This is a genomic window from Actinacidiphila acidipaludis (genome assembly GCF_019890725.1).
GTDB lineage: Bacteria > Actinomycetota > Actinomycetes > Streptomycetales > Streptomycetaceae > Actinacidiphila > Actinacidiphila acidipaludis.
On the sequence record NZ_JAINZZ010000004.1, the window covers coordinates 226,819 to 284,235 of the forward strand.

Sequence of the window (57,417 nt, forward strand, 5' to 3'; positions counted from 1 at the left end):
TGCCGATCACCGGGACGGCGTACGCGGTGACGGTCACCTGGGACATCTGGGTGCGGACCTCGCGGCGGGTCTCCTTGCGCTCCTCCAGCGTGACGGTGAGGTTGCGCAGCGACTCCACGACCGAGCCGCCGGCCCGGCTGGAGAGCACGAGGGTGGACACCAGCACGATCAACTCCCGGCTGGGCAGCCGCTGCTGGAGCTCGCCGAGGGCGTCCTCGACGGAGTGGCCCAGCGCCATCGCGTCGGCGACCTGCTTCAGCTCCTCGCCGGCCGGGGCCTCCAGCTCCTCCGCGGCCATCGACACGGCGGTGCGCAGGGCGAGGCCGGCCTGCGTGGCGTTGGCCAGGACCCGGGCCAGCTCGGGGAGTTGGGCGATGAACCGCTCGGTGCGCACGCGCCGCCGCCACTCCAGGAAGGAGTAGCCCGCCCACGCGGCCAGGATCGCGGCGATCGGCCCGAAGAAGGGGGCGAGGACCACGGCCGCCACGATCCACGCCCCGGCGACCAGCCCGATCACGGCCGCGGTGAACTGGCCCGGGGTGAGCGTGGTGCCGGTGGCCGCGAGCCGTCCCGCGAGCCGGCGCCCCCAGCCGTACCGGCGCACCCGCCGGTCCAGTCCGGAGAAGGGCGCGCGGCGCGGGCCGGGGCCGCCGTCGCCCGCCAGGCGTTCGACGAGCGCGGCCCGGTCGGCCCGCCCGCCCCACCAGGCGGACAGCCCCCACACGCCGAGCACCAGCGCCAGGCAGGTGGCGCCGACGACGAGCGCCGGATACGGCCCGGAGGCGAAGTCCCGGCCGGCGGCGAGCAGTTCACGGGAGCTGGTCACTTCGCCTCCCGGCTGTCGAGTTCGAGTTCGCTGGCGCCGACGCCGAACGCGGCGGGCACGTGCTCGCCCGCCAGGTACAGGCGCTCGCCGATCTCCCGGGGCACCGGCCGGTGTTCGTACCAGCCGCGGACGATGCGGTCGACGCCCAGCGGCTCGGCGCGGAACCGCGTCGCGGTGGTGAGCCGGAACGCGTCGCGGCCCCGCGAGGACAGGACGGCGATCTCGGCGATGCGCCGGGTGCCGTCGATGTGCCGCTGCAACTGGACGACGACGTCCAGGGCCGAGTTGATCTGGTCGCGCAGCGCCTCGAACGGGATCTTGACCTCGCTCATCGAGGCGAGGGTCTGCAGCCGCAGCACCGCGTCCTCGGCGGAGTTGGCGTGCACGGTGGCCAGCGAACCGTCGTGCCCGGTCGACATGGCCTGGAGCATGTCCAGCGTCTCGCCGCCGCGCACCTCGCCGACGATGATGCGGTCGGGCCGCATGCGCAGCGAGTTGCGGACCAGGTCGCGGATGGTGACCCGGCCCTCGCCCTCGACGTTCGGCGGCCGCGACTCCAGCCGGACCACGTGCTCCTGCTGGAGCTGGAGTTCGGCGGCGTCCTCGACGGTGATGATCCGCTCCCCGTCGGGGATCAGCCCCGACAGGGAGTTGAGCAGCGTCGTCTTGCCCGAGCCGGTGCCGCCGCTGACGATGATGTTGCACTTGGCGCGGACGAACGAGGAGAGCAGCAGCAGCATGTGCTCGTCGAGCGTGCCGAGGCCGATCAGCTCCTGCAGCGTGTAGGCGCGCGGGAAGCGGCGGATGGTCAGGGTCGGGCCGGTCAGGGCGAGCGGCGGGATGATGACGTTGACGCGCTCGCCCGACGGCAGCCGGGCGTCGACCATCGGATTGGACTCGTCCACGCGGCGGTTGACGGTGGAGACGATGCGCTCGATGGTCTGCAGCAGTTGCTCGGCGGAGGAGAAGCGGGCGGCGACGGCCTCGACGCGGCCGCCGCGCTCGACGTAGATCCGGTCCGGGCCGTTCACCATGATTTCGGTGACCGACGGGTCCTCCAGCAGGGGTTCGAGGATGCCGAGGCCCAGCGCCTCGTCCACCACCCGGCGGATCAGCGCGGCGCGTTCCGAGGTGGACAGCACCGGGCCCTCGCGGCTGATGATGTGGCCGAGGACGCGTTCGAGGCGGGCGCGGCGGTCGGCCGCGGACAGCGCCGACATCTCGGCGAGGTCGATCTCCTGGAGCAGCTTCGCCCGGTAGACGGCCACCATGTGGCCCTCCTGCGTCTGCGGGGCGGCCTCGTCGACGGCGAGGCGGGCTCGGAGGCTCATGGCGTGGCGTCCTCCTTCGGCATCGTCGCGGAACGCGTCACCGGGTCGAACAGGTGGACGCCGGGGAAGACGGACGGGATGTGGACGGTGGCCGTCACCTTGACGGTCGTGTCGCCGTTCTCGGTGAACTGGATGTCCGGGTGCACCCAGTCGCTCACGGCGTCCCGGCCGGCCTGGGCGGCGTCCGGGTGCGGGCTGTGCTCGGCCGCCGTGCGGGCGGCGGTGCGGGCTGCCGTGCCGGCCTGCTCACCGCAGTAGGCGGCGATGCCGAGTTGGATGCCGGCGAGGGCGATCAGCAGGAGGAAGGGGAGCATGCCCAGGTACTCCAGGGAGGCCACCCCCCTCTCTCGCGGGCCCGCCCTCCGCGCCCGCGCCGTCACCCGGCTCCCCCGGCGCCCCTTACGGGGTACGAGCCGCGAGATGGAGGACGGCGTCCACCACAACAGGGGCGCGGGGAACCGCGCGCGCAACCCGCTGACGGGCGAAAGTCGGCAGACGGCCGCAAGGGGCAGGACGTGCCCCGACAGGGTCCGGGCTCGGGGAACCCGCGGCGGAGAAGGGGGCTGAGGCAGGTGGGGGAAGCCGGCCGGCAGGGCGCACCTCATGGGCGGCCCTCCTCGTCGACCGTGCGGGCGTGGCCGTGGACGGGCACCCAGAAGTCGACGGCGCCCGGGAAGAGCACCGGGACCCGGATGCTGAGCTGCACGTCGACCGTGCCGTTGTCCCGGGTGACCGTCGGGCCGCTCAGCGAGTCCGCCCACGCCCCGGGCATGTCGGAGACCGCCGCCGCCCGCGCGTCGGCGCCGACCGCGGCGGCCCGCGCGGCCTTGTCCGCCGCGTCCCCGGCCAGCGTGAAGGTGTAGCCGGCGAGCACCGCCTGCCAGACCAGGATCAGGGTGATGAGGATGATCGGGGTCATGCCCAGCGTCTCCAGGGCGATCTGCCCGCGGTCCCCGCCGCGCCGCGGTCTGCGGCCGCGTCCCGCGGGCAGCGCCGCGCCGGTGACCAGCCCCAGCTCGCCGGCCAGCGCCCAGATCCCGGCGCGTACGGTGGACCGGCCGTCGAGGTCGTGGAGGCGGCCGGAGTCGATGACCGGCTGGAGTTCGCGGAAGGCGGCGGGCACGACGGACGCGGCCACCCGGGTGCCGGTGATGCGCCCGATGAGCGTCGGCTGGATCTCGCTGCCCCGGCTGTGCCGGTTGACGACGGTGGTGGTGTCCTGCGGCTTGCGGATCTGCAGCCGGTCCCAGAGCCGGACCACGCGCTTGGCGGCGCGGACCGCGATCACGTCGGGCGTGGTGACCAGCACCGCGACGTCGGCGGTCTCCACCGCGACCGCGTTCGCGCTGGTCACCTGGGTGCCGCAGTCCACGATCACGACCTCGTAGCGCTGTCGCAGCGCGGTGAGCAGCAGTCGCGCCGAGCGGTCGGTGACCTCCTCGCCGCGTTCGCCGTCGCCGGGGGCGAGCAGCAGCGCGGGTCCGGACTCGTGGACGTACATGGCGTCGTGCAGGACGCGTGAGGAGACGTCGGCGATGTCGGCGAGGTCGGCGACCGAGCGGCGGAACTGCACGTCGAGGTAGGAGGCGACGTCGCCGCTCTGCAGGTCGAGGTCGACCAGGGCGGTGGACCGCCCGGAGGCGTGCGCGGCGAGCGCGAGGTGGACGGCGGTGACGGTGGTGCCGACGCCGCCCTTGGCCCCGGCGACGGCGACCAGGGTGCCGCCGGCGACGGCGGGCAGGGACGCCCGGCCGGGGCTGAGGTGCCGCCGCACGCCGACCGCCCAGCTCGCGGCGGCCTCCACCCGGGCGCCCAGCTCGTCGTAGGACAGGGGCAGTCCGATGACCCCGCGGGCGCCGGCGTTCATCGCGGAGGCGAGCATCGCCGGGCCGGCGTCGGCGGTGAGCAGCACGACGCCGGTGGCGGGGAAGCGCAGTGCGATGTCGCGGACCAGGTCGAGCGCGGGCATCGGGCCGATCACGTCGTGCACGACGACGACTTCGGGCAGGTCCTCGGGGCCGTACTCGGCGGCCCTGGCGAGGGCGTCGAGCAGCGCGGTGGAGTCGCGGAGCGCGGGCGCGGGTTCCGCGCCGGGCAGCTGGCCGAGGAGCCCGGTGAGCGCGCGGGCGGCGTCCGGGTCCCCGGTCCCGGCGAGGATGCGGACGCTCACGGCTTCACCCCCGCGTCCCCGGCCAGGGTGTAACTGCGGGATCCCGCCGGCGGCGGCGAGGTGTCGCCGGGCGCGACGAGCGCCAGGCGCACGTGACGGGCGAACGACTCGGCGTAGGCGACGCGTTGGGCGTCCTCGGCGCCGAGCGCGAAGGTGATGGGGACGCCCTGTTCGGAGACCCGCTGGGCGTCGTCGGACTTGTCGAAGGCCTTGATCTCGCCGACGTCGATGACCTGCGCGTTGGCGACGATGATCCGGGAGACGTCCGGGTCGGTGTCCTTGCGGCCGGCGAAGGTGGCGAAGATGTTGACGCGGGCGCCGGGGGTGATCTTGCCGGCCACACCGGTCTCGGCGTCGATCATGATGGCGATCTCCATCTGGCCGGGCTGGAGGTCGGGCCGGGCGGCCACCATGTCGGACTGCAGCAGCGAGCCCTTGGTCAGCGGCACGGCGGCGATCTTGCCCTGGTACTCCTGGGGGCTGTGGATCGCGGCGTCGGGCAGCCAGCGCCTGGGCACGGATATCCGGCGCACCTGGGAGCCGGTCAGCGCGGTGTACGCCGGTACGTCGCGGGTGAGTTCGTACGCGGTGACCTTCGGCCCCACCTGCGACCGCGCGTCGCGGACGACGGCGACCACCCCGGCGAGGGCCACCGCCGCGCAGAGCACGGAGACCACCAGGAGGACGACACCACGGCGCTGACGTGAGTTCATGTGCGGTCGCACCTATCGCTTGTGGGGTTCGAGTTGGGGGCGGGCCGGGGGTTCGACGGACGCCCGGGCGGCGGGGCGGCCGTCCGGCGCCGCGGCGGCGTGCTTGGCGGGCGTGGTGCGGGTGCCCAGCCGGGTGTCGCAGAACAGGCACTGGTCGCCGATGACTTCGAGCCCGCACCAGGTGCAGGTGTCGCGTCGGACCGAGGTGACGAGCTGGTAGAGCATGCCGACGTCGGCGATGTAGGCGGTGAACTCCACGAGTTTGCCGGTGCCCCACCAGCGCGCGGAGTCGGCGGGCAGCGGCACCTCGCGCAGGTGCTGGGTGCGCCAGACGGCGGCCAGCGGCCCGGTGATCCATCCGGTGTCCAGGGCCCGTCCGGCGACGGCCAGTTGGGTCTGGTACCCGGGTCCCGGCGGGACGGCGTCGGCCTCGGCCGGGCCGAGGTGGGGGGCGGGGTGGGCGAGGACCGCGAAGTGTTTCCCGGGGACGAGGGACTTGACGTGGTCGGCGACGCTCACCGGCACGCGGTCCAGCCTGGCGACCGAGCCGAGCAGCGCCCCGGCGTGCAGGTAGTACGCCAGCAGGCGCGCGGCGCCGGCCAGGACCCCGGGGCCGAGGTCGGTTCCGGACAACTGCCGGAGCTGCTCGCCGAGCAGGGTGCGGGCCAGCGGCGGCAGGCTCATCGGCACGATGGCCATCCGGTCCGCCTCCAGCGCGGCGCGCACGGTGTGCAGGCGGCGGCGGGCGGGATCGGCGGGTTCGGCCGGGGCCAGCGCGACGATGTGGCCGTGGGCGTCCAGCGCGGCGGAGGTGCGCGTCACCTGTTCCTCCAGGGACAGCGCGAGGTCGTCCGCGGTGGCGATGATGACGCTCGGCATTCGGAACCTCCCCGTCTCCGCCCGGCGAACGCACTCCACCTGGTCATTCGCGGTCGTCAGCTTATCGATGTGTAGCGGTTCGGGTGCGGAAAGTTGCGGATCGGACCCGGTGAACGACAGGTGTCCAGCAGAGGTCTTGACAACCCGATTGGTCTGGACCAGCTTTCTCCCTTGACACGTCATTGACGTGGTCACGTCCCCCACGTCCTCGGCACACCCACCACCCCCCAACTCCTTGCCCCCAGGAGGCAGTCGTGGAACGTGCATCGCACGCGAATCACACGAGTCATTCCCGGCGCAGATCGACCGTCCTGCAGCGCGCCCTCGCCGGGCTGAGCGCCGCCGCCGTCATCGGCGCCGGCGTCGCCCTGGTCAACTCCGGCGAGGCCGGGGCCGCCACCACCAACCTGGTGGCCAACTCCGGTTTCGAGAGCGGGCTTTCCGGCTGGACCTGCACGGCGGGCTCCGGCGCCACGGTCGGCAGCCCGGTGCACTCCGGCTCCTCCGCCCTGAAGGCGACGCCCACCAGCAGCGACAACGCGCAGTGCAGCCAGACCATCAGCGTCCAGCCCAACTCGCAGTACACGCTGAGCGCCTACGTCCAGGGCAGTTATGTCTACCTCGGCGCCACCGGGACCGGCGGCACCGACCCGTCGACGTGGACCCCCAGCGCGTCCTCCTACACCCAGCTCAGCGTCAACTTCACCACGGGCGCGAGCACCACGTCGGTGACCGTCTACCTGCACGGCTGGTACGCGCAGCCGGCGTACTACGCCGACGACGTGACGCTCTCCGGCCCCGGCGGCACCGGCACCACGCCGCCCACCACCCCGCCGACGACGCCCCCCACCACGCCGCCGACGACCCCGCCGACCACGCCCCCCACCACGCCGCCGACGACCGGTCTGCCCAAGCACGTGGTCACCGGCTACTGGCAGAACTTCAACAACGGCGCGACCGTGCAGACCATCGCGCAGGTGCAGAACCAGTACGACATCATCGCGGTGGCCTTCGCCGACGCCACCACCACGCCGGGCGCGGTGTCCTTCACGCTCGACCCGTCGCTGAACTACAGCGTGGCGCAGTTCAAGGCGGACATCGCGGCCAAGCAGGCGGCCGGCAAGAAGGTGATCGTCTCCGTCGGCGGCCAGAACGGCACCATCTCGGTGCGGGACTCCGCCTCGGCCACCAACTTCGCCAACAGCGTCTACTCGCTGATGCAGACGTACGGCTTCAACGGCGTCGACATCGACCTCGAGAACGGCATCGACTCCACCTACATGCCGCAGGCGCTGCGCGCGCTGAGCGCCAAGGCGGGTTCGGGGCTGATCATCACGATGGCCCCGCAGACCATCGACATGCTCTCCGCGGGCAGCGACTACCTGGCCACCGCGCTGAAGGTCAAGGACATCCTGACCATCGTCAACACGCAGTACTACAACAGCGGTTCGATGAACGGCTGCGACGGCGGCGTGTACAGCCAGGGCTCGGTGGACTTCATCACCACGCTGGCCTGCACGGCGATCCAGGCCGGCCTGTCCCCGTCGCAGGTGGGCATCGGCACCCCGGCGTCCACCAGCGCGGCGGGCTCCGGCTACGTCAGCCCGTCCGTGGTGAACAACGCGCTGGACTGCCTGGCCAAGGGCACCGGCTGCGGCAGCTGGCACCCGAGCACCACCTGGCCGGGGATCGGCGGTGCGATGACCTGGTCGACCAACTGGGACGCGTCGGCCGGCAACACCTGGTCCAACGGCGTCGGCCCGCACGTCCACGCCATGTCGTGATCTGATCCGCGACCCCGGGAAACCGCCGGGCCCGGGAGACGGCGTCTCCCGGGCCCGGAACCGTGTGCGCCGCGGCGGCGGCGTGCGGGCGGTCAGCCCAGCACGGCCAGCGCGTCGATCTCGACCAAATGGCCGGCCGGCAGGCCGACGTACACCGTGGTGCGGGCCGCCGGGGCCTCCTTGAGACCGGCGAAGTAGTCGTTCCAGATCTGGTTGAACTCCGCGAAGTGGCCGGTGTCGGTGAGATAGACGCGGATCATCAGCACGTCCTCCCACGTCGCGCCGCCGGCCTCCAGCACGGCCTGCACATTGGCGAAGGTGGCCTGGGTCTGCTCGGCCAGGCTCGGCCCGGCGAGCTTGCGCTGCCCGTCGGTGCCGTCCGCGGGCAGGAAGCCGACCTGCCCGGCGACCTGGAGGATGTTGCCCTTGCGCACGCCGTGCGAGAACTTCGCCGGCGGCTCGGAGGCGCCGGCCGGGACGATCGCGGTTTTCGGCAGGTGGGGCAGCTGGGTGGGGTTGTGCTCGGGCAGCTCGCTCATTCGGGTGCGTCCTCGGAAGGGTCGTCGGGGTGGGCAGGGGTCCCGGCCGGGCCCAGCGGACTCCGGCCGGGGTGATCGTGATCGGGTGCGGTGCCGCACAGCTCCGCGCTGACGGCCTCTGCGGTGCGCTGGACCAGCGGCCGCAGCCGCAGCAGTTCCTCGGCGGACACCACGACGTTCGGCGCCGAGACGGACATCGCGGCCAGGACCCGGCCGTCCGGGCCGCGCAGCGGCGCGCCGACGCAGTTGATGGACTCCTCGTGACCGCCGAGGTCGGCGGCCCAGCCCTGGCGGCGCACCCGGGCCAGCTCGGCCAGGAACGCCGCCGCGTCCGGCGTCGACCGGGCGGTGTAGCGCGGGTACTCCAGCCGCTCGGCGACCGCGCGCCGTTCGGGTTCCGGCAGGTCGGCGAGCAGCAGCTTGGCCACCGCGGCGACCGTGATGGCCACCGGGCGGCCGATCCGGGAGTACATGCGCACCGGGTAGCGGCTGTCCACCTTGTCGATGTAGACCACCTCGCCCTGCTCGTACACCGCCAGATGGACGGTGTGGCCGGTGCGCTCGTTGAGCTCGGCCAGGTGCGGGTGGGCGATCTCCCGGACGTCGAGCGCCTCCACGGCCTGCTGGGCCAGCGCGAAGAGCCGGGCGCCGAGCCGGTAGCGCTGGTCCGGCTGGCGGTGGACCAGGCCGTGCTCGTGCAGGGTGCGCAGCAGCCGCAGCGCGGTGGACTTGTGCACCTGGAGCCGGCCGGCGACCTGGTCGAGCCCGGCGGGGCCCTCGGCCAGCAGCGGCAGGATGCTCAGGGCGCGGTCCACGGTCTGGCTCATGTCCGTACCTCCCGCCGGGTATGCCCCGCCCGCTCGCCGTGTTCCCCGGGCTGTTCCGCCCCGCCCGTCCAGCCGGGGCCCAGCCGCAGTCTCCCCCACGCCGCGTCGTCGAGGGCGGCAAGCGCGTCGGCGTGTGCCCGGGTCGGGGGTACGGCCTGGTCGCCGGGCACGGTCAGCGCGGCGGCGGCCAGCAGATGGCCGTGCCGCAGCCGCTCGGCGAGCGGCCGGCCGCGCAGGGTCGCGGAGAGGAAGCCGGCGGCGAAGGCGTCGCCCGCGCCGACGTGGGCGACGACCTCGACGGCCGGCGCCGGTACGTGCAGCCGCCCGGTCCCGTGGAACACCGTGGCGCCCGCCTCGCCCTGCTTGACCACCAGCAGGTCCGGCTCGGGCAGCGCCGCGCGCACCGCGTCGGCGTCCGGCAGTCCCCAGGCGGTGGCGGCCTCGTCCTCGCCGACGAACACCACGTCGCAGCCGCGGGCCAGACCGGTGAGGAGCTTCGGGTCGCCGTCCCGCCACAGCGCGGGCCGGTGGTTGACGTCGAAGGAGACCAGCGGGCGGCCGGGTTCGCGGTGGGTGAGCCGGCGCATCAGGTCGCGGCAGGTCGCGGAGAGCGCGGCGGTGATGCCGGTCAGGTGCAGCACCCGGCCCGACCACGCCTCGTGCCGCGGCACCAGGGCGGGCGACAGCGCGGAGGCCGCTGAGCCCCTGCGGTAGTACACGACCTCGGCGCGGCCGGCGCCGGTGGCGTCGCGGTCGCCCGCGGTGCGGAAGTACACCCCGGTGGGCCGGTGCGGGTCGCGGCGCACCGCGCCGACGTCCACGCCGCACGCGGCGATCTCGCCGACCAGGTGGTCGCCGAAGCCGTCGGCGCCGACCCGGCTGATCCAGCGGGTGCGGTGCCCGGCGCGGGCGAGGGTGCAGGCCACGTTGGACTCGGCGCCGCCGATGGTCCGGTCGAAGGCGGGCACGTCGGCGAGGCGCCCGGGGACGGAGGGGACGAAGGTCACCATGGACTCGCCCAGGCAGACGACGTCGAACTCCGGCGTCATGCTCGCCCTCGCAATCCCTCGGGAACCGGCCGTCGTTGACCCGGCACTGGCCCGGATGTTAGACAGCCGTGAGCAGCATACGCAATGACTGTTGCACAGAATGCAACGCACCTCGTGAGAGCACGGCCGGGAGGCACGATGGAGATCGACGAGCGGGTCGCCGAGCTGGACCGGGAGCCGGTGGGCCACCGCTTCAAGGGCATGCCCTGGGACGCGGCCGGCCTGACCGTCGGCGAGCTCACCGCGCAGCGGCGCGACCTGTTCGGCGGCGGGTTCGGCACGCCGGTCCTGGTGCTGTCGGAGGAGGCCCTGGACCACAACCTGGAGCTGCTGGAACGCTTCACCGCCGACCACGGGCTGTCGTTCGCGCCGCACGGCAAGACCTCGATGGCCCCGCAGCTCTTCGCCCGCCAACTCGCGCACGGCGCCTGGGGCATCACGGTCGCCGTTCCCCATCAGATCCGGGTCTGCCGGGAGTTCGGGGTGCGGCGGATCTTCCTGGCCAACGAGCTGGTGGACGCCGCCGCCCTGCGCTGGATCGGCGAACAGCTCGACGGAGACCCGTCGTTCGAGCTGACCACCTATGTCGATTCGGTGCGCGGCGTGGAGCTGATGGACGCGGCGCTGCGCGCGGCCGGAGTGCGGCGGCCGCTGGACGTGGTCGTCGAGCTCGGGGGCGGCGAGGGCGCGCGGACGGGGGTGCGCACCGAGAAGGAGGGCACCGCCGTGGCCGAGGCCGTCGCCGCGGCGGGCACACTGCGGCTGGTCGGCGTCGCCGGGTACGAGGGCGAGGTGCCCGCGGCCTCTCCGGAGACGGTCCGCGCGTGGCTGCGCCGGCTGGTCGCGCTGGCGTCCGGTCTCGACGCGGCCGGGCTGCTCGCGGACGCGGAGGAGATCGTGGTGAGCGCGGGCGGCTCCGCGTGGTTCGACGCGGTCGCCGAGGAGCTCGCCGACCTGCCGGAGTTCTCCCGGCCGGTGCGGAAGCTGCTGCGGTCCGGGGCGTACGTGACGCACGACGAGGACCACTACAGCAAGGTCACGCCCTTCAACCGGATCCCCGACGAGGGTGCGCTGGAGCCGGCGTTCCGCCTGTGGACGCAGGTGGTCTCGCGCCCCGAGCCCGAGCAGGCGTTCCTCAACGCGGGCAAGCGGGACGCCCCGTACGACCTCGGGCTCCCCCAGGTCGCGGTGATCCGCTCGGCCCGCACCGGCGAGCTCCGCGCGCCCGCGCACGGCGTCCGGGTCGCCCGCCTGTCCGACCAGCACACCTGGCTCACCCTGCCGCACGACGAGCCGCTGGAGGTCGGCGACTGGGTCGGCCTGGCCGTCTCCCACCCCTGCACGACCTTCGACAAGTGGCAGCTCATCCCCGCCACGCGCGGCACCGAGGTCACCGCCTACATCCGCACCTTCTTCTGACCGCTACAGGTCGAGTCCCCTGCGGAGCATGCCCAGCGCGCGTTCCAGCAGGTCCAGCAGGTCTTCGGTGCGGCCCTTCTCCACCCAGTAGAGCGCGGCCTCGTGGATCGCGCCGAAGACGGCGGCGGTGAACACCCGCACCTCCAGGTCGTCGCTGCCGCGGCCGGTGCGCTCGGCGATCACTCCGCCGAGCAGCCGGCCGGTGGCCGACAGGCTCTCGTGGGCGCGGGCCCGGATCGCGGGCACGTCCCGGACGAGTTCCTCGCGCTGCACGAGCTCCTCGCGGCTGTCCGGGTCGCCGAGGATGCGGGCGAAGGAGTCGTGCAGCACGACCCGCACGGACACCAGCGGTGGCTCGTCGGCCGGCCGCTCGCGCAACTCGCGGGCCATGTCCGCGTCGTACTCGTCCGTCAGGACGATGTCCTCCTTGGTGGGGAAGTAGCGGAAGACCGTGCTCGGGGAAACGTCGGCCGCGTCGGCGATGCGGTCGACGGAGGTGGCGTCGTAGCCCTGTTCGGCGAACAGCCGGTACGCGGCCGTGCGGATGGCCTGGCGGGTCTGGATCTTCTTGCGTTCCCGCAGACCCGGCCGGGGGGTGGCGTCGCTGAGTCGAGGGCACATGGCGTCATTGTCGGCCGTCTTCGCTCGGGTCGGCCATGACCGCCGGGGCCGCGGTGGACCCGGCCGCGGCGGGCATCCCGGTCGCCGGGCCCGGGGTTCGGCAGCAGGACGGCCAGCAGGCCGCCGCCAGCAGCGCCGCGCCCCCGCACACCGCGAGCGCCAGGTCCATGCCGTGCAGTAGGCGGCGTCGGCGGACGCGGCGAGCGCCCGGTCGCCGAACCGGTCTGCCGCAGCGTCTGGCGGTGGCGCCGACGTGCGCGGCCATGGTCGGCAGCGCGACGTTGAGGACCGTGGTGTCGAAGCTCAGCACCAGCATGCCCAGGCCGAGCGCGCCCAGCGCCCACCAGCGGCGTGGGTCGGGCGGAGGTGCGGTGGCAAGGGGGCGTTCATCGGCCCTCCCGCTAGCGAGTGTTAAATGACAGTGACTCGCAAAAAAAGTAGCCGTCGCCCTCGGCATGCGAAAGACCCCGCCTCCCTGGAGGGAGGCGGGGCCCGGAACGGAGGGCGGTCGCGGCCTCAGGTGTGGGTGTAGGCCACCAGCGAGATGCCGACGTAGTGGACGATGAACGCCGCGAGCGTGAAGGAGTGGAAGACCTCGTGGAAGCCGAACCAGCGCGGCGAGGGGTTCGGCCGCTTGAAGCCGTAGATGGCCGCGCCGGTGCTGTAGAGCACGCCGCCGACGATCACGCAGACCATCACGGCGACACCGCCGGTGCGCAGGAAGTCCGGCAGGAAGAAGATCGCGACCCAGCCGAGCGCGATGTAGCAGGGCGTGTACAGCCAGCGCGGCGCGCCGACCCAGAAGACCCGGAAGGCGATGCCGGCCAGCGCTCCCGCCCACACCAGCCACAGCAGCAGCTCAGAAGTGGCCCCCGGCAGCAGCAGGATGGTGAGCGGCGTGTAGGTGCCGGCGATGATCAGGAAGATGTTGGCATGGTCAAGTCGCCGCAAAATTCCTGAGCCGCGCGGCCCCCAGTTTCCGCGGTGGTAGAGCGCGCTCGTCCCGAACAGCGCGCACGCGGTGACCGTGAAGACGGCGCACGCGATACGCCCCCGGGTGCTCTGCGCGAACGCGGTCAGAGCGACGCCGGCCACCAGCACCGCCGGGAACATCCCGGCGTGCAACCACCCTCTGAGCACGGGTTTTGCGAGCTTCGGCAGGTCCACTGCACCGGCAGGCGGGGGTACCGCGGCAGTCTCGTCCACGTCGGTCATGCCGCTCATCGTACCTACGGCACCGTAAGTTACCCATAAGTAGGACTCTGCTGGAGTACGTGGCGATGGTCACCTCCCCTGCCCTGGACAGAATCATTTGAAGGGGCTCACACTCATATGAGTGCGGTCGGCACCGGATGAGCACTCCACGAACGCGTCCGGGTCGCAGCCCCCAAGGGGCACCAACCGAACCCTCAACATGTGACGCCGGTCTGTGCGGACCCGGCGGGACGGAGCGATCGTGGCGCGCGGCATTGCGGCTCCCACCAACCACCAGGAACTGATCAACTGGGTCGGCGAGATCGCCGAACTGACTCAGCCCGACGAGGTCGTGTGGTGCGACGGCTCCGAGGAGGAGTACCACCGGCTGGCCGGTGAACTCGTCGAGAAGGGCACCTTCACCGAACTCGACCCGACCCTGCGCCCCAACTCCTACTACGCCGCCTCCGACCCCTCGGACGTGGCGCGCGTGGAGGACCGGACGTTCATCTGCTCCCAGCGCGAGGAGGACGCCGGCCCGACCAACCACTGGAAGGACCCCGCCGAAATGCGCGAGGTCTTCGTGGGCCGGGAGGGTGACGGCGGGCTGTTCCGCGGCTCGATGCGCGGCCGGACGATGTACGTCGTCCCGTTCTGCATGGGCCCGCTGGGCTCGCCCCTGTCCGCGATCGGCGTGGAGATCACCGACTCCGCGTACGTGGCGGTGTCCATGCGCACCATGACGCGCATGGGGCAGCCGGTGCTGGACGAGCTCGGCGACGACGGCTTCTTCGTCAAGGCCGTGCACTCGGTCGGCGCCCCGCTCGCCGAGGGCCAGGCCGACGTGCCGTGGCCGTGCAACACGACCAAGTACATCTCGCACTTCCCCGAGGACCGGGAGATCTGGTCCTACGGCTCCGGCTACGGCGGCAACGCCCTGCTGGGCAAGAAGTGCTACGCGCTGCGCATCGCCTCGGTGATGGCCCGCGACGAGGGCTGGCTCGCCGAGCACATGCTGATCCTCAAGCTCACCCCGCCGCGCGGCGAGGCGAAGTACGTCGCGGCCGCGTTCCCGTCGGCCTGCGGCAAGACCAACCTGGCCATGCTGGAGCCGACGATCTCCGGCTGGACGGTGGAGACCATCGGCGACGACATCGCCTGGATGCGGTTCGGCGAGGACGGCCGGCTCTACGCGATCAACCCCGAGGCCGGCTTCTTCGGCGTCGCGCCCGGCACCGGCGAGCACACCAACGCCAACGCCATGAAGACGATGTACGCCAACTCGGTCTTCACCAACGTCGCCCTCACCGACGAGGGCGACGTGTGGTGGGAGGGCATGACCGAGGAGCCCCCGGCCCACCTGACGGACTGGAAGGGCAACGACTGGACCCCGGACAGCGACACCCCGGCGGCCCACCCCAACGCCCGCTTCACCGTCCCGGCCTCCCAGTGCCCGATCATCGCGCCGGAGTGGGAGGACCCCAAGGGCGTGCCGATCTCGGCGATCCTCTTCGGCGGCCGCCGCGCCTCCGCGGTGCCGCTGGTCACCGAGTCCTTCGACTGGCAGCACGGCGTCTTCCTCGGCGCGAACGTGGCCAGCGAGAAGACGGCCGCGGCCGAGGGCAAGGTCGGCGAGCTGCGCCGGGACCCGTTCGCCATGCTGCCGTTCTGCGGCTACAACATGGGCGACTACTTCGGCCACTGGGTGAAGCTGGGCCGTACCCACGACCCGGCCAAGCTGCCGACGATCTACTACGTCAACTGGTTCCGCAAGGACGCCGACGGGCGCTTCGTGTGGCCCGGCTTCGGCGAGAACAGCCGCGTGCTGAAGTGGATCGTCGAACGGCTCAACGGCCAGGCGGAGGGCGTGCGGACGCCGATCGGCATCGTGCCGGCCGAGGGGTCGCTGGACACCGCGGGGCTCGGCATCAGCCAGGCCGACCTCGACCTGCTGCTCACAGTCGACCCCGAGGTGTGGCGCGAGGAGGCGTCCCTCATCCCGGCCCACCTGGAGACGTTCGGCTCCCACACTCCGAAGGAACTGTGGGACGAGTACGAGGCCCTGGTCTCCCGCCTGGGCTGAGGCTCACCTCACCCGCGGGGTGGGCCCTCTTCAGGGCTCACCCCGCGGGAGGGGGAAGGTCAGGGCTGGCTGTAGCCGGTGAGGAAACGGCCGATCCGGGTGACCGCGTCGGTCAGGTCCTCCTTGGCCGGCAGGGTGACCAGGCGGAAGTGGTCCGGCTCGGGCCAGTTGAACCCCGTGCCCTGCACGATCAGGATCCGCTCGGCCCGCAACAGGTCCAGCACCATCTGCTGGTCGTCCTTGATCTTGTACACCTTCGGGTCCAGCCGCGGGAACGCGTACAGCGCCCCCTTCGGCTTCACGCAGGTGACCCCGGGGATCGCGGTGAGCGCCTCGTACGCGGCGTCGCGCTGCTCGGTGAGCCGGCCGCCCGGCAGGACCAGGTCCTTGATCGACTGCCGCCCGCCCAGCGCGGTGGCGATCGCGTGCTGCGCGGGCACGTTCGCGCACAGCCGCATGTTCGCCAGGATGGTCAGGCCCTCGATGTAGCTGGTCGCGTGGTCCTTGGGCCCGCACACCGCGAGCCAGCCGCTGCGGAAGCCGGCCACCCGGTACGCCTTGGACAGCCCGTTGAAGGTGAGGGTCAGCAGGTCGGGGGCGATCGCGGCGAACGGCGTGTGCGTGGCGTCGTCGTAGAGGATCTTGTCGTAGATCTCGTCGGCGCAGACGATCAGCCGGTGCCGGCGGGCGATCTCGGCGAAGCCGCGGAGCAGCTCGTCGTCGTAGACCGCGCCGGTCGGGTTGTTCGGGTTGATGATCACGATCGCCTTGGTGCGGTCAGTGATCCTGCGCTCGATGTCGGCGAGGTCGGGGTACCAGTCCGCGCCCTCGTCGCAGCGGTAGTGCACGGCCGTGCCGCCGGACAGCGACACCGCGGCGGTCCACAGCGGGTAGTCCGGTGCCGGGACCAGCACCTCGTCGCCGTCGTCGAGCAGCGCCTGCATCGACATCTGGATCAGCTCGGACACGCCGTTGCCGAGGTAGACGTCCTCGACGTCCAGGTCGATGCCCTTGGTCTGGTAGTGCTGCATCACGGCGCGGCGGGCCGGCAGGATGCCCTTGGAGTTGACGTAGCCGTGGGCGGTGCCCAGCGACCTGAGCATGTCCTCCAGGATCTCCGGCGGGCACTCGAACCCGAACGGCGCCGGGTTGCCGGTGTTCAGCTCCAGGATGCGGTGGCCCGCCGCCTGAAGCCGCATGGCCTCCTCGAGCACCGGTCCGCGGATGTCGTAGCAGACGTTGGCGAGCTTCGTGGACTGGATCACCTGCATGTGCGTCACCTTACGGGCACGCCATCGGGGCCGCTCGGTGTTTTTCGCCACCCCGGGCCGCCGCGCCGCACCGAGCGCCCGGCCAGGACGTCGGTCCTGCGGCCCTCCCTGACCACGAACCGGCCGTCGATCAGCACGTACGGGATACCGGTCGGCAGCACCCGCGGCCGGTCGTAGGTGGCGCCCGCCGCGACCGTCTCCGGATCGAAGAGCACCAGGTCGGCGCGGTACCCTTCGCGGACCAGCCCGCGGTCGGCCAGGCCCAGCCGGGCGGCCGGCCGGCCGGACAGATGGGCGACGCACTCCTCCAGGCCGAGGACGCCGAGCTCCCGCACGTAGTGGCCGAGGTAGTGCGGGAAGGTGCCGTAGGCGCGGGGGTGCGGTTTGGCGCCGTGCAGGATCCCGTCGGATCCGCCCGTGTGGGTGATGTGCCGCATGATCGCCCGCACGTTCGCCTCGTCACCCACGTGCTGGAGGATCGTGGTGCCCAGCCGGTCGGCGAGCAGCAGCGCGCGGGCCGCCGGCCAGCCGTCGAGGCGGGTGCCGACCCGGCCGGACAGCGCCGGATCGCCCACCCCGGAGACCTCGATCGTCGCCCAGTCCATGGGCACCCCGTGGCTGCCGTCGGAGCCCTCGACCTCCAGCGCGTGCCGGATCCGCTCGGCCGTCGCGTCGTCCCGCAGCCGGGCCAGCGTCGCCTCGGGACCGCCGGCCGCGGCCCAGCTCGGCAGCAGCGCGGCCAGCGTCGTGCAGCCGGGGGTGTAGGGATAGGTGTCCAGCGTGACGTCGGTGCCGGCGGCCAGCGCGTCGTCGAGCAGGGCCAGCAGTTCGCCGGCCCGGCCGCGGTTGACGCCGAAGTTCATGGTGGCGTGGGCCAGGTGCAGCGCGCAGCCGGTGCGGGCGGCCAGCGCCAGCATCTCGCGGTAGGCCTCCAGCGCGCCGGCGCCGTAACTGCGGTGGTGCGGGCAGTAGTAGCCGCCGTAGCGGGCCACCACCCGGCACAGTTCGGTGAGTTCGGCGTCCGAGGCGTACATCCCCGGCGTGTACGTCAGCCCCGACGACAGCCCGGCCGCGCCCTGTTCCAGTCCCTCGGCGACCAGGGCGCACATCCGGGCCACCTCGCTCCCGGTGGCCGGGCGGTCCTCCCAGCCGGTGACCATCGCCCGGACCGTGCCCTGCGGGACGAGGTAGGCCGCGTTGACGGCGACGCCCGCGTCCAGCCGGTCCAGGTAGCCGCCGACGCTGCGCCAGCCGAAGTCGACGTCCCGGCCGTCGCCGTTCCAGCCGGCGAGCTGGGTGCGCAGCGCGTCGAGCGTCGGCTCGTCGGCGGGCGCGTAGGACAGGCCGTCCTGGCCCAGCACCTCCAGCGTGACGCCCTGCGCGGCCTTGGCCTCGTGCGCCGGGTCGGTGAGCAGCGCGAGGTCGCTGTGCGCGTGCATGTCGACGAAGCCGGGGCTCAGCACGAGCCCCTCGGCGTGCACGGTGGCGCGCGCGGTCAGCCGCGGCCCGCCGGGCGGCCGGATCTCGACGACGCGGCCGCCGTCGATCCCGACGTCGGCCGGGTACCGGCCGTTCCCGGTGCCGTCCACGACGGTCGCACCCTGCACCACCAGATCCATCGCGCACCCCTCTCCGGCGCCCCGCCGCGAGGCCGCGCGGCACGGGCGCGAGGAGCGCGGACCATCGTAGAAGCGGCGCCGGATCCGCCCGGTGGCGGGTGCCGGGCGGATGCCGCGGGCCGTCGTCGCACGCCTCGCGGTGGACGGTGGGCGATCCTCGGGCCGGCGTTCGGTTCTGGGCGGTACGCGATCCGCGGGCCGGCGCCGGCAGGTCAGCTGCGCCGCGGGCCCGTCCACACCTGGGAGCGCAACTGCGAGCGCAGGGTGCGGGGTTCGGACGTCGGGGCGTCGCACACGAAGTGCCGGCACACATAGGCGGCGGCACGGCCGCCCCGGGTGGGGCGGTCCCGCAGCAGCGGGAACTCCGTCGAGCCCTCCTCGCCGATGGCGACGACCGCGCCGGGCGCCGCGCCCAGCAGGGCGGTGCGGTGCAGTTCGGAGGTCAGCGGGTCGCCGATGGCGCCGACGATGGCGACCTCGCGCGGCCCGTCGAGCACCGCCTCGGCCACCGCCAGGCCCCAGCCGACGAACCGGGGGGCCCGCGGCGCGAGCGCCCCCACCACGCCCAGCGCGCGTTCGGCGGCGGACCGGTGGGCCTGCGAGCCGGTGTGCGCGGCGTAGGACAGCAGCGCGCCCGCGGCGGCGTTCCAGCCGGAGGGAACGGCGTTGTCGGTGGGGTCCTGCGGGCGCCGGATCAGCGTCTCCGCGTCGTCCGCGGTGTCGTACAGGGAGCCGTCGTCCGCGGTGAAGTGGTGCAGCACCGAGTCCAGCAGCAGCCCGGCGAAGTCCAGCCAGACGCCCTCGCCGGTGACCCCGGCCAGCGCGATGAAGCCCTCCGCGACGTCGCCGTAGTCCTCCAGGACGCCCTGGTTCGGGCCCGCCACGCCGTCGCGTGAGGTGCGGAAGAGCCGTCCGTGCTCGTCCATGTGCACCCGCACCAGCAGGTCGGCGGCGTCCACCGCGGCCTGGACCAGGTCGGGCCGGTCGAAGTACGCGCCGGTCTCGGCGAGCGCGGCGATCGCCAGGCCGTTCCAGGCGGCGACCACCTTGTCGTCACGTCCCGGCCGGGGCCGGCGGGCCCGCGCGGCCAGCAGCCGCTCCCGCACGGAGGCGACCCGGTCGGCGTCCACCATGCCGGTGCCCTGGGGCAGTTGCAGCACGGAGGCGCCCTCCTCGAAGGTGCCCTCGTCGGTCACGCCGAAGTAGGCGGCGGCGAACACGGCGTCCTCGTCGCCGAGTTCGGCGACGAGCTGCGCGGGCGTCCAGACGTAGAAGGCGCCTTCGGTGTGCCGGCCCGAGCCGTCGTCGCTGTCGGCGTCCAGCGCGGAGGCGAACCCGCCTTCCGGGGTGCCGAGTTCGGCGATGAGGAAGTCGGCGGTCTCCAGCGCGACGCGCCGGGCCAGGTCGGAGCCGGTGGCCCGCCACAGGTGCGCGTAGACGCGCATCAGCAGCGCGTTGTCGTAGAGCATCTTCTCGAAATGCGGGACCACCCAGTCCCGGTCGACGCTGTAGCGGGCGAAGCCGCCGGCCAGCTGGTCGTAGATGCCGCCGCGGGCCATCGCCTCACAGGTGTCGCGGGCCATCTGCAGGGCGCCCTCGGCGCCGGTGCGGGAGTGGTGCCGCAGCAGGAACTCCAGCGCCATCGACGGCGGGAACTTCGGCGCGCCGCCGAAGCCGCCGCGCCGCGCGTCGTACTCCCGGGTCAGGCCCAGCAGGGCCGCGCCCAGCTCGCTCTCCCCGATGGGCACGGACATGCTGTAGGCGCCGGCCCGTTCGGTCAGCTCGCCGACGATGCGGGAGGCGACCTCGCCGACCTCGTCGCGGCGGTCCCGCCAGGCGGCGACGACGCCCTGCAGCACGTCCATGAAGCCGGGCATGCCCTGGCGGGCGGCGGGCGGGAAGTAGGTGCCGAAGTAGAACGGCTCGGCGTCCGGGGTCAGGAAGACGGTCATCGGCCAGCCGCCCTGCCCGGTCGCGGCCTGCACCGCCTCCATGTACACCGCGTCGACGTCCGGCCGCTCCTCGCGGTCGACCTTGATCGCGACGAAGTGCTCGTTGAGGTAGGCGGCGGTCGCCTGGTCCTCGAAGGACTCGTGCGCCATGACGTGGCACCAGTGGCAGCTGCTGTAGCCGACGCTCAGCAGCACCGGGACCCCGCGTTTGCGTGCCTCCGCGAACGCGTCCTCCCCCCAGGGCCACCAGTCGACCGGGTTGTCCGCATGCTGCAGGAGATAGGGCGAAGTCGCGTCACCGAGTCGGTTCACCCCGTCACTTTCTCACGCCTCCGCCGCCCGCTGTGACCGCCGGTATCCGTATGTCGGCCCGGGCGGCCCCCTTACGCTGGGACTCCGCCCGCTCGACGTGACGCCCACCCGCCCGGAGCACGTCCTCCTGGTCGTCGAGGTGGTCTCCGCCGGGTCCGAGACCAGGGACCGCGTCGTCAAGGTCGAGCAGTACGCCAAGGCCGGCATCCCCTTCTACTGGCGGATCGAGCGGACGGCCACCGGGCTTCCGCTCGTGTACACCTGTCTGCTCGACCCGGCCGCGGACCGCTACCGCGACGGCGACGTGTTCACCGGCGTGATCAAGGCCGCCGCGCCCTTTCCCGTCGAGGTCGATCTCGGCGCTCCCTGACCCCGCCTCCCGGTCCGGAAAAAACCTCCGGGCCGCGTGTCGAATCGCGCGGGGTCCGTTCGACGCGTAGGTGAAGGCGGGGAGGACCCGCCGGAGGACCACAGAGAAGGACAGTGCGATGCGCTTCATGATGCTGCTGGAGCTGGATCCGTCGAAGGCGCCCGCCCAGGGCCCCAGCGAGGAGCTGATGACCGAGATGGGCAAGCTGATCGAGGAGATGACCAAGGCGGGCGTGCTGCTGGACACCGGCGGGCTGCGCCCGGTCGAGGAGGGGACGGCGCTGCGGCAGTCGGGCGGCCGGCTGACCGTGCTCGACGGGCCGTTCACCGAGGCCAAGGAGGTTGTCGGCGGGTACTGCATCGTCCAGGCGAAGTCCCAGGAGGAGGCCGTGGAGTGGGCCTCCCGGTTCCTGGCGATCCACGGCCCCGAGTGGGACATCAGGTCCCAGGTGCGGCAGATCGAGGAACCCGCGTAGGGCCGTTCGGCACACCGTGCGGGCCGCCCGTGCTTTGCGCGGGCGGCCCGGGCCTGCTGTCATGGGTTGGCGTGACGGCAGACGACACGGGGGACGGCAGGGCGGACGAGCGGGCCCGCAGGGCGGTGGACGCCGTGTGGCGGATCGAGTCCCCGCGCCTGATCGCCGGGCTCACCCGCATGGTGCACGACCTGGGCGTCGCCGAGGAGCTGGCCCAGGACGCGCTGGTGGCCGCCCTGGAGCAGTGGCCCGCGGAGGGTGTCCCCCGCAACCCCGGCGCCTGGCTGATGACCACCGCCAAGCGCCGCGCGGTGGACCAGATCCGCCGCAACGAGACGTACGCCCGCAAGCTGCGGATGCTCGGCCACGAGCTGGAACTCGACCAGGGGTCGGCGTCGTTCGAGGTGCCCGACGACCCCGAGGTCATCGAGGACGACCTGCTGCGGCTGGTCTTCGTCTCCTGCCACCCCGTGCTGTCCCGGGAGGCCCGGGTGGCCCTGACGCTGCGGCTGCTGGGCGGACTGACCACCGACGAGATCGCCCGGGCGTTCCTCGTCCCGGAGGCCACGGTCGCGCAGCGCATCGTGCGGGCGAAACGCACCCTGGCCCGGGAGAAGGTGCCCTTCGAGGTGCCCTACGGGCCGGACCGCGCGGACCGGCTCGCCTCGGTGCTCGAAGTGGTCTACCTGATCTTCAACGAGGGCTACGCGGCGACCGCGGGCGACGACTGGATGCGGCCCGGGCTGTGCGAGGACGCCCTGCGGCTGGCCCGGGTGCTGAGCGGCCTGATGCGGGCCGAGCCCGAGGTGCACGGCCTCACCGCGCTGCTGGAGATCCAGGCGTCCCGGTCCGCGGCCCGCACCAGCGGGTCCGTGCCGGTGCTGCTGCTGGACCAGGACCGCCGTCACTGGGACCAGTTGCTGATCCGCCGCGGGTTCGCGGCGCTGGCCCGGGCCGAGGCGGCGGCGCGGGCGCGCGGCGTGCCGCCCGGCCCGTACGCGCTGCAGGCGGCCATCGCGGCGAGCCACGCGCGGGCGCTGGACCCGGCGCGGACCGACTGGGCGGCCATCGCCGCGCTGTACGAGCAGCTCGCGGCACGGGCGCCCTCCCCCGTCGTCGAGCTGAACCGCGCGGTCGCGGTCGGGATGGCCCGGGGCCCCGCCGACGGCCTCGCCCTGCTCGACGCCCTGGCCGCGGGCCCGGCCGGCCCCGCGCTGGAGGACTACCACCTGCTGCCGAGCGTCCGCGGCGACCTGCTCTCCCGCCTCGGCCGTTCCGCCGAGGCCCGGGCCGAGTTCACCCGGGCCGCCGCCCTCACCCGCAACAACGCCGAACGCGCCCTCCTGCTGGAGCGGGCGGCGGCCGAGGCGGCGGCCGCGGACGCGGCGCCCGAGGACGACCGGACGAGCTGACACACGGCCCGCGCTGGGGACCGCGAGCCCGGCGCGGGACGTTCCGGTAGGTCAACGCCCCCTGAGGCGCGGGCTGTCCCGCGGGGACCCGCGTGCGCACGGGATCCACACCCGTTCGGGCGCTTGACGCGGCGTCAGGACGGGCACCAACACCTCTCAGGGTTGTCGACCGGTTCGCGGGAGGGCATGTGCCGGAGTCACGGATCGCGCTGCGGGCGGCGGACCGCGAGGAGGTCGAACGGCTGCTGGAACGGGCCGTCGCGGACGCCGGGCCGCGGACGCCGGCCGGGACCGCGGATCTGCTCGCCGAGGGCCGGGAGCACCTGGCGGCGATCGCGGACACGGCGGCACGCGAGTACGCGGCCTACCGGCGCGCGCTGGGCGCGGCACGGCCCGCCGCTCCCCCGCGGGCGGTCGGCGTGATCGGTCTGGCGGCCGGCGTCTCCGCGGGCGCGGCCTTCGCGATGGACCTGGGCCTCGGGCTGTCGGCCGGCGCGGCGCTGGCGACCGGCGTCGTGGTGGGCGTGACCGGGGGCGCGGTGCACGCCGTGGCCGGTGCGCGCCGCGGCAGGGCGGACGCAGCCGCGCCGGGCGGACCCGCGCAGGCCCGGCTGCTCTGGCTGGCGGCCGTCGAGCGCCGCGGCATCCGCCCGTTCCTGGAGACGCGGGAGGCCCACTCCCCGGCCGCCCCGCCGTCCGCGCCCTCCCCGGCACCGGAGGCACGGCGACCGGACGCCCCTCACGTTGCCGCCCCCTCCTCGTCCGGCCCGGCGGCGGACCCACAGCAGGCGGGCAAGCAGGCCGGCAAGGCGTCCGGGAAGGCGCCCGCCTCCCCCGGCATCCCGCCGCAGCGCCGCACGGGCGACCGCAGTGCCGCCGCCCGCGCCCGCGCCGTGCTGGAGCAGTCGTTCGGCCAGCTCCCGGAGTACCGCGGCCCGTTCACCGGACGCCGCGAGCATCTCGCGCAGATCGCGCAGTGGGTGCACCAGGCCCGCGCCTCGACGGCGGTGCGGCCCACCGTGGTGGTGCTGCACGGCCCGTCCGGCAGCGGCCGCACCGCGCTGGCGGTGCGCGCGGCCCAGCAGCTCAAGGACCAGTTCCGGGGCGCCTGCGTGGTGGACCTGCGGGGCGCGGACGCGCCACTGCCGGCCAGGGACGCGCTGCTGCACCTGCTGAACCGGCTGGGCGCACCCCGCGACCAGCTGCTGTTCCGGGACCGGCAGGACCGCCAGGACCACGGCCAGCACCTGCGCCGGCTCTCCGAGCAGTACCAGAAGCACCTCACCGACGTGCCGGTGATCATCGTGCTGGACGAGGCGACGACCGCCGAACAGGTGCGCACCGTCGTGCCGGAACGTTCGGAGTCCCTGGTGCTCGTCACCGCCCGGGAGCCGTTCGACCTGGAACTGCCCGGCGCCCGGACGCACTTCCTGGAGGTCGGCCCGCTGGACCCGGACGGCGCCTTCGAGCTGCTCGGCGATCTCGCCGAGGCGGCCGGGGAGCCGGGTCCGCGCCCGGAGGAGGCCGAGCGGCTGCGGGTGCTGTGCGGGGGCCTGCCGATCGCGCTGCGCGTCGCCGGGGCGGCCCTGTCCGACCACGGCGGCGCGGCCCGGCTCGCCGCCGACATCGAGGTGTTCGGGCCGCGGGACCCGGTCGACCGGGTGCTGGCGCTCCGGTACCACGACCAGCCGGAGCCCAACCGGCGGCTGCTGCGCCGGCTCGCGCTGGCCGGCCGGGCCAGCTTCGGCGCGGCCGCCGCGGCGGCGCTGCTGGCCACGGACGAGCAGGAGGCGGCCAGGCGACTGGCCGAACTGGCCGCCGCGGGGCTCGTGGACAACGTCCGCGGCAACCGCTACCGCCCGCACGAGCTGGTCCGCCGCTTCGCGGGCGAGCGGCTGCAGGACGAGGAGGACCCGGTGGAGCGGGCCGCCGCGCACGAGCGGCTGATCCGCTCCTACGCGGACCTGGCGAACACCGTGATCCGGCTGGTCGAGGGGAAGACCTCGACCCGGGCCGGGCGGTTCGGCCAGCACGGCTTCCCCTCGCTGGACCAGGCGCTGCGCTGGCTGGACGAGGAGTCCAGCTTCATCACCGGGGCGCTGCGCAACGTAGAGGGCGTGGACCGGGCCGCCGTGCAGGCGCTGCTGGGCGCGCTGTGCGACTACTGCCTGCTGCGCGGCGACCTGTACCGGCTGGGCGAGATCAGCGAGATGGCGCAGGCCCAGCAGGCCCGCCAGCAGGGCACCGGGCGGCCCGGGGAGGACCGCTCGGTGCTGGTGCGCTCGGTGCAGTGGCGCACCGGCATCGCCGCCCGGCAGCTCGGCGAGCTGGACAAGGCGCGGTCGACGCTGACGTCGGTGGTGGACCTGTACTTCGAGGCTGAGCACCCGGCGGGCGCCGCGCGGGCGCTGAACAGCCTCGGCATCACCCTGCACCACCAGGGCAACCTGCGGGAGGCGGAGGCCAAGCTGCGGGAGGCGCTGGCGATCCAGGGCGCGTCGCCCGAGCTGGACGAGGACCGGGCGTGGACGCTCCACGCGCTGGGCGCGGTGCTGCGCGACACGGACCGGCTGGAGGAGGCGCTGGCCCTGCTGCGCGAGTCCCTGGTGCTGCACCGGGCGAACGAGAGCGTGCAGGGCGAGGCGTGGGCGCATCTGCAGCTCGGCCAGTCCTACCTGCGGCTGGGACGGGTCGCCGAGGGCGAGGCGGAGCTGCGGGCGGCCGGCCAGGCGTACGCGCTCGCCCGCGATCCGCGCGGCTCGGCGTGGACGCTGACGCAGCTGGCGCGGACGCGGCTGCTGCGCGGCGCCGCGGAGGACGCGGCGCGCGACCTCGACGAGGCGGTGCAGCGGCACCGCGGCAACGACGACGCCCGCGGCGAGGCGTGGACGCTGTACTACCTGGGCCAGGCGCTGGAGGAGTGCGGCGACGGCGACTCGGCGCTGCGCGTCCTGGAGCGCTCGCGCAGCATGTTCTCCCGGATGCGGGACGTGTACGGGCTGGCGTGCGCCCGGCACCACTCGGCGCGGGTGACCCGGGACCTGCGGGCGGCCCGCACCGGGAACCTGCGCAACAGCGGCTTCGCCCGGCAGTTGCTGCAGGACGCGCGGCAGGACTTCCGGCGCATCGGGGTGGAGCACGGCGAGGCGTGGTCGTGCGTGGAGCTGGCGGTGATCGACGCCGGCAACGAGCGGCTGCTGGAGGCGCTGACGCTGCTGGAGGAGGCGGAGGGGCTGTTCTCCGGGATCGGCGACGTCCGCGGCCGTGACTGGACGGTGTTCCTGCGGGCGACGATCCTGCCGCTGCTGGCCGCCGACCGGGACAGCGCGGGCGGCACGGGCACCGCCTACCCGCCGGAGGTCGCGGAGCAGGCGCGGGAGTCGCTGCGGGCCCTGGCGGCCGGCTCCCATCCGGGGCAGGACCCGGATCTCGCGGAGTACGCGGCCGCCTACGCGCTGCTGCTGGAGCGGGACAGCGTCGTCCCGGGCGGGCCCTGGGACGCCTGGCGGCTGGGCATGACGCCGGGCCGCTCGGCGCGGATGACGCTGGCCTTCCCGGCGGGGGAAGCGGACCGCGGGGCGTGAGGCGGACCGGCGTGGGAAGACGGCGCCGGAGCCGGGCTCCCCAACCGGGTCGCGGGACCGGGCTGCGACCGCGGACGGCCGGGGGACACGGCGCACCCGGCGCGGGACCGCGGATCGCGGGAACGGTCAGGCGCCGCCGGACTTGGCGGACCGCTGCGGCCCCACGGTGTCCTTCGGGGCGCGGTCGGCCGCGCCCGGCACGACGCCGTCGGCCTTCTCCGCCGTCCCGGTCGTCCCGGTCTTCTCGTCGAAGTCGATCTTCTTCATCTGCTTGCCCATGTTCTTCATGAGCGCGTAGAGCGCCACGGCGATCACGGCGAAGATCACGAAGCCGAGGAGCCCGGGCGTCACCTTGTTGTCGTCCAGCTCGGCGGCGAGCGGAACGAGCTGGTGGAGGGCGTGGGTCTGAGTCACGCCCCCCATTGTCCCCTAGGCTCCGCGGACGCCCGCAAAGAGGTCGTTCTCCGGGAGGGAGACGTCGACCCGGGTCTGCGCCAGCTCGTAGTCCTCCGTCGGCCAGACCTCGCGCTGGACGTCCATCGGAACGCGGAACCAGCCGCCGTCGGGGTCGATCTGGGTGGCGTGGGCCAGCAGCGCCTTGTCGCGGATCTCGAAGAAGTCGGCGCACGGCACGTGGGTGGAGATGTTCCGCTCGGGGCGGGCGAACTCCTCCCAGCGCTTGAGCCACTCCCCGTAGGGCGACTCCAGGCCGCGGGCCAGCAGCGCCTCGTGCAGCGCGATGGTGCGCTGCTTGTTGAAGCCCTGGTTGTAGTAGAGCTTCAGCGGCGTCCAGGGGGCGCCGGCCTCCGGGTACCGCGTGGGGTCCCCGGCGGCGTCGAAGGCCACCATCGAGATCTTGTGGGTCATGATGTGGTCGGGGTGCGGGTAGCCGCCGTTCTCGTCGTACGTGGTGATCACGTGCGGGCGGAACTCGCGGATCAGGCGCACCAGCGCACCGGCGGCGGCGTCCACGTCCTGCAGGGCGAAGCACCCCTCGGGCAGCGGCGGCAGCGGGTCGCCCTCGGGCAGCCCGGAGTCGACGAAGCCCAGCCACGCCTGGCGGACGCCGAGGATCTGGCGGGCCTCGTCCATCTCGCGGGCGCGCACCTCGTGGATGTGCTCCTCGATGTAGGGGTCGCCCTGGAGCTTGGGGTTGAGCACCGAGCCGCGCTCGCCTCCGGTGCAGGTCGCCACCAGTACGTCCACCCCCTCGGACACGTACTTGGCCATGGTGGCCGCGCCCTTGCTCGACTCGTCGTCGGGGTGGGCGTGGACGGCCATCAGTCGAAGCTGCTCAGTCAAGGCAGGAACCTCAAGTCTCCCGTTGTCGAACCCCCTCCGTGGGCGGGAGAGGCGCCTTCTATAGTGACCGAGTGCGGGGACGAATAATTCCAGGGTCCCCGAACGGGAGGAACCGACATGACGGCCGTGCGACCTGGCCCGCCCGCCTCCCCGCCTGAGGGACGCTACGGCAGCGGCGACCGACGCTTCGACCGGGACGCCGACGCCCGGGCCGACCGCAAGCTGCGCCGGATCGCACTGGTGCTCGGCGTGCTGGCGGTGATCGGCATCGGCTGGTACGGCTGGCGGAGCATCGCCGGCCATACGGTCAGCGCCCAGGTGGTGGCCTTCAAGCCGGTCTCGGACCAGGCGGTGGAGATCCACCTGGAGGTCCACAAGGACGCCGGCGCCACCGTGGTGTGCACGCTGCGCTCCGAGGACGCCGACCACAACGAGGTCGGCCGCAAGGACGTGCGCCTGACGCAGCACGCCGAACAGGTCGACACCGTGGTCACGGTGCGCACCACGGCCCGCGGCACCACCGGCGAGCTGGTCGGCTGCGACAAGGCCTCCGGCTGACCCGCGGCGGGGCCGTCGCATCGGCGCGGCACGTCCCGCACCGGACCGTGACGCATGGCAGCGAACGGCCACGCTCGGTGAGTCCCGGTGACGCGTTCGGGCGCTGCTCGCTCCCGCTGCGGGCCGGGAATTGTTAGGCTCGTGGTTTCGTCCCGCCACCCGGCGGCAATGCACTTGTTCACCGGGCGACGGCGCGTCCCCGTCTTCTGAGCGGGGAGTGCGGCGCCGTCGGCGGGGACGATCCGCCGGCCGCGTTCGTTCACGCGGGGGCGAACGTCCGCGGGAGGTCCGCCGGACAGGCACACCGCACGACAGTACCGACGAGGAGCACCTGTGACCCAGACCAGCGACAACGTCACCTGGCTCACCCAGGCGGCGTACGACCAGCTCAAGACCGAGCTGGAGCATCTGTCTGGTCCCGCACGCGCCGAGATCGTCGCCAAGATCGAGGAAGCCCGCCAGGAAGGCGATCTCAAGGAGAACGCCGGTTACCACGCGGCGCGCGAGGACCAGGGCAAGCTTGAGCTGCGCATCCGCCAGCTCAACCAGATCCTGGAGACCGCCAAGGTGGGCGAGGCCCCGGCCGACGACGGTGTCGTCGCGCCCGGCATGGTCGTCACCGTCGCCTTCGACGGCGACCCGGACGACACGATGACGTTCCTGCTGGGCTCCCGCGAGGGCGTCGCCGGGGATCTGGACACCTACTCTCCGCAGTCCCCCCTCGGCCGCGGTGTGGCCGGCAAGCGCACGGGTGAGGACGCCGAGTACGAGCTGCCCAACGGCAAGTCCGCGACCGTCAAGATCCTCGAGGTCAAGCCCTACGCGGGCTGACGCCGTCCCGGTCGGACCCTGACAGAACGTGGCCCTGCCCGCCGGATCCCTCCGGCGGGCAGGGCCACGTGCGTCATGTGTCGTGCGTCAGGTTGTGTAGCGCGCGAGCCAAAGGGCGCGCCGGTGTCGAAAGGGAGAACGCGCGGAGATCGCGAGGAACGAGCGATCGAGCACGATCGACCGTCGACACCGGGTCAGAGCGCCCGGAGGCGAGCGGGCGGCATCAAGCGGTCGCCGAGCGGTACTTGTGGACCGCCCAGGTGCGGAAGACCGCGACGATGATGACGGACCAGATCAGGGACGCCCACACGGGGTGCTCCATGGGCCAGGCGCTGGACGGGCTGACGCCCGGGTTGCCGAAGAGCACGCGGCACGCCTGAACGGTCGCGCTGAACGGGTTCCAGTTCGCCACCGGCTGCAGCCAGCCCGGCATCTGCGAGGAGTCCACGAAGGCGTTCGACACGAACGTCACCGGGAACAGCCAGATCAGGCCGCCGGAGGTGGCCGCCTCCGGGGTGCGCACCGACAGCCCGATGAGCGCGCCGATCCAGGAGAACGCGTAGCCCAGGAGGAGCAGCAGCGCGAACGCCCCGAACATCTTCGGGACGCCGTTGTGGATCCGCCAGCCGACCAGCACGCCGACGATCGCGAGCACCACCACGGTCAGTGCGGTCTGCACCAGGTCGGCCAGGGTGCGGCCGGTGAGCACCGCGCCGCGGGACATCGGCAGCGAGCGGAACCGGTCGATGAGCCCCTTGTGCATGTCGTCGGCGATGCCCGCGCCGGCGCCCGCGGTGGCGAAGGTGACGGTCTGCGCGAAGATGCCGGCCATCAGGAAGTTCCGGTAGTCCGAGGCGCTGAGCGAGCCGCCGACGGCGACCGAGCCGCCGAAGACGTAGCTGAACAGCACCACGAACATGATCGGCTGGATCAGGCCGAAGATCACGACCTCGGGGATGCGCATCATGCGCAGCAGGTTCCGCTTGGCCACCACGAGGGAGTCGTGCGCGGACTGCAGCAGGCCGCCGCGGGCCACGGGAGCCAGGGTGACCGACGGGTTGTCGGTGACGGCGCTCACTTCACGGCCTCCTTCTCGGCGGCGGCGGTGACGCCGGCCCCGCTCTCCTCGTCCGTGCCCTCCGCCGCCTCGGCGGTGTGGCCGGTCAGGGAGATGAACACGTCGTCCAGGGTCGGGCGGCGCAGACCGATGTCGTCGATCTCGATGCCCGAGCCGTCCAGGTCGCGGATGACCTCCGCCAGCAGCTTGGCGCCGCCGGTGACCGGGACGGTGATCTTGCGGGTGTGCTGGTCGAGCTTGGCCTCGCCCTGGCCGTAGCGGGCGAGGACGCGGGCGGCCTCGTCGATCCGGTCCCGGTCGTGGACGACGACCTCGACGCGTTCGCCGCCGGTCTGCGCCTTGAGCTGGTCGGAGGTGCCGCGCGCGATGACCAGGCCGCGGTCGATGACGCAGATGTCGTGGGCGAGGTGGTCGGCCTCCTCCAGGTACTGGGTGGTGAGCAGCAGCGTGGTGCCGCCCGCGACCAGTTCCTGGATGACCTCCCACAGCGCCTGCCGGTTGCGCGGGTCGAGGCCGGTCGTCGGCTCGTCCATGAACATCACCGGGGGGCTGACGACGAGGGCCGCGGCCAGGTCCAGCCGGCGCCGCATGCCGCCGGAGTAGGTCTTGGCGGTGCGGTCGGCGGCGTCGGCGAGGTTGAAGCGCTCCAGCAGCTCCTCCGCCCGGCGGCGCGCGTCCTTGGCGCCGAGCTGGTAGAGCTGGCCGACCATCTGCAGGTTCTCCCGGCCGGTCAGATACTCGTCGACCGCCGCGAACTGCCCCGAGAGGCCGATGTGCCGGCGGACCTCGTTGGGGTGCTTGAGTACGTCGATGCCCGCGACGATCGCGGTACCGCTGTCGGGTTGCAGCAGGGTGGTCAGGACGCGGACGGCGGTGGTCTTACCCGCGCCGTTGGGACCGAGCAGGCCGAGGACCGTGCCCTCCGGCACGTCGAGATCCACTCCCCCCAGTGCCCTGACGTCGCCGAAGGTCTTCACGAGACCCTCGGCGTAGATGGCGCCCGGCATGTTCTTCGCTCCCGTCGGTGGTTGCTTGGGTGACTGCTGCCGCGCCTCGAAGTCGCACGGCTTCCTGTGTCGACCGGCGGCCGCCGTGAAACTCATCGGCCGGCCGGTCACCGCGTGCACGCCCCCGGACCACCGCGGGCAGCACTCTCACGACAGTCCGCGAGAATGCCAGACGCGATATATCGCGTCAACCGGTTTTCTGGTGTTCAGGTCCTTCAGGGTCGCTCAGGCGAGCACCGTGTACCCGGCGTCCCGCAGGGCGGCGGTGACCGCCGTGCAGTGCTCCGGTCCCTTGGTCTCCAGGTGCAGCTCGACCTCGGCCTCGGTGAGGCCCAGCCGGGGATCGGTCCGCACATGGCTGATGTCCGTGACGTTAGCGTCCACCACTGACAACACGCCCAGCAGCGTCGCCAGCGCGCCGGGCCGGTCGGTGAGCAGCAGCCGCAGGGACAGGTAGCGGCCGGCCGCGGACATGCCGTGGCGCAGGATGCGCTGCATCAGCAGCGGGTCGACGTTGCCGCCGGACAGCACCGCGACGACCGGGCCCTCGAAGGCGTGCGGCCGCGCGAGCAGCGCCGCCACCGGGCTGGCGCCCGCCGGTTCCACCACCATCTTGGCGCGCTCCAGGCACAGCAGCAGCGCCGAGGAGAGCTGGTTCTCGGTGACCGTCACGACCTCGTCGACCAGGTCGCGGATCACCGCGAACGGCACGTCCCCGGGGCGCCCGACCATGATGCCGTCGGCCATGGTCGCCACCGAGCCCAGCGCCACCGGCCGGCCGGCCGCCAGCGAGGGCGGATAGGCGGCCGCGCCCGCCGCCTGCACACCGACGATCCGCACCTCGGGGCGCAGCGCCTTGACCGCCACCGCCAGCCCGGCCGCGAGCCCGCCGCCGCCCATGCCCACCACGATGGTGCGCACCTCCGGGCACTGCTCCAGGATCTCCAGGCCGACCGTGCCCTGCCCGGCGATGATGTCGGGGTGGTCGAAGGGGTGGATGAACACCGCGCCGGTCTCGTCGGCGTACTCGCCGGCCGCGTGCAGCGTCTCGTCGACGACGGTTCCGGTCAGCCGCACCTCGGCGCCGTACTCACGGGTCGCGGCGACCTTCGGCAGCGGGGCGCCGACCGGCATGAAGACGGTCGAGTGGACGCCGAGAAGCGAGGCGGCGAGCGCCACTCCCTGCGCGTGGTTGCCGGCGCTGGCGGCCACCACACCGGCCGCCCGCTCCTCCGGGCGCAGACCGGAGATCCGCACGTAGGCGCCGCGGATCTTGAACGAGCCGGTCCGCTGCAGGTTCTCGCACTTGAGGTGCACAGGTGCTCCCACCAGCGACGACAGGTGGCGCGAGCCCTCCATCGTGGTGACCCGGGCGACCCCGGAGAGCATTTTGTGCGCGCCGCGGATGTCGTCGAGAGTGATCGACTGGGGCGCCGTTCGGTTCATGGGGCCAGTCTCCCAGTTCCGGTCGGGGGCCACGCGCGCCGCGCTCACCTGGAGGTCTGCGGCACGCGGCAGAACAGGCGGCCGGCCGGCCGCGGCGGGACCATGGGGGTACCACGGGCGGGCGGCGCTCCGGCCGGCCTGCAGGACCCGGTCCGGGTTTCCGCGGGAAGGGTCCCGAGGCCATCCGGTCCGCGTACTCTTCTCCCAACTTCCGCCGTCCCGCCCCTTCGGCAGGGCCGATCAGATCGCGAGCTTCAAGGTCATGTCCAACCCCCCGGAGTCCTCGACCGACCTCCTCGAGCGCCTCCAGCACCAGGTCGCCCTCTTCGCCCGCCGTGCGGAACAGACGCGGCTCGGCGGCGTCGGCAAGGCCCGCAACTCCATGGACCGTGCCGCCTACCTGCTCCTCAACCGGCTGGACCGGGAGGGGCCGATGGGCGTCAAGGCGCTCGCGGAGGCGATGGGCATCGACTCCTCCACGGTGACCCGCCAGGTGGCGCCGCTGGTCGACACCGGACTGGTCAAGCGCACCTCGCACCCGGAGGACGGCCGGGCCGTGGTGCTCGCCCTGTCGCCGCGCGGCCGCGGCCGGCTGGAGGAGGTCCGCGACTCGCGGCGTCGCCTGATGTCGGAGGTCACCGAGGACTGGACCGCCCAGGAGCGGGAGGTCTTCACCGACCTGCTGGTCCGCTTCAACACCGCGCTCGCCGAGTGGCACGCGGGGCTCGGGCAGCGCGACGAGTCCGACGACGGCGCTCCCGGCGCTCCCGCCGCGCTCGACGTGTCCCCTGCGGACCGTACGGCCACCGTGCCCGGGACCGCCGGGGCGCCCGGCGCTCCCGCCTCCGCGGTCGCACCGGAACCGGCCGGCACCGGTGTCGCCGCCGTCGTCCCCGGAGACAGCCAAGGGGGTTGACCTGAACGCGAGGTTGCCGTCCCATGGCGGCGTGGGCAGACGCCGGGCGGCAGCGGACAGCCGACGGGACGCCGAGTTCGCGGCGTTCACCGCCGGCGCGGGGGGCCGACTGCTGCATTCCGCCACCTTGCTGACCGGCGACCCCGCCGAAGCGGAACGGCTGCTGACCGTCGTGCTCGCGCGGGTCTACGCCGACTGGTTCCGGATGCGCGCGGAGGACCCGTACGAGCAGGCCAGGAGCGAACTCGTCCGCCGCTTCCACCACCGGCCGTGGTGGCGGCGGCCGCGCGGCGGGGACCTGGACCGGCTCACCGGACAGGAGCGCCTGGTCGTCACGCTGCGGTTCTTCGAGGGCGTCGCCGAGGAGCAGACCGCCGCCCAGCTCGGGCTGCCGGCCGACCGCGTCCGGGCCATCTGCGCCCGGGCCACCGCCACACTGCGCAGCCGTCCCGCTCCGGCGCCCGCCGCGTCGGTCACCGAGGCGCGGACCACGGCGGCGCAGCAGCGGGCCGCCCGCCCGAGGAACACCCATGGCGGAAGGGCGGACGCGCCTTCCGGTACGGACGCCGGCACGCCCGGTACGGACGGCGGCGACGCCACCCGCGATCCGGCGGTCGCCGCGCCGGTTGGCGCCCGCCGCCAGGGCTCGCACCGTTACGAGGGCACGCCGTGAGCCCGCTGCCCAACCGGCGTGACGAGGAGGTGCGGCGGCTGCTCGACACCCCGCACCCCGTCGTGCCCGTGGACCTCGCGGCCCGCGCGGTGCTGCGCGGGCGGCGGATCGTGCGCCGCCGCAGGATCGAGCACACCGTGCTGTGGGCGCTGCTCGCCGCCGCGGCGATCGCCGGGATCGTGCTGGCCGTCCTGGCCTGGCCGGACCACTCGGCGCCGCCGGTCCCGGACAACTGGTGGCCGACGAGCGGGCCGAACTGACCGACCCGAACGGAGCGCGGGCGGGCCGGGTTCGGCTCCCGGCCGGGAAGAGGCCGGTCGGGCCGGCCCATGAGCAAGGCGGTTCACGTCATGAGCGGGCCGGCGCATCAGCGGGGACCGTCAGAGCCGGGCCCTCGCGGGCGCCGGCCCTGACGTCGTCCGACGGCCAGGCCTCAGCCCAGGGCCTGCGTGAGGTCGGCCAGCAGGTCGTCGACCGCCTCGATGCCGACCGAGAGCCGGACGAGGTCGGCCGGCACCTCCAGCGCGGAGCCCGCGACCGAGGCGTGCGTCATCCGTCCCGGGTGCTCGATCAGCGACTCCACGCCGCCCAGCGACTCCCCGAGGGTGAACAGCCGCGCGCGGTCGCAGACCCGCACCGCCGCCTCCTCGCCGCCGGCCACCCGGAACGACACCATCCCGCCGAACGCCTTCATCTGCTTGGCGGCCACCTCGTGCCCGGGGTGCGTCTCCAGGCCCGGGTAGTACACCTGCGTCACCTTGGGGTGCGCGGAAAGCATCTCGGCGACCCGCCCGGCGTTCGCGCAGTGCCGGTCCATCCGCACGGCGAGCGTCTTGACTCCGCGCATCACCAGCCACGCGTCGAACGGGCCGGCCACCGCGCCCATCGCGTTCTGGTGGTAGGCCAGTTGCTCGCCCAGTTCGGCGTCCGACGTCACCAGCGCGCCGCCGACCACGTCGGAGTGCCCGCCCATGTACTTCGTCAGCGAGTGCACGACGATGTCCGCGCCGAGCGCGAGCGGCTGCTGCAGGTAGGGGCTGGCGAAGGTGTTGTCGACGACCAGCCGCACGCCCGCCTGCCGGGCCACGTCCGCCAGCGCGGCGATGTCGGTGATGCCCAGCAGCGGGTTGGAGGGCGTCTCCACCCAGATCAGCCTGGTCTCCGGGCGGACCGCGTCCCGGACCGCCTGCACGTCGGAGGTGTCGGCCACCGACCACCGCACGCCCCAGCGCTCGACGACCTTGGCGAACAGCCGGAAGGTGCCGCCGTAGGCGTCGTTGGGGATCACCACGTGGTCCCCGGGGGCGAGCAGGGTACGCAGCAGGCAGTCCTCGGCGGCCAGACCGCTGGCGAAGGCCAGGCCGCGGCGCCCGCCCTCCAGCGCGGCCAGGTTCTCCTCCAGCGCGGTCCTGGTCGGGTTGGCCGAGCGGCTGTACTCGTAGCCGCCGCGCAGGCCGCCGACGCCGTCCTGCTTGTACGTCGACACCTGGTAGATCGGGGTCACGACCGCGCCCGTCGTGGCGTCCGCCGGCTGGCCGGCGTGGATCGCCAGCGTCTCGAAGTGCCGGCTGTCGTGGCCCGAGTGACCGGAGGCGCCTGCGGTGCGGTGCTCGCTGTGCTCATCGCTCATGCCGCCGAGCGTAGCCGCCCGGGAGCCCGCGGCCACCGGGCGACGGCGCGCGCCGGACGGTATGATCCGCTCCTGCTCGAACTCCCGTGCGGCGACCGCGCGGTACGGGGTTCGCCGTCCTGTGGGGGGACCTTCCGATGAACGCGTCGCTGCGCGCTGCCCGCGCGCTGCTGCTGCTTGCCGGCTTCTACCTGATGGGCCTGGTCCTGCTGGGCCTCGTTCTCACGCTCGACGCCTTCGTGGTCGTCGGGCTGCTGCACGGCCACGCACTCTTCGCCCTGGTCAAGCTGCTGCTGATCTCGCTGGCGCTGACGGTGCCGGTGCTCGACGGCATGCTCGCCCTGGTGCGGCGCAAGGGGGACGACGGCCCCGACGGCTACGAGGTGACCGCGCGGGCGCAGCCCGAACTGTGGGCCGAGGTCGGCGAGGCGGCCCGGCTCGCGGGGACCCGCGCCCCCGACCGTGTGGTGCTCATCGGCGACGTCAACGCCGCGGTGGCCGAACGCACCCGGCTGCTGGGCCTGGTGCCGGGCCGGCGCAGCCTCTACCTGGGCGTGCCGCTGCTCACCGGGCTCACGGTGCCGCGGCTGCGGGCCGTGCTGGCCCACGAGTTCGGCCACTACGGTCACCGTGACACCCGGCTGGCGGGCATCACCATGCGCGGCCGCGTCGCGATGACGCACACCATCGAGTCGTTCCGCGCCGGCGCGGCGGACGGCAGCCGCGGCCACGCATTTCTGGGCAACCTGTACGTCCGGTACGCGCGGTTCTACCTGCGGGCGTCCCAGTCGGTGGCGCGCCGCCAGGAGCTGGCCGCCGACCGCGCCGCGGCGCTCGCGGTGGGCCGGCGCACCACGGCCGCGGCCCTGCGCGAAGTGCCGCTGCTGAGCACGGCGTTCGGCTTCTACGTGACCCGGTACGCGACGGCCGGCCGGAAGGTGTCGCTGCTGCCGCCGGCCGGCGAGTTCTACGGCGGCTTCCGGCACCTGCTGGCGGACTCGGACCGCGGCGAGGAGCTGGCCCGGATGCGCGCGGGCCTGCTCGAGGAGGAGCAGTCGCCGTACGACTCGCACCCGCCGACGGCCGAACGGGTGCGGCTGATCGAGGAACTGCCGGACGACGGCCGGCCCGACGACCCGTCGGCGCCCGCCGGGCTGTCGCTGCTCCGCGACCGTGCGGCCGTGCTGGCCTCGGTGGAGTCGGCCACCCTCGTGGCCGAGGTCGCGGGCTTCCGGCGGGTCGGGTGGGCGGACCTGTTCCGCAGCAAGGGGTGGTCGGCGGCCACGGCGGCCGCGGAGCCGCTGCGCAAGGCCGTGTTCGCGGTGCGCGGCGGGAACGCCGCGATGCTGCCGACGATCGAGGAGACGCTGGACGCGATCGACGCGGGCCGGCTGTGGACCGAGATCGCGCCCCGGCTGCCCCTGGCCGGGTCCGGAACCCCGCAGAACTCCCCGGACGAGCTGCGGTCCGCGGTCCGTGACGGCCTCACCGCACTCGCCCACCTGGCACTGGCCCATGCGGACAAGGCCCACTGGGAACTGTCGTGGTCCGGCGCTCCGATCCGCCTCGTCCTCCCCCCGGACGTCGCCACCCGCCTGCCCGCGGCAGTGGAAGCGGCCTCCGCGCCCGCCCCCGACACCACCCCCCTCCGCCGCCTGCTGTCGGAAACGGAGAACGCGGCGACGGGCGACGCGACTCCCGCAGCAGAGACCCCGGAAGCCCCGGAGGCCCCGGGGGCCGCCGACCCGGCCCCCGCGGCGGAGGACCCGGGGACCGCCGACGCGCCACCGTCGACGCGGGGCCCGCAGGCCGTCACCCCCGCGCAAGCCGCAGCGCACCCCGGGACCGTCGGCCCCACACCCACCGCATAGGACCCGCGGTCACCGACCCCATGTCCGCGGCGGATGACCCGGGGGGCCACCGGCCCGGCGGGCGGTCAGCGTGAGCGGCCTGCGGGGGCGCCGGTCGGCATCGGGCAGGTGGCCGGGCTGGTGGCGCTGCCCAGGAGGCGGCCGCGGGGGTCCTCGCCGGGGCGGCGCAGGCAGCGGACGGCCAGGACGGCGTAGAGGCCGGCGAGCATCACCGCGTCCCGGAACGCCCGCCGCTGCAAGGACTCCAGGGACGGCAGGAGCAGCGCGCCGTTCTGCGGCAGCAGGACGATCCAGAACCAGGGCGTCCGAGGCACCGAGGCCCGCAGCGGCAGCGAGGCGAGCAGCACCGGCAGGATCACCAGGACGTAGTGCAGGAACGCGGGCCGGGACGCCACGAAAGCGGACAGCATGAGCATGCTCGCCGTCTCCACCAGGCGGAGCCGCTGGTCGCCGCCGCGCCGCCAGCGGGCCCGGGCCGCCAGCACGCCCGCCACGGCCAGCGCGACGGCGACGGCGGCGGCCGCCGTGTGCGGCATCCCGAGCCGCGGCAGCACGGTGCCGAGCGACGCGTCGTACGGCCGGGCGTACGCGTCCTGGCCGTGCAGCAGGAACGGCAGGGTCTTGGTCGCGAGGAGCCCGGGGTGCGGGATGAGCAGCGCGGCGAGCACGGACGCCGCGAGCGGGATGCCGGCCAGCACGGCCAGCGCCCGCCATCTGCGGGCCAGCACGAACAGCAGCGCCAGCGGCACCAGTATCGGCTTGCAGCAGATCGCCGCGCCGGCCACGGCGGCCGCCGCCGTCCAGCGGTTGCGGGCGGCGAGGCCGAGGGCGACCGGAAGCGCCAGCACGGACGCCACCGTCCAGTTGCCCAGGCCCACTTCGCTGCGGAAGGGCGCGAAGTAGGCCAGCCCTCCTGCGCCCGCGACGCCGAGCCTGCTGCGCGGGCTCACGTCGAAGATGCGCAGCGCCGCCCACCAGCCGGCCAGGATCAGCAGCGCGGTGACCACCGGGACGAGCACCTGGAGGACGCGCGGGCCGAGTTCGGCCTCGGGCACGGCCAGCAGCACGCTGCTGGGCAGGTAGAGCAGCCGCTTGTCGGCGTACGGCGAGCCGCCGTCGAGCAGCGCACGGCCGGCCCGGACCAGCACCCGGTTGTCGATGCCGTTGGCGGCCGAGCCGGCGATCTCGGTGACGGTCAGCACCAGGAGCGCGGCGGCCGCGGCCTGCGCGGGCGGGGAGGCGCGGGTCCGCAGCCAGGCGCCGGGCGCGTCGACGCCGTGCGGTGCCGGCCCGCCCCGCTCGCCCCGCCCGTCCGGTGGGTCCCGCCGAGCGCCGGCGGCACCCGCCGTGTCACGGCCTCGCCCGCCGCCACCGCTGGCGCCGTTCAGCCGCACGACGACCAGCCGTAGATCATAGTTGCTCCCGGTCTGCAGTGCTATGAGGCAAACATCATGAATTGCTTATAGCAGCACGACCGGGACGGCCCTGGGCACGACATGGCACGGCCGCCCGGGACACGGTGTCCCGGGCGGCCGGCCCCCCCGTTCAGAGGTGGTGCGTCGCGGACGAGCGGATCAGCGGACCGTCACCACGCCGAGGGCGCGGGCGGCGGGACCACGGCGGGCCGGTCGTCGCAGGTGATGGTGTTCGGCAGCTCCCACGGCGCGAGCCACGGACCGGTCGTGCCGCCGCCGTCGTTCCCGCCGAGGTCGGTCACCGTGAACTCCGAGCCGGCGGGCGTGAAGTGGAAGGACCCGCAGTTGTTGATCCCCACCGCGCCGACGTTGCGGGCCTCGACGTTCTGGAAGGTCGCGCCGCCGGCCGTACGGGCGCTGAGCACCGAGGTGCCGGTGCCGTCCACCCGGATGTCCTTGAAGTGGACGTCGGTGATCGAGTACAGGTCCTTCACCGGGAAGTCGGAGACCAGCATGATCGCGTTGTAGGTGCTGTCCAGGAAGTCGTCGCCGGTCACCTGGATGTCCGCGTCGATGTTCCGTTCCAGAGCGTAGAACCAGATCGCGCCGAGCCCGATGTTCCAGTTCAGCTCGTACGTCCCGGCCCGGACCGTGGTGTTGCCGGTGATCCACAGATGGCCGGTGAACGGCTGGGCGCCGAAGCGGGAGCCGACCTGCAGGGCGCTGCCCTCGCGGATCGGGTCGGCGATCAGGTTGTCGGACACGGTGTTGTCGGTGCCGCCGTAGACGGCGATGCCGTTGGCGAGGACCGGCGTCTGCACGGTGTTGTGGTCGAAGGTGTCCCGCGCGTCCTCGGCCTTCTCCGACCACATCGCCAGCGCGTCGTCCCCGGTGTTGCGCAGGAAGTTGCCCGAGACGGTGGAGTCGGTGACGCCGGTGTGGAAGTTGATGCCGTCGGCGATCTGGTCGACGATCGTGTTGCCGCTGATCCGCAGGTTCCTCATCGGCCCGTCGAACCACATGCCGACCTTGGTGTGCTGGATGTACAGGCCCTCGACGGTGGAGTCGCTGAGCGCGCCGCCGATGCCGTTCACCTGGTCGGTGTCGATGCGCTCGCGGACGTCGCCCTCGATCGCGAAGCCGGACAGGTGGACGTTCGAACTGCCGCCCACCGAGGCGTCCTTGCCGTAGAAACCGACACCGGTGTGCACGCTGCCTCCCCCAGGCCCTTCGGGCTGGGCGGTACCCCCGGGCGCCGGGGTCACCAGGTCCACCTGGTGGCCCTTGATGATCGTGTACCAGCTGCCGGCGCCCTCGATGGTGACGTCGTCGACGATGATGTGCCGGTTCACCTGGTACGTGCCCGGCGGGATGTAGACCTTCAGGTGGGCGCGGCGGGCGAAGGCGACGGCCCGGTCGACGGCGTCCGCCGAGTCGCGGCGGCCGGTCGGGTCGGCGCCGAAGGCGAGCACGTTCGCGGCCCCCAGGTCGATCTTCGGCGGCGCCACGAGCTGGGAGTCGAGCAGGTCGACGGTGGTGGTCGCGGCCCCCGCCGGCACGGTCAGCCGCACCTTCTGGCCGGCCCGGTAGGTCCGGCCGAGCAGCAGTCGCTGCTCGTCGTAGAAGTGGTTGGGCCGGAAGGGCTTGGCGAAGACCGGGGTGGGCGTGGTGTCCTGCGGCACGCACCCGCACTCGGTGACCCACCAGTCCGGGTGCGAGACGTCCGCGGTGGGGTCGTTGGAGAACGGATAGAGGTTGTAGAGCCAGGCGTACTGCGAGGTGAGCGTCATCGTGGTGCGGTGGCCGCCGTCGACGGTGACGTTCAGCGGCGAGGTGATGCCGCCGCCCGCGGGCGCGTCCGGGATGCTGTAGCGCACGTTGATCGCGTTGGCCGCGCCCGGCAGGGTGAACTCGACGTACTGGCCGGGCTTGAGGGTGACCGCGCTGCGGCCCGACGCCTCCGCGGGGAGGGTGTAGGCGTCCCGGCCGGGGCCGATGACCGTGCCGTCGGTGGCGGCGTGCTCCGCCTCCTGCTCGGCGAAGCCGACGTTGGCGCCGCGGCCTTCGACCAGCGCCGGGTCGAGCCCGGCCCGCGTCACCACCGGGCCGGCCGCCGGTGCGCCGGTGCCGGCCAGCGCGGTCCCGCCGCCCAGCACGCCGAGCCCCAGCGTGAACGCGGTGACCGCCGAGACCGCGGTGGCGGCGCCGAACCCGGCCGTGCGCACCGCGGTTCTTCGCCGCGGACGGCCGGCGGCCCGCCCCGCCTCGGCGCCTGTGCTGCTCCGTGACATCGAAAGCTCGTTTCTGTCGGGTCCCATCGAGGTGAGGCGACAGTAGGGCGCGCCCGGAGCCCCTCACAAGGCTTCTGCACGATGATTTCGCGTCTCTGACGTCAAGCTGCACTCACTTGTGCGCTTCTTGCGTTCACTGGCCACACTCGTTGCAGTGGCCTTCGCCGCGGACACGACGCGCCGACGGCCGGAGATCCTGCGGAATTCACGGGGGAGGCGCGGGGCAGGATGACCTCGGGGACGAGGTGCCGACGTGACGCTGGACGGGCGGTGACCCACCGGAGCACACCGCCGGAGAGGGCAGGCCTTCGTGCGCGCGAACCCACACGGGACATCCCCCGCGGACACCGGACCCGGCGAGACGGGTCCCGCGGACACCGGACCGGACGAGCCGCGCCCGGGAAAGGGCGACGAGGTCCCCGCCCCGCGGGCCGGACGGCCGCGCCGGACGGCCCGGCTCCCCTCGCTCCCCCTGCCGGCGCGCCTGCCCCGGCTGCTGCCCGAACTCGTCCTGCTCCTGTGCGTGGACGCCGGTTACAAGTACGGCCGCAAGGTGGCCAACGGCCATACCGAGGCGGCCTACCACCACGCCGACGGCGTCTGGAGCTTCGAACGCGCCCTGCACTTCCCGAGCGAACAGGGCGTGCAGCGGCTGATGCTGCACTGGGACTGGGTGGTGCACCTGGCCAACTACCTCTACGCGACCGTGCACTTCCCGGCGATGGTGATCTTCCTGGGCTACATGTTCGCCCGGCACCGCGCGCACTACCTGTGGATCCGGCGGGCGATCGTCATCCAGACGCTGCTGGCCCTGCTCGGCCACTGCTTCTTCCCGCTGGCGCCGCCGCGCCTGGCGCCCGGCACCGGCATGATCGACACCGCCTCGGTGTACGGACCGGCCGTCTACGGCAAACCCGACGGCGACTCGATGGCCAACCAGTTCGCCGCGATGCCCTCGCTCCACGTGGGCTGGGCGCTGGCGATCGCGATCGGGCTCATCGCGGCCACGCGCTCCCGCTACCGGTGGCTGTGGCTGCTGCACCCGGTGATCACACTGCTGGTGGTCGTCGGCACCGCCAACCACTACTGGCTCGACGGGCTGGCCGGCTCGCTGCTGCTGGCCGTGGCCCTGGCCGTCGTCCCCGCCCCGGACCCCGCCCATGCGCAGGCACCCGCCACGCACTGGGCCTGGCCGCTCAAGCGCGGCCCGCGCTCGGCGTGAGGGTCGCCGGCCGGGCCGCCCCCGGGCGACCCGGCCGGGGGCCGCCGGAGAACGTACGGCGGTCGTCGTCCCGGGCGGGGCGGCCCGCCCGGGACGACGGCGCCGGCCGGCGGTCAGCGCGCGCCGAGCAGGTGGTCCATCGCTAGCTGGTCGAGCCGCTCGAAGGCCATGCCGCGGGCCGCGACGACGTCCGCGTCGAAGTCCTCGTACGCGCTGCGGTCGGCGAGCAGCGCCTGCAGCGTCTCGCCGTCACCGAGGGTCGGGCGGGCCAGCTCGTCCAGGCGCGAGGCGCGCAGCGCCTCCTGCACCTCGGGGTCGCCGCGGAACGCCGCCGCGCGCTCCTTGAGCAGCAGGTAGTTGCGCATGCAGCCGGCCGCGGAGGCCCACACGCCGTCGTAGTCCTCGGTCCGCGGCGGCTTGAAGTCGAAGTGCCGCGGGCCCTCGTAACCGGCCGACTCCAGCAGGTCCACCAGCCAGAAGGCGGCGCGCAGGTCGCCGGCGCCGAACCGCAGGTCCTGGTCGTACTTGATGCCGCTCTGGCCGTTGAGGTCGATGTGGAAGAGCTTGCCGTGCCACAGCGCCTGCGCGATGCCGTGCGGGAAGTTCAGCCCGGCCATCTGCTCGTGGCCGACCTCGGGGTTGACGCCGACCAGTTCGGGGCGCTCCAGGGCGTTGATGAACGCCAGCGCGTGGCCGACGGTCGGCAGCAGGATGTCGCCGCGCGGCTCGTTCGGCTTGGGCTCGACGGCGAACCGCAGGTCGTAGCCCTGCGAGACGACGTACTCGCCGAGCAGGTCGAAGGCCTCCTTCATGCGGTCCAGGGCGGCCCGCACGTCCTTGGCGGCACCGGACTCCGCACCCTCGCGGCCGCCCCAGGCGACGTAGGTGGTGGCGCCGAGCTCGACGGCCAGGTCGATGTTGCGGATGGTCTTGCGCAGCGCGTAACGCCGCACGTCGCGGTCGTTGGCGGTGAACGCGCCGTCCTTGAAGACCGGGTGCGTGAAGAGGTTGGTGGTGGCCATCGGGACCTTCATCCCGGTGCTGTCCAGCGCCTGCCGGAAGCGCTTGATGTGGCCCTCGCGCTCGGTGTCGGACGACCCGAACGGAATCAGGTCGTCGTCGTGGAAGGTCACGCCGTACGCGCCCAGCTCGGCGAGGCGGTTGACGGACTCCACCGGGTCCAGGGCGGCGCGCGTGGCGTCGCCGAACGGGTCGCGGCCCTGCCAGCCGACCGTCCACAGACCGAAGGTGAACTTGTGCTCGGGGCCGGGGGTGAGGTGCCCGGGGACCGGGGGCGTGGTGGAAGTCATGATGGTCGGCTCCTATTCGTCAGACTGTTGAACAAATTAGTATGCGAGGCCGAGGATGGGAAGTGGGCACGGCGCCGGCTTCCGTCACAGGCCTGTCGAAGGGATCGGTTCACATGGCGGCACAGGGTGCGGGCAGCGCCGGCGGGCGGGTCGTACTGGGCGTGGACAGCTCCACGCAGTCCACCAAGGTGCTGGCCGTGGACGCCGGCACCGGTGAGGTGCTGGCGCGCGGGCAGGCCCCGCACACCGTGAGCACCGGCGCGGGGCGCGAGACCGACCCCGAGGTGTGGTGGGACGCGCTGCTGGCGGCGCTCGCCCAGATCGGCCCGTACGCGGCGCGCGCCGAGGCGATCGCGGTCGGCGGGCAGCAGCACGGGCTGGTGGTGCTCGACGCTGCGGGCAAGGCGCTGCGCCCGGCGCTGCTGTGGAACGACACCCGGTCGGCGCCGCAGGCCGCCGCGCTCGTCGAACGGCACGGCGCCCAGTGGTGGGCCGAGCGGTTCGGCTCGGTACCCGGCGCGAGCTTCACGGTCGCCAAGTGGGCGTGGCTGCGGGAGAACGAGCCGGAGGCCGCGGCCGCCGCCCGGGCGGTGCGCCTCCCCCACGACTTCCTCACCGAGCGCCTGTCGGGCGCTGCCGTCACCGACCGCGGTGACGTGTCGGGCACCGGCTGGTGGGCCTCGGACCGCGAGGAGTACGACGAGGAACTGCTGGCCGGCGTCGGGCTCGACCCCGCGCTGCTGCCGGCCGTGCTCGGGCCCGGGCAGCGGGCCGGCGAGGTGCGCGGCGGGCTGCCGGTCCGGGCGGGCGCGCTGGTCGGCGCGGGCACCGGCGACAACGCGGCCGCCGCGCTCGGACTCGGCCTCACCCCCGGGCGGGCCGTGCTCAGCCTGGGCACCTCGGGCACGGTGTACTCGGTGTCGCGGCGGCGCCCGGCGGACGCGACCGGCACCGTCGCCGGGTTCGCGGCGGCCGACGGCGGCTGGCTGCCGCTGGCCTGCACCCTCAACTGCACGCTGGCCGTGGACAAGGTGGCCGCGCTGCTCGGGCGCGACCGGGAGGACGTCGAGGACGGCGGCTCGGTCGCGTTCCTGCCGTTCCTGGACGGCGAGCGGACCCCGAACCTCCCGTACGCCTCCGGTCTGCTGACCGGCCTGCGTCACGAGACGACGGCCGGGCAGGTGCTGCAGGGCGCCTACGACGGCGCGGTGTACGCGCTGCTGGCCGCGCTGGACCAGGTGCTGGCGGTGGACGGCGCACAGGCCACGGGGTCGGCGGAGCCGCTGCTGCTCATCGGGGGCGGGGCGCGGGGCGCGGCCTGGCTGCGGACGGTGCGGCGGCTGTCCGGGCGGGACGTGCAGGTGCCGCGGGCGGCGGAACTGGTCGCCCTCGGGGCGGCGGTGCAGGCGGCGTCGCTGCTCACCGGGGAGCCCGCGGCGGAGATCGCCTCCCGCTGGGGTACGGCGGACGGGCCCGTCCACCCGGCCCTCCCCCGCGACGACGCCGCCCTCGCCCGCCTCGCCGCGGCCCTCCCCCTCGCCTCCGCATAACCCCCGCCGGGGAGGCCGCCCCCTATCCGCCCGGGGCACACCGGGGCGCCCCCTCCCGGGCTGCGGCTCGTGTCGTTCGCCCGGGTGCACCGGGGTGCTTCCCCCGGGGTGGGTGGTGGCCGCCGCAGCCGGACCCTTCCGGCCGGAACGGGGTTGCTCGCGCCGGGGGCGCCTCCCTGGGGAAGCCTGGGGGGTGCCCCTTCGGGGGTCGGCCTGCCTTTGGGCACTCGATTGCTGCGAGCCAAAGCGCCTCGTCAGGGGCGCGGGGAACGGCGCGAGCGACCCACCACCGGCCGGAGGGCGGCGACGCGGCGGCCCGAGGGCCGGAGGCCGGGCGGATGGGCGGGCGGAAGGTGGGGCGGGGGAAACGGATACTGAGGGCGAGAGAAGGAGGTGCCGTGGGGAACGGCAAGGGGAGCGGGCCGCAGGCCGAACTGCGACGCCGGAACATGGCCCTGGTCATGCAGGCCCTCGCGGCGGGCGAGAAGAACACGCGCGCCGCCGTCGCCGCCGAGGTCGGCCTGACCAGGGCGACCGTCTCGACCCTGGTCGACGAACTGCTGGCCGCCGGCCTCGTGGAGGAACGCGGCGCGCAGCGCCCGGGCACCGTCGGCCGCCCCGGCACCGCCCTGGCCCTCGCCGAGACCGGCCCCGCCGGCCTGGGCGCCGAGATCGGCGTCGACCACCTGGCCGCCTGCGTCGTGGACCTGCGCGGCACCGTCCGCTGCCGCGCCGAGGCGCCCGCGGCCAACCGGGGCCGCCCGGCCCCCACCGTGCTGGCCGAGCTCGCCGGCCTGGCGGCGACCGTCACCCGGCAGGCCGCCGGCCTGGGCCTGCACCCGGTCGGCACGACCGTCGCCGTCCCCGGCCTGGTCGGCCGCGACCGGCGTACCGTGCTGCGCGCGCCCAATCTCGGCTGGGAGCAGGTCGAGGTCGCCGAGGCCCTCGGTCCCGACACCGTCGTGGAGAACGAGGCCAACCTCGGCGCGCTGGCCGAACTGTGGCTCGGCGGCCACGACCGCCTCGCGGACTTCGTGCACGTCTCCGCCGAGATCGGCATCGGCGCCGCCGTGGTGGTCGAGGGCCGGCTGTTCCGCGGAGCCCGCGGCTTCGCGGGGGAGCTGGGCCACGTGCCGGTGCGGCCGGACGGCCCGCTGTGCTCGTGCGGCGCGCACGGCTGCCTGGAGACGTTCGCCGGCGAGGAGGCGCTGCTGCGCGCCGCGGGGGTGAGCGCGGGGCGCGGTCCCGCGCTGCGGGCGGCGGCCGACGCCGGCGACCCGGCGGCGTTGCGGGCGCTGGAGGAGGCCGGCGCCGCGCTGGGCATCGCGCTCAGCGGCGCGGTGAACCTGCTGGACCCGCAGGCCGTGGTGGTCGGCGGCCCCCTCGCCGACCTCTCGCCCTGGCTGCTGCCGGGCGTACGGCGCGAGCTGGCCGACCGGGTGACGGACCGTCAGTGGCGCCCGCAGGACGTGGTCACCTCGCGGCTGGGCAGCGACGGCGTGCTGCGCGGCGCCGCCTACAGCGCGGCGCGGGCCGTGCTGGACGACCCGGCCGCCTGGATCATCGCCGCCGCGGGCCGCGCGGGCTAGACACGGCATGCAGCCCGCCTGGCGGCCCGCGCCCCGCACGGGACGCGGCCCCGGACAGCCGGATGCCGCCCTGACACGCATCCCAACGTGTCAGGGCGGCATCCGGCGTTCGCCGCCGCGGTCCCCTGCGCACGGCGTCCGGCTCAGCTCAGCGCCGAGCCGGCGACCCAGTTCGCCCAGCTCATGTTCCAGCCGTTGAGGCCGTTCGACGGCTGGATCGTCTTGTCCGGGGAGTTCTTGACGATCACCACGTCGCCGACCATCGAGTTGTTGTAGAACCAGGCGGCGGGGGTGTTCGGGTTCTTGCCGCCCTTGAGGTCCTCGATGCCGATGCAGCCGTGGCTGGTGTTGACCGTGCCGAAGACCGACGGGTCGCCCCAGTAGTTGCCGTGGATGAACGTGCCGGAGTTGCTCAGCCGCATGGCGTGCGGGACGTCGGGGATGTCGTACTCGCCCTTGCCGTCGCTGTCGGTGAAGCCGACCGTCGCGCCGTTCATCCGGGTGGTCTGGTCCTTCTCCGAGATGACCATCTGACCGTCGTACGTCGTGTGGCCGTCGGCGCCCGCGGAGATCGGGATGGTCCGGATGACCTGGCCGTCGCGGACGACCGTCATCAGGTGGGTCTTGGTGTCGACCGTGGAGACCTGCGAACGGCCGACGGTGAAGTTCACCGTCTTGTCCTGCACGCCGTAGACGCCCGGCTCCGCCTTGACGCCGGCGAGCTTCAGGGTCAGCGAGACATGCGTGCCGGGCTGCCAGTAGTTCTGCGGCCGCAGGTCCAGCCGGGTGGAGCTGAACCAGTGCCCGACGACCTGCTGGCCGCTGTCGTCGGTGACCGTGACGGCCTTCTCCACGGCGGCGCGGTGGGCGCTGAACACGGGCTTGTCGAAGTTGATCGAGACCGGCATGCCCACGCCGACGGTCGAGCCGTCCTCGGGCGTGAAGTAGCCGACGAACTTGGTGGTCGCGGTCGTCGTGGCGAACGTGGTGGTCGCCGCGGCGGCACGGCCCTGGGCGTCGGTGGCCCCGGCCGATATCTCGTACTGGGTGCTGCGGACCAGGGGGGCGTTCGGCTTCCAGCTCTTGTGGTCGGCGGAGAGCGTGCCCGGCACGGCGGTCCCGGTGGCCTTGGCCTTCATGGTCACGGACGTCAGCGTGCCGCCGGTGACCGTGACCTTGGTGCTGTTCAGGCCGTTGCCGGTGGTGCCGTTCTGCGGCGTGATGGTGATCTTCGCCGCGGAGACGTTCCTGGCGGCGGCCGCGTCCTCACGTATCTGGGCGTTCGCCGAGGCGGACGCCGACGCCGACGGGGAGGCCGTCGCGGAGCTGGTGGCGCTGGGCGCGGCGGTGGCCGCGGCCTTGGCCGATCCGTGGTGCCCGCCGCACGCGGTCAGCGCGATACCACCCCCGGCGATCACCGCGACGACCGCGAGGGAGGCGCGGCGGACGGTGGTCTTGCGGGCAGGGCGCTCTGCGGGGGTGTTGCCGGAGTCGGGCGTCACGCGTGTCTCCAATGCTGCGACTGGGCGTTCGACAGATTTCGACTGCTTCGTCCTATGCATGGAAACAGGTGACAGGGGGCGTCTGTGGCGATCTGCCGGTAAATGTGGCCTTTCCCACGCTCGCGGCCCGCCCCGCCCCCGGCCTGGCGGCGTCCACGTCGCCGCAGGTCAGAGGGGCTGGAGCGGGTCCCTGGCGGGGCCCTAGAGGTCGTCGTCGCCCTCGTCACCCTCGTCGGCGTCGTCGAAGCCCCAGTCGTCGCCCTCGCTGGGGTCGTACTCGGTGTGCGCGCAGGACCACGACGCCTGGACCAGTTCGAGGCCGGGGACGTCGGCGACCAGCTCACTGGGGTCCACCAGGTACGCCAGCGCCTCGGACTCGTCCTCGCCGACCGCGGACCGCGCGTGGTCGCGTTCCTGCTGCGGCATGAAGGTGTCGGCGGTGATGTGGGAGAGGGCGGCCGCACGCAGTTCCTCGGCGGCCGTCACCTCCAGTACGAGTTCTGCCTGCAGGCGGATGTAGCGGGGGCCGCTCTCGCCGCGGGGGATGTCAGTAGCGCTCATGACACGGAGAGTAAGCGGAGCGAGCGCGGCTTCCCACGAGCCACACCAAGTCACTACGATCGCCCCACGGTCAAGTCACCGCACCCTCCCCCCGGGTTGGCGCCCGGGAGGTATCCCCAGGGAGATCCTTTGACCTCGCCCCGTCCCTATGTGGCCGCAGCCGCCGCGTCCGTGCTCGCGGCGCTGTACTTCGTGCCGTCCGCCTCGGCGACCCCGCACCACGCGACGTCCGTGACGGCCGCCTCGGCCACCACCAGGACCACCGGCACGGCCGCGCAGTCCGCGCCCGAGACGAACCTCGCCGACACCGGCGCGGTCGACACCAAGCCCTACATCGTCGGCGGCGCGGCCTTCCTCGTCGTCGGCGCGGGCCTGGTGCTCGAGGCCGGCCGGCGCTCGCGCGCCGCCGTCCAGGCCGTCTGAGCCCGGAACGCACGGCGGCCCGGACCCCCTGAGGGAACCCGGGCCGCGGTCCCGGCCGGGTGGTCGCCCGGCCGGTCGCGCACGCGTCAGGCCAGCGGCCCGGTGACCTGCTCGGCGGCCCGGGCGAGCCCGCCGGCGCGGACGAAGGCGTAGGCGCCCTCCAGGTCGGGCGACAGGAACCGGTCGCGGCCGGGGCCGTGCACACCCGCCGCCCGGACGGCCTCGACGACCGCGGCGGACGCCGGTGCCGGGCGCAGCGCGGTGCCCATGGTCCGGATCTCCAGCGCGCGGGTGGCCGCGAACATCTCGACGGCGAGGACGCGCGCCAGGTTGTCGACGGCCGTGCGCAGCTTGCGGGCGGCCGACCAGCCCATCGAGACGTGGTCCTCCTGCATCGCCGAGGACGGGATCGAGTCCGCGGACGCCGGCACGGCCAGCCGCTTCATCTCGCTGACCAGCGCGGCCTGCGTGTACTGGGCGATCATCAGGCCGGAGTCGACGCCGGGGTCGTCGGCCAGGAACGGCGGCAGTCCGTGCGAGCGGTTCTTGTCCAGCAGGCGGTCGGTGCGGCGTTCGGCGATGGACGCCAGGTCGGCCGCGGCGATCGCCAGGAAGTCCAGCACGTACGCCACGGGCGCGCCGTGGAAGTTGCCGTTGGACTCCACCCGGCCGCCGTCCTCGCCGTCCGTCAGCACCACCGGGTTGTCGACGGCGGCGGCGAGTTCGCGGTCGGCGACCAGACGGGCGTGCGCGAGGGTGTCGCGCCCGGCGCCGGCCACCTGCGGGGCGCAGCGCACCGAGTACGCGTCCTGCACCCGCGGGGCGTCGTCCTGGTGATGGCCCGTCAGGCCGGACCCGTCCAGGACCCGCAGCATGTTGGCGGCGCTCGCGGCCTGCCCGGGGTGCGGGCGGATGGCGTGCAGTTCGGGCGTGAGCACCCGCTCGGTGCCGAGCAGCGCCTCCAGCGACAGGGCCGCGGTGACGTCGGCGGCGGTGAACAGCTCGGCCAGGTCGGCGCAGGCCATCACCAGCATGCCGAGCATGCCGTCGGTGCCGTTGATGAGGGCCAGGCCCTCCTTCTCCCGCAGCTCGACCGGCTCGATGCCGTGCTCGGCGAGGAGTTCGGCGGCCGGGCGGACGGTGCCGTCCGGGCCCTCCGCCTCACCCTCGCCCATCAGCACCTGCGCGCAGTGCGCGAGCGGGGCCAGGTCGCCGGAGCAGCCGAGCGAGCCGTACTCGTGGACGACGGGGGTGATGCCGGCGTTGAGGATCGCGGCCATCGTCTCGGCGACGACCGGACGGACGCCGGTGCGGCCGGAGGCCAGGGTCTTCAGGCGCAGGAACATCAGCGCGCGCACGACCTCGCGCTCCACCCGGGGGCCCATGCCCGCGGCGTGCGAGCGGACCAGACTGCGCTGGAGCTGGGCGCGCAGCTCCGGGCTGATGTGGCGGACGGCCAGGGCGCCGAAGCCGGTGGAGACGCCGTACACCGGCTCGGGCTTGGCCGCGAGGGCGTCGATCACGGCGCGGGACGCGGCCATGCCCGCGAGGGCGGCCGGGGCCAGTTCGATCCGGGCGTCGTGGCGCGCGACGGCGAGGACGTCCTCCGCGGTGGCGCCGTGGGCGTCCACCACCACGTTCTGCATATCCATATTCACGCACCCTAAGCACTGAATCGCTTCCTGTCACCCCGCACCATGGCCTGCGGCCCGCGGTACGCCCTGTGCGGATGATGGTGCGGGCTGCGTCCAGGTGTGCGCGGGCTGCGGTTCGCCCTCTGCGGGCGGAACTGCGTGGCCGGCCACAGCGGAGCCGCGCACCGCCAACCGCCCCGAAGGGGCAGTCCGGTCCGCTCCGGACCGCCGGCCGGTGGCCGGTTGCGCGCGCCGGGGGCACCTCCCGGGCGAAGCCTGGGGACCCCGTCCCTGGATGGTTGCCCCCGGCACAGGGCGAACCCCCGCCCGAGCAGGGCGAACCCCCGCCCGGGCAGGGCGAACCGCACTCCGCGGGGAGCGGGCCGTCAGGGGAGACGGCCACGAAGGCTGCGGCGCTCGGCGGCGGGGTGAGCCGGGGGCGAGTCGGCGAGCCGCACGACCGGGTCGTCAGGCCCTTCCTGGCCTGCCACCACGGGATGCTCCGCGCGCAGCGCCTTCGCCCGGTACTGCGCCGCGTCGGCGAGCCGGAACAACCTGCGAGCCGACCGCACCGGCCCGATCGCCTCGCCGGTCGAGGCGACCCCGCAGGCCACCCCCTCGCCCACCTCCAGCTCGGCGGCCCGGCGGCACAGCTCGTCGGCCGCGGCCACCACCTCCCCGGGATCGACGCCGACCGCGACGATGCAGAACTCGTCGCCGCCGAGCCGGGCGGCCAGGCTACCCGGCAGCATCGCCCCGCAGAGCGAGAGCAGCGAGCCGAATCGTTCCAGCAGGCGGTCGCCCACCGCGTGGCCGAGGCGGTCGTTGACCGACTTGAGCCCGTTGAGGTCGCACACCACGAGGCTGACCACCGTGCCGTCCACCCGGTGCCGCTCCAGCGCCTCGTCGAGACGGACGTCGACCGCGCGGCGGTTGCCGAGCCCGGTCAGCGGATCGGTGAACGCCAGCCGCTGCACCTCGGCCAGCCGCTCGGTCTGCGCGATGCCGGAGGCGACGAGTGCGGCCAGCACGGTCGCGAAGTCCGCGTCCTTGCGGCCGAAGGCGGGTTCGCCGATGCCGCGGGCGACGTACAGCTCCCCCCACGCCCGGCCGTGCAGGACGATCGGCGCGACGACGCAACTGCCGCGCCCCCGCCGCCGCAGGGCCGCCGTCCGGCCCCAACTGCTTCCGCCCGGGGAGCCGCCGGTGCCCTCCGCGGTCTCCACCCACGCGTGCGGTTCCCCGCCGGAGGCCCAGGTGCCGTGCAGGATCTCGGCGATCTCAGGGAAGTCGTGCACCGAGTACGACTCGTCGGCCGGTTCCGGCTCCTCCCCCGGCGCGAGGTCGCCGTCGTTGATCAGCACCCGGAGCCGGCCGGTCTCCCGCTCCCACGCGGACACCGCCGCGAAGGAGCCGTCCAGCGCCAGCCGTGCCCGGCGGGCCGCCGCACGCACCGCGTCCAGCGGCGTCTGGGCGGTCGCGAGCACCTGCGCGAGCTCGACGACGGCACGCAGCCGATGATCGGCGGAATCGTCAACCATCCACCCAGGCTAGGGACGCTTGTTCCGAAATGGGCGTGTGGCGGTGCGGGTGCTGGGCCGAACGGAGGGGTGACGAGCGAGCTCGTGGAGTGGGCGGCCGCCACCCTGTCCCGCCCGAAGACACGCAAAGGCGGAAGCGGCCACCCGCACAACGAGCGAGGAGGAAGCCCGACCCAAAAAACCCCGGGCTGACGAGCGAGCCCGCAAAGTGGACGGCCGCCACCCTCTCCCGCCCGAAGACACGCAAAGGCGGAAGCGGCCGCGGGGTCGCCCTGCCCGAAAACGGGCAACCCGCTCACCCTGCTGGGTGCCAGGGCCGCGGGTCCGCCCGGAGGGGCTATTCGCCCGGCCAGCGGGGGGTGCGCTTCTCGTTGAACGCGGCGACGCCCTCCGCGCGGTCGCCGGAGAAGGCCACCGAGCGCCAGGCCGCGTCCTCGACCTCCAGGCCGGCCCGCAGGTCCAGGCCGTGGCCGAGGCGCAGCGCGCGCTTGGCGGCGCGCAGGCCGACCGGGGAGTTGGCCGCGATGCAGTCGGCGAGACCGAGTGCGGCGGCGCGCACCTCGCCGGCCGGCACGAGCTGGTCCACCAGGCCGATGGCCGCCGCCTCCTGCGCGGGCACGCGGCGCGCGCTGAAGACCAGTTCGGCGGCGCGGGCGGCACCGACGCGGCGCGGCAGCAACTGGGTGCCCCCGCCACCGGGGATGACGCCGACGGAGACCTCGGGCAGGCCGACGACCGCCGTCTCGTCCGCGACGATCACGTCGCAGGCGAGGGCGAGTTCGAAGCCGCCGCCGAGGGCGAAGCCGTGGACCGCGGCGATGGCGGGCATCGGCAGGTCGAGGACGCCGGTGTAGGCGGCGCGGGCGTGCGGGCGCTGGCGCACCAGCTCGGCGTCGGTGAGGGAGTTGCGCTCCTTCAGGTCGGCGCCGACACAGAAGGCACGGTCGTGCGAGGAGGTCAGGACGGTCACGCTGACCGAGCGGTCCGCCGTGAGGGCCTGGCAGGCGGCGGTGATGGCGGCGGCCATCGCGCTGGACACGGCGTTCATGGCCTTCGGCCGGTCCAGGACGAGCTCCGCCACGTGCTCGGCGGTGCGGCGCACCACCACGAACTCGCCGAACCTCTGTTCGTCCGCCATGCTCCGGCCTCCCTGTTAACGCTCGTGAACGTCGTCCGCACATCCTGTCATGCGGTCCGCCCTCCCTGGGCGACGGTTCGCCCTGCGCGAGGGGAGGCCCGGAGTGCCCGGGCGGATACGGGGAGGCCGAGCCGGAGGCTGAATTGCTATGTGCGGCGGGTGAGGAGCCAGGGCTCGACCACGCCGAGGCCGCGTACCGGCCGCCGCCACATCGGCTGCAGAGCGAAGCGGTACTTCTCCGCCGTCTCCGCGTCCACCTCCGCCTCGGAGATCGGCGCCTCGCCGGCCTCCCCCAGCGCCTCCGCGAAGTCGCCGTCCACCAGCACGGCGTCGCGCGGCGCGATGGAGGTCAGCCGGGACGCCAGGTTCACCGTCGTGCCGAAGACGTCGCCCATGCGCGTCGTGACCGTGCCGAACGCCATGCCGACCCGCAGCGCCGGCATGGTCTCGTCGCCGGTCATCGTCTCGATCAGCCGCATGCCGATCTCCGCGGCGGTGCCGGGGTCGTCGGCGACGAACAGCACCTCGTCGCCGAGCGTCTTGATCAGCCGTCCGCCGTACGCGGCGACCTGGTCCGCGGCCGTGGTCTCGAACGCCTCGACGAGTTCGCCGAGTTCCTCCTCCTCCAGGCGCCGGGTGAGCCGGGTGAAGCCGACCAGGTCGGCGAAGCCGACGGCCAGCCGGCGGTCCACCGCCTCCTCGTCGTCGGACCGCACGACGCGGCTGGTGGCGGCGGCCACCTGGCGGCGCCAGACGTAGATGAGGAACTCCTCCAGTTCCGGCAGGAGCAGCTCGACCAGCGGATAGGCCACCTCGGCCCGGGTCATGCCCGGTTCGGGCGGCTCGGTGAGGCCCTCCAGGAAGGAGTCGGTCTGCCAGTCCGCCAGCCGGGCGGTGGTCTGGCCGGTGGAGCGGGCGACCTGGATCGCCATGGACTCGCTGAGCAGTCCGGCCTCGACCAGACCGGCGAGGCGCCGCAGCGCGAGCACGTCGCCCTCGGTGAGCGCCTTGGCCTGCCCTATGTCGGCGAAGCCCATGGCCCGCCAGAAGCGGGACGCGAGGTCCATGGAGACGCCGGCGGTGCGGGCCGCCTGGAAGGGCGTGTAGCGGCGGGGCGCGCCGAGGATGAGCTGTTCGAGGCGCAGGGCGAGCGGGTGCTCCCCGCTCTCGGAAGCCGCGTCGGAGCCGGGTTCGGCCGCCGCGCCGGGTGCGCTGTCCGCGGGATCGGCGCCGTGCGGTTCCGGGGCGGTGCCCGGATCCGGGGGGAACGGCTCGTCCGGCCGGGCCTGGTCCACGGTTACCGCCCGGCCTCTGAAGAGTCCCTGCGCACAGGCCTTCCGATCATCGAGACGACGCAGCCCCTCAACGATACGGCAGTGTGCTCTGGCTCACTCTCGCCGGGACGGCGCGGGTCACCGGGACGGCCGGAGGTGGACGACGTCGCCGGCGCCCACCGCCTCCTCGCCGCCGGGGCCGGCGATCACCAGCCGTCCGTCGCCGTCGACGCCGACCGCGGTGCCGGCCAGTTCCCGGCCGCCCGGCAGTTCGGCCCGCACCTGCCGGCCGAGCGTCGCACAGCCGGCCGCGTACGTCTGGTCGAGCCGGGAGGCCTTCGGGTCGCCGTCGGCCGCCCGCCACACGTCGTACCACTCGGCGATCGAGCGCAGGACCGCGCGCAGCAGCGGGTCGCGGTCGACCACCGCGGCGCCGGCCAGGGCGAGCGAGGCGGCGGTGGGGACGGGCAGTTCGTCGGCCCGCAGCGAGACGTTGACGTCTCGCCGGGACGGCGCGGGTCACCGGGACGGCCGGAGGTGGACGACGTCGCCGGCGCCCACCGCCTCCTCGCCGCCGGGGCCGGCGATCACCAGCCGTCCGTCGCCGTCGACGCCGACCGCGGTGCCGGCCAGTTCCCGGCCGCCCGGCAGTTCGGCCCGCACCTGCCGGCCGAGCGTCGCACAGCCGGCCGCGTACGTCTGGTCGAGCCGGGAGGCCTTCGGGTCGCCGTCGGCCGCCCGCCACACGTCGTACCACTCGGCGATCGAGCGCAGGACCGCGCGCAGCAGCGGGTCGCGGTCGACCACCGCGGCGCCGGCCAGGGCGAGCGAGGCGGCGGTGGGGACGGGCAGTTCGTCGGCCCGCAGCGAGACGTTGACGCCGATGCCGATGACGAGCCCGGTGTCGCCGGTGCGCTCGGCGAGGATGCCGCCGGCCTTGCGTTCCTCGCCGTCGACGGTGACCAGCAGGTCGTTGGGCCACTTGAGTGCCGTGTCGACGCCCGCGGTGCGCGACAGGGCGGTCGCGGTGGCGACTCCGGCGAGCAGCGGCAGCCATCCCCAGCGGTGCACCGGCACCGGGCTCCGGCCGTCGCGCGGTTCACCCGGTCGGAGCAGTACGGAGAAGAACAGGCCGGAGCGGGCGGGGGCGGTCCAGACGCGGTCGAGCCGGCCGCGTCCGGCGGTCTGCTCCTCGGCCACCAGCACGGTGCCCTCGGGCGCGCCCTGCCCGGCCCTGGCGACCACGTCGGCGTTGGTCGAGCCGGTGGCCTGCACCAGGTCGAGTGCGCTCCACGGGCCCTGGGGCCCGGCCACCGCCCGGCGGAGCGCGGTGGCGTTGAGCGGCGGGCGGTCGAGGTCGGACCAGCGGCTGGGCGTCATGCCCACCACCCTACGAGCGGTCGGCGGAGTGTGGTGAACGCCGCAGTGCCGGTTCCCCAGCGTCGCCACTACGCTACGGAAAACAGCGTTACTCGCCAGTTAAACAACCTCACGAGCAGTCGCAGCACAAGCCGAGACGTCACCGCCAAACGATCGAGCCGTCACGGGCCGAGAGCAGGAGAGCCGCCTCCATGGCCGAGCCGGAGTACGACATCCACACGACCGCGGGGAAGCTCGCGGACCTGCGCCGCCGCATCGAGGAGGCGACGCACGCGGGTTCGGTGCGCGCGGTGGAGAAGCAGCACGCCAAGGGGAAGCTGACCGCCCGTGAGCGGATCGAACTGCTGCTGGACGAGGGGTCGTTCACGGAGCTCGACGAGCTGGCCCGGCACCGCTCCACCAACTTCGGCCTGGAGGCCAACCGTCCGTACGGCGACGGCGTGGTGACCGGTTACGGGACGGTGGACGGCCGTCCGGTCGCGGTGTTCTCGCAGGACTTCACGGTCTTCGGCGGCGCGCTCGGCGAGGTGTTCGGCGAGAAGATCGTCAAGATCATGGACTTCGCGCTGAAGACCGGCTGCCCGGTCATCGGCATCAACGACTCCGGCGGCGCCCGCATCCAGGAGGGCGTCACGTCGCTCGGCCTGTACGGCGAGATCTTCCGCCGCAACACCCACGCCTCCGGCGTGATCCCGCAGATCAGCCTGATCATGGGCCCGTGCGCGGGCGGCGCGGTGTACTCGCCGGCCATCACGGACTTCGTGGTGATGGTCGACCAGACCTCGCACATGTTCATCACCGGCCCCGACGTCATCAAGACCGTGACCGGCGAGGACGTCGGCATG

47 protein-coding genes and 3 pseudogenes (2 of these 50 cut by a window edge) are annotated in these 57,417 nt (G+C 73.8%); 18 read left to right on the forward strand and 32 right to left on the reverse strand.

Annotated elements, in window-relative coordinates; genetic code table 11:
• The 6 genes from K7862_RS05680 to K7862_RS05705 form a co-directional block, all read right to left on the reverse strand.
• Positions 1–808, reverse strand: partial view of a type II secretion system F family protein gene (locus K7862_RS05680; RefSeq protein ID WP_222961355.1) — the 5' portion only. The gene continues 152 nt to the left of window position 1, outside the view; only the first 808 of its 960 coding nucleotides appear in the window; the start codon lies at positions 806–808; the stop codon falls past the left edge of the window.
• Positions 809–822: 14 nt separating this feature from the next.
• Positions 823–2,157 (reverse strand): TadA family conjugal transfer-associated ATPase, encoded by a 1,335-nt coding sequence (locus K7862_RS05685; RefSeq protein ID WP_222961271.1) that lies wholly within the window; start codon positions 2,155–2,157, stop codon positions 823–825.
• Positions 2,154–2,495, reverse strand: a complete 342-nt coding sequence (locus K7862_RS37305; RefSeq protein WP_308011855.1) for a TadE/TadG family type IV pilus assembly protein — start codon at positions 2,493–2,495, stop codon at positions 2,154–2,156. Before K7862_RS37305 ends, K7862_RS05685 begins: the two co-directional genes overlap by 4 nt.
• 263 nt (positions 2,496–2,758) lie before the next feature.
• Positions 2,759–4,327, reverse strand: a complete 1,569-nt coding sequence (locus K7862_RS05695; protein WP_222961273.1) for a CpaE/TadZ family protein — start codon at positions 4,325–4,327, stop codon at positions 2,759–2,761.
• Positions 4,324–5,040, reverse strand: a complete 717-nt coding sequence (gene cpaB / locus K7862_RS05700; protein ID WP_222961274.1) for a Flp pilus assembly protein CpaB — start codon at positions 5,038–5,040, stop codon at positions 4,324–4,326. Before cpaB ends, K7862_RS05695 begins: the two co-directional genes overlap by 4 nt.
• Positions 5,041–5,052: 12 nt before the next feature.
• Positions 5,053–5,919: a hypothetical protein gene (locus tag K7862_RS05705; protein WP_222961275.1), complete on the reverse strand. Its 867-nt coding sequence runs from the start codon at positions 5,917–5,919 to the stop codon at positions 5,053–5,055.
• 254 nt (positions 5,920–6,173) lie between these two features.
• On the opposite strand from K7862_RS05705, the gene K7862_RS05710 reads away from it, so the two are divergent.
• Positions 6,174–7,703 carry a chitinase gene (locus K7862_RS05710; RefSeq protein WP_222961276.1) on the forward strand — a complete coding sequence of 510 codons (1,530 nt, stop codon included), beginning with the start codon at positions 6,174–6,176 and terminating at the stop codon, positions 7,701–7,703.
• Between the two features lie 92 nt (positions 7,704–7,795).
• Here K7862_RS05710 and K7862_RS05715 read toward each other — a convergent pair whose 3' ends face one another.
• Genes K7862_RS05715 through K7862_RS05725 form a run of 3 tightly spaced genes read right to left on the reverse strand, consistent with a single transcriptional unit; the run spans position 7,796 to position 10,118 of the window.
• Positions 7,796–8,242 carry a RidA family protein gene (locus K7862_RS05715; RefSeq protein ID WP_222961277.1) on the reverse strand — a complete coding sequence of 149 codons (447 nt, stop codon included), beginning with the start codon at positions 8,240–8,242 and terminating at the stop codon, positions 7,796–7,798.
• Positions 8,239–9,069: an IclR family transcriptional regulator gene (locus tag K7862_RS05720; RefSeq protein WP_222961278.1), complete on the reverse strand. Its 831-nt coding sequence runs from the start codon at positions 9,067–9,069 to the stop codon at positions 8,239–8,241. Before K7862_RS05720 ends, K7862_RS05715 begins: the two co-directional genes overlap by 4 nt.
• Positions 9,066–10,118 (reverse strand): sugar kinase, encoded by a 1,053-nt coding sequence (locus K7862_RS05725; protein ID WP_222961280.1) that lies wholly within the window; start codon positions 10,116–10,118, stop codon positions 9,066–9,068. Before K7862_RS05725 ends, K7862_RS05720 begins: the two co-directional genes overlap by 4 nt.
• Before the next feature lie 138 nt (positions 10,119–10,256).
• On the opposite strand from K7862_RS05725, the gene K7862_RS05730 reads away from it, so the two are divergent.
• Positions 10,257–11,537 (forward strand): alanine racemase, encoded by a 1,281-nt coding sequence (locus K7862_RS05730; protein WP_262412695.1) that lies wholly within the window; start codon positions 10,257–10,259, stop codon positions 11,535–11,537.
• A gap of 3 nt (positions 11,538–11,540) precedes the next feature.
• On the opposite strand, the gene K7862_RS05735 is transcribed toward K7862_RS05730, so the two are convergent.
• From K7862_RS05735 to trhA, 3 genes are all read right to left on the reverse strand, one after another.
• Positions 11,541–12,158, reverse strand: a complete 618-nt coding sequence (locus K7862_RS05735; protein WP_222961283.1) for a TetR/AcrR family transcriptional regulator — start codon at positions 12,156–12,158, stop codon at positions 11,541–11,543.
• A gap of 4 nt (positions 12,159–12,162) precedes the next feature.
• Positions 12,163–12,474 (reverse strand): hypothetical protein, encoded by a 312-nt coding sequence (locus K7862_RS05740; protein WP_222961285.1) that lies wholly within the window; start codon positions 12,472–12,474, stop codon positions 12,163–12,165.
• A 200-nt stretch (positions 12,475–12,674) separates the two neighbouring features.
• On the reverse strand, positions 12,675–13,373 hold the full coding sequence (gene trhA / locus K7862_RS05745; protein WP_372461506.1) for a PAQR family membrane homeostasis protein TrhA: 699 nt from the start codon (positions 13,371–13,373) through the stop codon (positions 12,675–12,677).
• A gap of 241 nt (positions 13,374–13,614) precedes the next feature.
• Here trhA and K7862_RS05750 point away from each other — a divergent pair, with 241 nt between their 5' ends.
• Complete coding sequence (locus K7862_RS05750) at positions 13,615–15,435, forward strand: phosphoenolpyruvate carboxykinase (GTP) (protein WP_222961288.1); 1,821 nt, start codon at positions 13,615–13,617, stop codon at positions 15,433–15,435.
• A gap of 59 nt (positions 15,436–15,494) precedes the next feature.
• Here the strand turns inward: K7862_RS05750 and K7862_RS05755 are convergent, their stop codons facing one another.
• The 3 genes from K7862_RS05755 to K7862_RS05765 form a co-directional block, all read right to left on the reverse strand.
• Complete coding sequence (locus K7862_RS05755; RefSeq protein WP_222961289.1) at positions 15,495–16,706, reverse strand: pyridoxal phosphate-dependent aminotransferase; 1,212 nt, start codon at positions 16,704–16,706, stop codon at positions 15,495–15,497.
• Between the two features lie 5 nt (positions 16,707–16,711).
• A complete protein-coding gene (locus tag K7862_RS05760) occupies positions 16,712–18,325 on the reverse strand; it encodes an N-acyl-D-amino-acid deacylase family protein (RefSeq protein WP_222961290.1) in 1,614 nt (537 codons plus the stop codon).
• A 212-nt stretch (positions 18,326–18,537) separates the two neighbouring features.
• Positions 18,538–20,589, reverse strand: coding sequence for a thioredoxin domain-containing protein (locus tag K7862_RS05765; RefSeq protein ID WP_222961291.1), 2,052 nt, complete (start codon positions 20,587–20,589; stop codon positions 18,538–18,540).
• A 91-nt stretch (positions 20,590–20,680) separates the two neighbouring features.
• Between K7862_RS05765 and K7862_RS05770 the strand changes: the two are divergent.
• The 4 genes and pseudogenes from K7862_RS05770 to K7862_RS05785 all read left to right on the forward strand — a co-directional run.
• A pseudogene (locus tag K7862_RS05770) lies at positions 20,681–20,959 on the forward strand (Uma2 family endonuclease); the annotation flags it as partial.
• 118 nt (positions 20,960–21,077) lie between these two features.
• Entirely contained in the window at positions 21,078–21,434 is a 357-nt protein-coding gene (locus tag K7862_RS05775) for a YciI family protein (protein ID WP_222961292.1), read from the forward strand.
• Positions 21,435–21,505: 71 nt separating this feature from the next.
• Positions 21,506–22,846, forward strand: a complete 1,341-nt coding sequence (locus tag K7862_RS05780) for an RNA polymerase sigma factor (RefSeq protein WP_372461507.1) — start codon at positions 21,506–21,508, stop codon at positions 22,844–22,846.
• Between the two features lie 188 nt (positions 22,847–23,034).
• Positions 23,035–26,430 carry a tetratricopeptide repeat protein gene (locus K7862_RS05785; protein ID WP_372461508.1) on the forward strand — a complete coding sequence of 1,132 codons (3,396 nt, stop codon included), beginning with the start codon at positions 23,035–23,037 and terminating at the stop codon, positions 26,428–26,430.
• A gap of 126 nt (positions 26,431–26,556) precedes the next feature.
• Here the strand turns inward: K7862_RS05785 and K7862_RS05790 are convergent, their stop codons facing one another.
• Both K7862_RS05790 and mca read right to left on the reverse strand, forming a co-directional pair.
• Positions 26,557–26,844, reverse strand: coding sequence for a hypothetical protein (locus tag K7862_RS05790; RefSeq protein ID WP_308011856.1), 288 nt, complete (start codon positions 26,842–26,844; stop codon positions 26,557–26,559).
• A 15-nt stretch (positions 26,845–26,859) separates the two neighbouring features.
• Complete coding sequence (gene mca, locus K7862_RS05795; RefSeq protein WP_222961294.1) at positions 26,860–27,732, reverse strand: mycothiol conjugate amidase Mca; 873 nt, start codon at positions 27,730–27,732, stop codon at positions 26,860–26,862.
• A gap of 117 nt (positions 27,733–27,849) precedes the next feature.
• Here mca and K7862_RS05800 point away from each other — a divergent pair, with 117 nt between their 5' ends.
• Both K7862_RS05800 and greA read left to right on the forward strand, forming a co-directional pair.
• Positions 27,850–28,290, forward strand: a complete 441-nt coding sequence (locus K7862_RS05800) for a DUF4307 domain-containing protein (RefSeq protein ID WP_222961295.1) — start codon at positions 27,850–27,852, stop codon at positions 28,288–28,290.
• 333 nt (positions 28,291–28,623) lie between these two features.
• A complete protein-coding gene (gene greA / locus K7862_RS05805; RefSeq protein WP_222961296.1) occupies positions 28,624–29,121 on the forward strand; it encodes a transcription elongation factor GreA in 498 nt (165 codons plus the stop codon).
• Positions 29,122–29,344: 223 nt separating this feature from the next.
• Here the strand turns inward: greA and K7862_RS05810 are convergent, their stop codons facing one another.
• The 3 genes from K7862_RS05810 to ilvA form a co-directional block, all read right to left on the reverse strand.
• Complete coding sequence (locus K7862_RS05810) at positions 29,345–30,199, reverse strand: ABC transporter permease (RefSeq protein ID WP_222961297.1); 855 nt, start codon at positions 30,197–30,199, stop codon at positions 29,345–29,347.
• Complete coding sequence (locus tag K7862_RS05815) at positions 30,196–31,206, reverse strand: ATP-binding cassette domain-containing protein (RefSeq protein WP_222961298.1); 1,011 nt, start codon at positions 31,204–31,206, stop codon at positions 30,196–30,198. Before K7862_RS05815 ends, K7862_RS05810 begins: the two co-directional genes overlap by 4 nt.
• A 225-nt stretch (positions 31,207–31,431) precedes the next feature.
• The gene (gene ilvA, locus K7862_RS05820) at positions 31,432–32,652 is read right to left on the reverse strand and encodes a threonine ammonia-lyase (protein ID WP_222961299.1); all 1,221 of its coding nucleotides are present in this window, start codon (positions 32,650–32,652) and stop codon (positions 31,432–31,434) included.
• A gap of 262 nt (positions 32,653–32,914) precedes the next feature.
• Between ilvA and K7862_RS05825 the strand changes: the two are divergent.
• The 3 genes and pseudogenes from K7862_RS05825 to K7862_RS05835 all read left to right on the forward strand — a co-directional run.
• Positions 32,915–33,385 (forward strand): annotated as a pseudogene (locus K7862_RS05825) (MarR family winged helix-turn-helix transcriptional regulator); the annotation flags it as partial.
• 214 nt (positions 33,386–33,599) lie between these two features.
• Positions 33,600–34,241: a sigma factor-like helix-turn-helix DNA-binding protein gene (locus tag K7862_RS05830; RefSeq protein WP_222961301.1), complete on the forward strand. Its 642-nt coding sequence runs from the start codon at positions 33,600–33,602 to the stop codon at positions 34,239–34,241.
• Complete coding sequence (locus K7862_RS05835; protein WP_222961302.1) at positions 34,238–34,501, forward strand: hypothetical protein; 264 nt, start codon at positions 34,238–34,240, stop codon at positions 34,499–34,501. Before K7862_RS05830 ends, K7862_RS05835 begins: the two co-directional genes overlap by 4 nt.
• Positions 34,502–34,674: 173 nt before the next feature.
• Here the strand turns inward: K7862_RS05835 and K7862_RS05840 are convergent, their stop codons facing one another.
• Positions 34,675–35,871 (reverse strand): cystathionine gamma-synthase, encoded by a 1,197-nt coding sequence (locus K7862_RS05840; RefSeq protein WP_222961303.1) that lies wholly within the window; start codon positions 35,869–35,871, stop codon positions 34,675–34,677.
• Between the two features lie 137 nt (positions 35,872–36,008).
• Here K7862_RS05840 and K7862_RS05845 point away from each other — a divergent pair, with 137 nt between their 5' ends.
• A complete protein-coding gene (locus K7862_RS05845; RefSeq protein WP_222961304.1) occupies positions 36,009–37,742 on the forward strand; it encodes a M48 family metallopeptidase in 1,734 nt (577 codons plus the stop codon).
• Positions 37,743–37,807: 65 nt separating this feature from the next.
• Here the strand turns inward: K7862_RS05845 and K7862_RS05850 are convergent, their stop codons facing one another.
• Together K7862_RS05850 and K7862_RS05855 are read right to left on the reverse strand one after the other, a co-directional pair.
• Positions 37,808–39,136 carry a glycosyltransferase family 87 protein gene (locus tag K7862_RS05850; protein WP_308011857.1) on the reverse strand — a complete coding sequence of 443 codons (1,329 nt, stop codon included), beginning with the start codon at positions 39,134–39,136 and terminating at the stop codon, positions 37,808–37,810.
• A gap of 191 nt (positions 39,137–39,327) precedes the next feature.
• Positions 39,328–41,448, reverse strand: a complete 2,121-nt coding sequence (locus K7862_RS05855; protein WP_222961305.1) for a glycosyl hydrolase family 28-related protein — start codon at positions 41,446–41,448, stop codon at positions 39,328–39,330.
• A gap of 310 nt (positions 41,449–41,758) precedes the next feature.
• Between K7862_RS05855 and K7862_RS05860 the strand changes: the two genes are divergently transcribed.
• Positions 41,759–42,670 carry a phosphatase PAP2 family protein gene (locus tag K7862_RS05860; RefSeq protein WP_308011858.1) on the forward strand — a complete coding sequence of 304 codons (912 nt, stop codon included), beginning with the start codon at positions 41,759–41,761 and terminating at the stop codon, positions 42,668–42,670.
• Between the two features lie 113 nt (positions 42,671–42,783).
• Here the strand turns inward: K7862_RS05860 and xylA are convergent, their stop codons facing one another.
• Positions 42,784–43,980 (reverse strand): xylose isomerase, encoded by a 1,197-nt coding sequence (xylA, locus tag K7862_RS05865; RefSeq protein ID WP_222961306.1) that lies wholly within the window; start codon positions 43,978–43,980, stop codon positions 42,784–42,786.
• 113 nt (positions 43,981–44,093) lie between these two features.
• Between xylA and xylB the strand changes: the two genes are divergently transcribed.
• Entirely contained in the window at positions 44,094–45,530 is a 1,437-nt protein-coding gene (gene xylB, locus K7862_RS05870; RefSeq protein WP_222961307.1) for a xylulokinase, read from the forward strand.
• A gap of 461 nt (positions 45,531–45,991) precedes the next feature.
• On the forward strand, positions 45,992–47,119 hold the full coding sequence (locus K7862_RS05875) for an ROK family transcriptional regulator (protein ID WP_222961361.1): 1,128 nt from the start codon (positions 45,992–45,994) through the stop codon (positions 47,117–47,119).
• Positions 47,120–47,262: 143 nt separating this feature from the next.
• Here the strand turns inward: K7862_RS05875 and K7862_RS05880 are convergent, their stop codons facing one another.
• Both K7862_RS05880 and K7862_RS05885 read right to left on the reverse strand, forming a co-directional pair.
• Positions 47,263–48,621: a L,D-transpeptidase gene (locus tag K7862_RS05880; RefSeq protein WP_372461509.1), complete on the reverse strand. Its 1,359-nt coding sequence runs from the start codon at positions 48,619–48,621 to the stop codon at positions 47,263–47,265.
• A 201-nt stretch (positions 48,622–48,822) separates the two neighbouring features.
• A complete protein-coding gene (locus K7862_RS05885; protein WP_222961309.1) occupies positions 48,823–49,182 on the reverse strand; it encodes a hypothetical protein in 360 nt (119 codons plus the stop codon).
• Positions 49,183–49,311: 129 nt separating this feature from the next.
• Between K7862_RS05885 and K7862_RS05890 the strand changes: the two genes are divergently transcribed.
• Positions 49,312–49,605, forward strand: a complete 294-nt coding sequence (locus tag K7862_RS05890) for a hypothetical protein (RefSeq protein WP_222961310.1) — start codon at positions 49,312–49,314, stop codon at positions 49,603–49,605.
• 86 nt (positions 49,606–49,691) lie between these two features.
• On the opposite strand, the gene hutH is transcribed toward K7862_RS05890, so the two are convergent.
• From hutH to K7862_RS05920, 6 genes and pseudogenes are all read right to left on the reverse strand, one after another.
• A complete protein-coding gene (gene hutH, locus K7862_RS05895) occupies positions 49,692–51,257 on the reverse strand; it encodes a histidine ammonia-lyase (RefSeq protein ID WP_222961311.1) in 1,566 nt (521 codons plus the stop codon).
• 368 nt (positions 51,258–51,625) lie between these two features.
• Positions 51,626–52,780 (reverse strand): GGDEF domain-containing protein, encoded by a 1,155-nt coding sequence (locus K7862_RS05900; protein WP_222961312.1) that lies wholly within the window; start codon positions 52,778–52,780, stop codon positions 51,626–51,628.
• A gap of 337 nt (positions 52,781–53,117) precedes the next feature.
• The gene (locus K7862_RS05905) at positions 53,118–53,918 is read right to left on the reverse strand and encodes an enoyl-CoA hydratase/isomerase family protein (RefSeq protein ID WP_222961313.1); all 801 of its coding nucleotides are present in this window, start codon (positions 53,916–53,918) and stop codon (positions 53,118–53,120) included.
• Positions 53,919–54,064: 146 nt separating this feature from the next.
• On the reverse strand, positions 54,065–55,213 hold the full coding sequence (locus K7862_RS05910) for an adenylate/guanylate cyclase domain-containing protein (protein WP_222961314.1): 1,149 nt from the start codon (positions 55,211–55,213) through the stop codon (positions 54,065–54,067).
• 117 nt (positions 55,214–55,330) lie between these two features.
• Positions 55,331–55,690: pseudogene (locus K7862_RS05915) on the reverse strand (biotin protein ligase-related protein); the annotation flags it as partial.
• A 21-nt stretch (positions 55,691–55,711) separates the two neighbouring features.
• Positions 55,712–56,572, reverse strand: a complete 861-nt coding sequence (locus K7862_RS05920) for a biotin--[acetyl-CoA-carboxylase] ligase (RefSeq protein WP_222961315.1) — start codon at positions 56,570–56,572, stop codon at positions 55,712–55,714.
• A 191-nt stretch (positions 56,573–56,763) separates the two neighbouring features.
• On the opposite strand from K7862_RS05920, the gene K7862_RS05925 reads away from it, so the two are divergent.
• Positions 56,764–57,417: the 5' end (the start) of an acyl-CoA carboxylase subunit beta gene (locus K7862_RS05925; protein WP_222961316.1), read on the forward strand. 936 nt of this gene lie beyond the right edge of the window; 654 of the gene's 1,590 nt are visible here — the first part of the coding sequence; the start codon lies at positions 56,764–56,766; its stop codon lies off the right edge, out of view.

Excerpts from the sequence above, each read along its gene's own strand:
- K7862_RS05685 (WP_222961271.1), bottom strand. The coding sequence starts at position 2,157 with ATGAGCCTCCGAGCCCGCCTCGCCGTCGACGAGGCCGCCCCGCAGACG.
- cpaB (WP_222961274.1), bottom strand. The coding sequence starts at position 5,040 with ATGAACTCACGTCAGCGCCGTGGTGTCGTCCTCCTGGTGGTCTCCGTG.
- K7862_RS05705 (WP_222961275.1), bottom strand. The coding sequence starts at position 5,919 with ATGCCGAGCGTCATCATCGCCACCGCGGACGACCTCGCGCTGTCCCTG.
- K7862_RS05715 (WP_222961277.1), bottom strand. The coding sequence starts at position 8,242 with ATGAGCGAGCTGCCCGAGCACAACCCCACCCAGCTGCCCCACCTGCCG.
- K7862_RS05720 (WP_222961278.1), bottom strand. The coding sequence starts at position 9,069 with ATGAGCCAGACCGTGGACCGCGCCCTGAGCATCCTGCCGCTGCTGGCC.
- K7862_RS05725 (WP_222961280.1), bottom strand. The coding sequence starts at position 10,118 with ATGACGCCGGAGTTCGACGTCGTCTGCCTGGGCGAGTCCATGGTGACC.
- K7862_RS05730 (WP_262412695.1), top strand. The coding sequence starts at position 10,257 with ATGGAGATCGACGAGCGGGTCGCCGAGCTGGACCGGGAGCCGGTGGGC.
- K7862_RS05735 (WP_222961283.1), bottom strand. The coding sequence starts at position 12,158 with ATGTGCCCTCGACTCAGCGACGCCACCCCCCGGCCGGGTCTGCGGGAA.
- K7862_RS05740 (WP_222961285.1), bottom strand. The coding sequence starts at position 12,474 with ATGCTGGTGCTGAGCTTCGACACCACGGTCCTCAACGTCGCGCTGCCG.
- trhA (WP_372461506.1), bottom strand. The coding sequence starts at position 13,373 with ATGACCGACGTGGACGAGACTGCCGCGGTACCCCCGCCTGCCGGTGCA.
- K7862_RS05755 (WP_222961289.1), bottom strand. The coding sequence starts at position 16,706 with ATGCAGGTGATCCAGTCCACGAAGCTCGCCAACGTCTGCTACGACATC.
- K7862_RS05760 (WP_222961290.1), bottom strand. The coding sequence starts at position 18,325 with ATGGATCTGGTGGTGCAGGGTGCGACCGTCGTGGACGGCACCGGGAAC.
- K7862_RS05775 (WP_222961292.1), top strand. The coding sequence starts at position 21,078 with ATGCGCTTCATGATGCTGCTGGAGCTGGATCCGTCGAAGGCGCCCGCC.
- K7862_RS05800 (WP_222961295.1), top strand. The coding sequence starts at position 27,850 with ATGACGGCCGTGCGACCTGGCCCGCCCGCCTCCCCGCCTGAGGGACGC.
- K7862_RS05815 (WP_222961298.1), bottom strand. The coding sequence starts at position 31,206 with ATGCCGGGCGCCATCTACGCCGAGGGTCTCGTGAAGACCTTCGGCGAC.
- ilvA (WP_222961299.1), bottom strand. The coding sequence starts at position 32,652 with ATGAACCGAACGGCGCCCCAGTCGATCACTCTCGACGACATCCGCGGC.
- K7862_RS05840 (WP_222961303.1), bottom strand. The coding sequence starts at position 35,871 with ATGAGCGATGAGCACAGCGAGCACCGCACCGCAGGCGCCTCCGGTCAC.
- K7862_RS05845 (WP_222961304.1), top strand. The coding sequence starts at position 36,009 with ATGAACGCGTCGCTGCGCGCTGCCCGCGCGCTGCTGCTGCTTGCCGGC.
- K7862_RS05855 (WP_222961305.1), bottom strand. The coding sequence starts at position 41,448 with ATGTCACGGAGCAGCACAGGCGCCGAGGCGGGGCGGGCCGCCGGCCGT.
- xylA (WP_222961306.1), bottom strand. The coding sequence starts at position 43,980 with ATGACTTCCACCACGCCCCCGGTCCCCGGGCACCTCACCCCCGGCCCC.
- xylB (WP_222961307.1), top strand. The coding sequence starts at position 44,094 with ATGGCGGCACAGGGTGCGGGCAGCGCCGGCGGGCGGGTCGTACTGGGC.
- K7862_RS05875 (WP_222961361.1), top strand. The coding sequence starts at position 45,992 with ATGCAGGCCCTCGCGGCGGGCGAGAAGAACACGCGCGCCGCCGTCGCC.
- K7862_RS05885 (WP_222961309.1), bottom strand. The coding sequence starts at position 49,182 with ATGAGCGCTACTGACATCCCCCGCGGCGAGAGCGGCCCCCGCTACATC.
- hutH (WP_222961311.1), bottom strand. The coding sequence starts at position 51,257 with ATGGATATGCAGAACGTGGTGGTGGACGCCCACGGCGCCACCGCGGAG.
- K7862_RS05900 (WP_222961312.1), bottom strand. The coding sequence starts at position 52,780 with ATGGTTGACGATTCCGCCGATCATCGGCTGCGTGCCGTCGTCGAGCTC.
- K7862_RS05905 (WP_222961313.1), bottom strand. The coding sequence starts at position 53,918 with ATGGCGGACGAACAGAGGTTCGGCGAGTTCGTGGTGGTGCGCCGCACC.
- K7862_RS05920 (WP_222961315.1), bottom strand. The coding sequence starts at position 56,572 with ATGACGCCCAGCCGCTGGTCCGACCTCGACCGCCCGCCGCTCAACGCC.